The organism is Herbaspirillum sp. AP02 (assembly GCF_015767275.1).
Lineage (GTDB): Bacteria > Pseudomonadota > Gammaproteobacteria > Burkholderiales > Burkholderiaceae_D > Herbaspirillum.
This window is the reverse complement of the sequence record NZ_JADWMY010000006.1, coordinates 113,704-170,336: the sequence shown is the minus strand read 5'-3', so window position 1 is coordinate 170,336 and position 56,633 is coordinate 113,704. Positions and strand designations below refer to the sequence as shown.

The following is a 56,633-nucleotide window of genomic DNA, read 5'->3' as shown; positions in this document are numbered from 1 at the left end:
TCGGCCACGGCCGAGGCGGAATGCGCCAGCTGGCTGGCCTGGCGGGCGTTGTCGGCGTTCTGGCGCACGGTGGAGATGAGTTCTTCCATGGCCGAGGCGGTTTCCTCCAGCGAGCTGGCCTGCTGCTCGGTGCGCGAGGACAGGTCCAGGTTACCGGCCGCAATCTCGGAGGAGGCGGTGCTGATGGTGTCGGTGCCGGTGCGCACGTTGGAGACGATGCCACGCAGGCTGTCGTTCATGTCCCGCAGGGATTGCAGCAACTGGCCGGTTTCGTCACGCGTACTGACCTGCACCTGGGCCGAGAGGTCGCCTTCGGCCACCTTGCGCGAGACGGTCACGGCCGTCTGCAGCGGCTTGGTGATGCCCAGCGTCAGGTAGCGCGCCAGCACGATGCCCAGCAGCAGGATCAAGCCTTCCAGCACCAGGATCAGCACCCGGCTCTGGGCGGCGATGTCGTCGATTTCCTTGGCGGTTTCATCGATGTCCTTGCGCTGCAGATCGACCATGTCGCGCATCAATTGCTGGTACGCGGCAGCAGTCGGCACGAAGGTCTTGTCCAGCAACTGCATGGCCTCATCCACCTTGCCTTCGGCCTTGAGCTTGACGATCTGGTCGCGCGAGGACAGGTAGATCTTGCGTTGCTCGCCGATCTTCTGGAACAGCTCCTTTTCGCGAGGGGTCACCAGCAGCTTCTCTACCGCCTTCTGGTATTCGGTGGAACTGCGGGTCGATTCGGCCGCCTCGGCGGCGAAATAGGGGCCCAGCGACGGGTCGCTGCTCTTGGCGATGGCCAGCGTGCGGCGAATGCCGGATGAGAGGTTGGTGTACCAATCCCCCATGATCCGCTCGGTCTTGAGAGGATCGCTCATCATTTCACGGGTCGCGGAGGAGACCTGCTCCAGTCGCCACAGGCTCATCCCCGCCACCACGGCGGAAAAAGCCAGGATGACGGCAAAGCCGAGCGTGAGGCGCTTGCCGATATTCATATTGCCTAAGATGTTCATTTGAGATCCGTCCCGAGTGAAGCACCTGACAGGCACTCCCCCAATAGTTAGCATGCTTTCATTATTCTTTTGACCACGACAACCCCGATTGCCGCTGCCTTGCACTATGGCACGCGGGATCAGGCTGGACAAGAAAGCAAAAGGCAGAACACATGGGCAATGCGGCCTCACTTCCCACGTGCGACCCAGGAGGGTCGGATACGCCTCAGCCGCCGGGAATGCCACCGGAAGTGATCATCATTTCTGCCATCGCCGACGCGAAACGGGGATCGGACAACAAACCGACATTGAAGCGCGACCAGGGTACGTCCTGCTCGGGATCGACATGGAAAATGCTGCCCGGCGCCAGGACGATATGGCGCGCCATCAGGCCTTGGGCGAGCCGTTTGGCATCCGGGAAGGCCGGGAATCTCGCCCAGAGGTACATGGATTGCTGTGGTGCACAGAACAATTGCGCACCCAGTTGCTGCAACTGCTGGCAGGCGGCTTCGGTGGCCTGGGTCAGGCGGTCCCGCAGGCGTGCGGTATGACGGCTGAAATGGCCATCGGAGAGGATCACGTCCAGGGTCCGTTCGCAGTATTCGGAGCTGCTCATATGGACCAGCATCTTGATGTCGGCCAGGTCGCTGGCCAGGTCGCGATGGCAGGCAATGAAGCCCACCCGCAAGGCGGCCGAGACCGACTTGGAAAAACTGCCGATGTAGAGCGTGCGGCGCAACTGGTCGAGGGTGGCGATGCGGGGCGCGGTGGCCGGCTTGAAGTCGGCGAAGGCATCGTTCTCGACGATGAGGGCATCGTAGCGGTCGGCCAGTTGCAGGATCTTGTGGGCCTTGTGGGGCGAGGTATCGGAGGCGGTCGGATTGTGTGCCAGCGACTGCGTGAAGAACAGCGGCGGCTTGCCCGGCAGCTTCAGTTCGCGTTCCAGTGCGTCCACGTCCGGCCCGTCCGGCAGGCGCGGAATGCCGACGATGCGCGCCCCCGAGAGCTTGAGCTTGCCATAGAGCATGTAGTAGCCCGGCTCATCGACCAGCACCCGGTCACCGGGGCGCACGAAGTTGCGGATCACGATATCCAGCGCCTGGTTGGCGCCGTGGGTCAGGACGATCTGGCCGGTGCCGGCCTCGATGCCGTGCTGGGCCAGTTTCTGCACCAGATGCTGGCGCAGTGGCAGGTAACCGAAACGGCTGCCATAGCCGAATAGCGCGCCCATGCCGGTGCGCACCACCTTCTGATGGAACTTGTCCAGCCGCACGTCGTGCAACCACTCCACCGGCGGAAAACCATCACCCAGGCGCAGATGACCGGGGTCGTGCTTCAACTGTTCGCGCATGAGCCAGACCACGTCCATAGCCCGGCTCAGGCTGCCCTCCTCTTCTTCCTTGGGGCGCGGCGGTGTCACGCAGACGAAGAAGCCGGAGCCGCGACGCGGCTCCACCACGCCCTGGGCCGTCAGTTCATCGAAGACGTTGACGATGGTGTTCTTGGCGCAGCCATGTCGCGCCGCCATTTCGCGGATCGACGGCAGCCTGCTGCCGGGCGGGTGCAGGCCTTCGGCGATCTGGCGGCGGATCAGTTGAACCAGGGTGCTGGTGAGGGTGGGTGCGTCAGCCATGGCGACGGGTCTCCGGCGAGGCCTCTGGCGGGCCTGGGGTGGGCAAAAAATGAAGATTCTTGCTGCAATGCAAAGGGATTGTCTTGGGTACAGTTCACCTGCTGTTGGTCACAACTGTACCCACGCGCAATGGTACACGCTTGCTATCCTGCCTGCGCGGTCCGGGGAAGACTTCCTTGCCAGGGCCGACGACACCAACGACAACCAGTGAGACAAACGCATGCGCAATGACGCCCTCCCGGGTGCGGCCCCGGATTCCCGCCTGCCCGGCTTCCGTTCCCTTGCTCCCGCCGAGCGCCTGGCCGAAGTCGGCCGGCTGGCCCAGCTGGATGAGGCCGAACAGGCTCTGCTGGGACAACCCGGCGGCCTGCCGCTGACGACCGCCAACGGCATGATCGAAAACGTGGTCGGCACCTTCCAGCTGCCGCTGGGCGTGGCCGGCTACTTCCAGCTGAACGGCCGTGACGTGCTGGTCCCCATGGCCGTGGAAGAACCGTCGGTGGTGGCCGCGGCCTCCTTCATGGCCAAGCTGGTGCGCGCCTGCGGCGGCTTCCAGACCTCCAGCAGCACGCCACTGATGCGGGCGCAGATCCAGCTGATCGGCGTGGGCGATCCGCATGGAGCGCGCTTGGCCATCCTCAAGGAACGCCAGGCCATCATCGACATCGCCAACAGCCGCGACCAGTTGCTCAACCAGCTCGGAGGCGGTTGCCGCGACATCGAGGTGCATGTCTTCCCCGATACCCGCCGCGGCGCCATGGTGGTGACCCACCTGATCGTAGATGTGCGCGATGCGATGGGCGCCAATACCGTCAATACCATGGCCGAGGCAGTGGCTGGCCATATCGAGCAGATCACCGGCGGCCGCGTGCGGCTGCGCATCCTCTCCAACCTGGCCGACCTGCGCCTGGCGCGGGCGCGGGTGAAGGTCTCGGCCAAGGTGCTGGCCACCGAGCAATACAGTGGCGAGGAAGTCATCAACGGCATCGTCGATGCCTATGAATTCGCCGCCGTCGATCCTTACCGGGCAGCCACCCACAACAAGGGCATCATGAACGGCATCGACCCGGTGATCGTGGCCACCGGCAACGACTGGCGGGCGGTGGAAGCCGGCGCCCATGCCTACGCCTGCCGCCAGGGACGCTACACTTCGCTGACCCATTGGGAAATCGCCGCCGACGGCGACCTGGTGGGCACGCTGGAAATCCCCATGCCGGTGGGCCTGGTGGGCGGTGCCACCAAGACCCATCCGGCCGCCCGCGCGGCGCTGAAGATCCTGCGCGTGCAAAGCGCCCAGGAACTGGCCGAAGTCGCCGTGGCCGTGGGCCTGGCACAGAACATGGCGGCCCTGCGCGCCCTGGCCACCGAAGGCATACAGCGCGGCCACATGGCGCTGCATGCCCGCAATATCGCGCTGGCGGCCGGCGCCGAACCGGCGGAAATGGACTGGCTGGTGCAACAGATGGTCGCCAGCCATGACGTGCGGGTGGACTATGCCCGCCAGTTGCTGGTGCAACGCCGCCTGGGCTCAATCGCAGTGCAGTGATCACGAACCACGAGCCGCCACCAGGCGGCCGATAAAAACGAGGAGACAAAGCATGACTACATCGACCAAGCTACGCCTGCTGGCCGCGACCTGCGCCGTTGCCGGCGCCTTTGGCCTGGCCGGCCCGGCGGCGGCCCAGGTATCCAACGACGCCGTGCGCATCGGCTTCATCACCGACATGTCCGGCCCCTATGCCGATACCGATGGCCTGGGCGGCCTGGAGGCGATCCGCATGGCGGTGGCCGACTACGGCGGCAAGGTGCTGGGCAAACCCATCGAGGTGATCTCGGCAGACCACCAGAACAAGGCCGACATCGCCGCCACCCGTGCCCGCGAATGGGCCGACGAGCGCGGCCTGGACATGCTGATCGGCGGCGTGAACTCGGCCACGGCCTTGTCCATGAACAAGGTGATGGCCGAGAAGAAGCGGGTCTACATCAACATCGGCGCCGGCACCGCGCGCCTGACCAATGAGGAATGCACGCCCTACACCGTGCACTACGAATACGACACCGTGGCCCTGGCCAAGGGCACGGCCAGCGCGGTGATCAAGCAGGGCGGCAAGTCCTGGTTCTTCCTGGTCGCCGACTATGCCTTCGGCCATTCGCTGGCCAACGACACCAGCGCCGTGGTCAAGGCCAGCGGCGGCACGGTGGTGGGATCGATCAAGCACCCGCCGCAATCCTCGGACCTGTCGTCCTTCCTGCTGCAGGCCCAGGCCTCCAAGGCGCAGATCCTGGGCCTGGCCAATGCCGGCGAAGACACCGTCAATTCGATCAAGGCCGCCAAGGAATTCGGCGTCACCAAGACCATGAAGCTGGTGGGCCTGCTGATGGTGATCAACGATATCCACGCCCTGGGCCTGGCCAATGCCGAGGGCCTGATGATGACCGACAGCTGGTACTGGGACAAGGACGAGCCTTCGCGCAAGTTCGCCGAACGCTTCTTCCAGAAGATGAAGAAGATGCCCAGCACCCACCAGGCAGCCGCCTATTCGGCCACCATGACCTATCTGAAGGCAGTGGAGGCGACCGGCACCGATGATTCGACCAAGGTGATGGCGCAGTTGAAGAAGACCCGCATCGACGACTTCTACAACAAGGGCTATATCCGCGCCGACGGCCGCAACATCCATGACATGTATCTGTACCAGGTGAAGTCGCCAGCCGAATCGAAGAAGCCCTGGGATTACCTGAAGCTGCTGGAGACCATCCCGGGCGAGCAGGCCTTCACCACCGTGGCGGAGTCCAAGTGCAGCCTGCTCAAGCAATGAGGCAGCAGACATCTTCCCCGGCCGCGACGGGTCGGCGCGGCTGACCTGTCGTTTCCAGGAGACCGGCAGGGGTTGACTGAGGTTCATGGGGCTCATGGGGCTCATGGGCCCCCTGAGCCGGGGTTAACGGGTGTTTTAGGCAAGAGAAGACGGTGAGGCCCGCGGGACGGGCCTCACCGTTTTTTTATCTTCACATTTGCAATACGAAATGTGACGAAAGACTGACCAATCGTGCGGACTTTGTCGGGAAGGTGGGCCCAGGCTTGCCTAAGCCGCCGCTTGCGCCTACTCTTGCAAGCCCGCCCCCTCCCGACCGCTCCCCCTGCTGCAGCCGCAGCGGTCGTAACGTGGCGGCACAATATCGCGCGCGCTCACCCGTCAGCGACGACACAGCGCCCGGTCACGTTCATGCGGACCAGGACGCGAAGACACGGCAGAACTGCCCTACCGATACGCCAAGGAGCCCCTTTTGAGTCAGCCTCAAGCCAACCGCCCTACTCGCCCGCCCACGCCATCCACGCCGCCCTCACCGTCCAGCCAGGCGGGCTTTACCCGCTACCAGAAGACCGTGACCGGCCTGCTGGCCTTCCTGCAATTTGCCGTCATCCTGGACTTCATGCTGATGTCGCCGCTGGGCGCGGTGATCATGCCGGCCATGCAGATCACACCGCAGCAGTTCGGCCTGGTGGTATCGGCCTATGCCTTCAGCGCTGGTGCCTCCGGCCTGCTCACCGCGGGCTTTGCGGACCGCTTCGACCGCAAGCGCCTGCTGCTGTTCTTCTACGGCGGCTTCGTGATCGGCACCATCTGGTGCGGCCTGGCGCAAAGTTTCGAGAGCCTGCTGCTGGCGCGCATCGTGACGGGTCTCTTCGGCGGGGTGATCGGTTCCATCACGCTGGCCATCGCCACCGACCTGTTCGCGCCCCATCTGCGCGGGCGTGTCATGGGGATCATCCAGACCTCGTTTGCGGCCAGCCAGGTGCTGGGCATCCCGATCGGCCTGTACCTGTCCAATACCTGGAACTGGCATATCCCCTTCCTGGCCATGGCGGCGCTGGGGGCAGTCGGGGGGGTGGTGGTGTCGATGAAGATGCAGCCGGTGGACGGCCACCTGAAGCTCAAGCAGGAACACAGTGCGTGGATGCACCTGTATCACACCATGACCGAACCGCGCCATCTGACCGCCTTCGCCACGACGGCGCTGCTGATGACCGGTGGCTTCATGCTCATGCCCTTCAGCAGTGCCTATCTGGTCGGCAACCTGGGCATCGACTTGCACCACCTGCCGACGGTCTACCTGGTCACGGGGCTGTGCACCATTGCCTTCGGCCCGCTGATCGGGCGTGCGGCCGACAAGGTCGGCAAGTTCCGCGTGTTCCTCTTCGGGGCGGTGCTGTCGATCATCATGGTGTTGATCTATACCCACCTGGGGCCGGTGACGGTGCCGATGATCGTGCTGGTCAATGCGGTGTTGTTCCTGGGTATTTTCTCGCGGATGATCCCATTCCAGGCGCTGGTCTCGTCGATCCCGTCGCCGACCCAGCGCGGCTCGTTCAATGCCGTGAGCGCCTCGATCCAGCAACTTTCCGGTGGCCTGGCCTCGGTGGTGGCCGGCCATATCGTTACGCTCGGGCCTGATGGGCAATTACGGCACTTCGATGTGGTCGGTTTTGTGATCGTCGGCACGACCCTGCTGGCCTCCTTGCTGGTCTGGCGCCTGAATCGGGATGTGCAGTTGCGGGCCGCAGCGACGGCCGCGGAAGCGGCAAACACCGCGGCGACCGCTGCACCGGGTGCAGGCAGATAAGCTTCCTGCCCGCGCCTGGCGGGGCTGGCAGCCTGCTTCAGGGGCAGTCCCGTCCCGCATAACCGGCCAGGATGCGGATGATTTCCCGGCCCTGCAGGTCGGAACGGCAGTAGTGATCGATCAGCAGCCGTACGTCCTTGTCTCCCTCCTGCGGCAGCACCTCGGGCTCGCTGCCGGTCAGCAGCCAGTTGAGGTCCACCGCCAGTTCACGATGCAACTGCAACAGCAACTCGCCACCGGGCATCGCCTTGCCGGCTTCCAGCCAGCTGATGTGTCCGGTGGATGTATTGAGGCGCTGACCCAGCTCGCGCTGGCTCAGGCCGTTGGCGAGCCGGATCTCCTTGATCCGGCCGCCGATTTCTTCACTGAACATGTCCTCTCCTCAATACGGGCAGGTCATGCGCGCCACCCGTATCCCTTGCCTGGCCTGCCTGGCAACGGCGCCGGCAAGACCACAGGCATTAACTTCAGCCGCGCTTGACGACCAAAAAACTCGCCACCATCATCACCAGCGACTTGCCGCGTTCTGTGGCGCTGACATAGTCCTTGATGAGGGCCTTGACATGAAAGCCGTGGCGCGGCGGCAATTCAGCCTCCATGCCACTGAGCAGCCAGTTGATGTTGACGTCGAACTCGCGATGCAGGGTGCGCAGGAATCACCGCCATGGCGAGGATGGCGATCAGCAAAAGCAGATACATCACCATATTGACCATCGAGTCGACGAACCCGGGCCAGAAATTTTGATCATCTGCATCGGTGTAATGGCCTGCCATTTTTTCTCCTAAGTCTTGATTGAGGTTCTTGATTGAAATCCGTGGATGGCGGCCCTGTCGCCGCCGTCCTGTGGGGTGCTCAGCACACCGGTCCATCCGATGCGCTGGTGAGATTGCCTGTTATCGATACCTTGCTACATTCACACTCCGAAGATGGTCGCGACACTGTTGGGGTGGTACGCCACGTTCTGGAGATACAGGGTGTAGGACGTGGTGCCGGAGCCGGGACCATCCAGATCGATCAGCAGCTTGGTGGACACGTTGTTGTAAGAAGAGGCCTTGACGAAGGTGTCGAGGTTGGCCTTGGTCACGGTTTGCCCGAAGACGGCGACCTTGTCCTGCCCCAACGTGAAATCAGTGACCGTCGCCACCATCTTGGCGACATTGGTATTGCCGTAGGCGCCCACCATCACGGTATCCTTGCCGACCCCGGTCTGGATGAGGGTGTCGATCCCCTTGCTGGTGACACCCAACGGAATCACGTCATCGCCGCCGCCGGCAAGAATGCCATCCAGGTTCTGCGGCACCCAGTACCAGCCCAGCGATTGATCCTTCACCACCGTCGTCTGACCATTGTTGACCCCGGAGGTGAGGTTGGTGGCCGAGATGCTGAGATCCTTGTACATGCCAGGCGCCAGAACGTTGGCCGGGGTGGTCAACGAAAAGTCTCCCGCTGCGAACTGGTCGAATGCCACGATCTTGCCGCCCATGGAGACCGAGATCAGATAGCTTTCGCCGCTGCCCGCCTTGCCCACGGTGCCGGCAAAGGTGAGATTCTGGTCGGCCGCCCCGCCGGCCACTATCGGCGTTTCCGAGATCACCGCGTACTTGGTCGCCGAGCCGTTGATGGGCTGGCTCGTGGGCGATTCACCGCTGACCCGCAGATTGGTCAGCGTCGGCACGGTGGTGCCGGCAGCGAGCGAGAGGGTGATATCGGTGGCGTTGGCGACGTTGCCAGCCAGGTCGATGAACTTGGGCGTGATGACGTGATCGCCACTGCCCAGGCTGCTGGTCACGGTGACCCCTAACATCACGCTGGCGCGGCCGACATCGGCGTCGGTCAGCACGCGCTGGCCCAGCAGCTTGTCACCCTCGTACAGCGCCAGCACGTCACCTGCAACGGCTTGCATGCCGTTGTACCTGATATTGACCATCGGCAGCGAGTTGGCGTTGGTGGTCGGCAACTCGTACAGGAGGTGGATATTGCCGATGTCATAGCTCTGCGACGCGTCCTGGTTCTTGAGCGCATAGACATCGGTGTTGCCGGTGTAGAACCCACCTGTCCCGGTCATCGTCAGCTTGCTGCTATCCGGCGTGGTGAACTTGAAATTGCCGCCCTTGACGAAACTGCCGCCCTGATGCGCCATCGAGAAGATATCGCCGGCATTGATACCGCGTCCGAACGAATATCTCCGCTATTGGTGGCCAACCCCAGGGTCAATGTGGCCGGAACCATCGTATCGAGCTTGAAGTTCAGCGCATCGCTGTTGGGGCCGGGATTACCGGCCGCATCTACCTGGCGTACCAGCACCTTCTTGTCGCCATCGGTAGCCCCGCTGCCGTCGACCGCTCCCTTTATCTTGACATTGCTGCCGCTGGCGGTGGTCCAGCTGGTGCCGTTATCAGTGCTGTACTGCCAGGTGGCAAGGGCTTCCAGGGCAGCGATGTTGATGGTGCCGTCATTGGTGAGCTTGTTGCCATCGACAAGGGTCTTGCTGGTGGCCAGGGTCGCGCCGATCTTGGCTGGTGGCGTGGTATCGAGGGTAAAGTTGAACGCCACGCTGGCCGGACCGGTGTTGCCGGCCAGATCGGTTTGACGAACCTGGATCTTCTTGGCGCCGTCGGTGTTGCCACCCCCGTCAACGGCCCCCTTGAACCTGAAGCTGCTACCACTGCCGTCCAACCAGTTCGTCCCATCGACGCTGTATTGCCAGGTTGCGCCACCTTCCACCCCGGTGACGTTGATGGTGCCGTTATTGGTGAGCCGGCTGTTGGTCGTGGACGTGACCACTGCCAGCGCTGCTGCCGGTGCGACCGGCGCGACTGAATCAAGGGTGAAACTCAGACTGTCGCTGATCGCACTCCTGTTACCTGCGACGTCGAACTGCTGGACCTGTACCACCTTGCTGCCGTCGCCGGTGAGCTTGACGGTGTTGCCGCTACCATCCAGCCAGGTCAGACCATTGTTGAGGCTGTATTGCCAGGTCGCGCCGACTTCCAGTCCATCCACCTTCACGGTGCCGTCATTGGTGGTCTTGTCGGTGGCCGATGAGCCTGCATCGTTCAGGAGCGACAAGCTCGGTTTGGCCGCTGAGGCGGTATCGAGCTTGAAACTGAGCGTCTCGCTGTTGACACTGAGGTTAACCTGATCGATATGACTCAACGCTGCCCAGACGAGTAACAGGACAACGCTGGCCATGGACAGGCGCAGCATCCAGCGCGCCGAAACCAGCGGATGATGTGTGTTGGCGTTTTTCATGGGCAAATTCATTGCGCACCTCCCCCAATGACATCGGGGGATGCAGCCGGTGCTTCACCGCGCAGGCGGGCCAGTACGGCATCGCGCGCACCATCCAATACGATGCGGTTGCCGACGACCACGATCACGCGCTCGACCATCGGCAGGAATGCAGGTTTGTGAGTGACTACGACGAGCGTGCGGCCACCGTTGATTTCTTCATTGAGAACACTCAGGCAGTGACGCTCCAGGTCTTCGTCCATGGAGGCGGTAGGCTCATCAAGCAGGAAGATGTCCGGCCGGCACAAAAGCAGGCGGGTAAATGCCACCAACTGACGCTGACCACCGGACAGTCCGCGACCGCCCTCCTGGATAGGCAGGTCCAGCCCTTTCGGATGTGCCGCGACCAGGCGCAGCAATCCAGTGCGCTCCATCACGCGGCGCAATACCTCATCCCCCGGATCGGGCAGGCCGATCAGCAGGTTCTCGCGCAGGGTACCGACGAACAGTCGATGGTCCTGTTGCAGGTAACCGATATGCTGGTTCAAGGTCAGGCGATTGATATTGGCAATGTCCAGACCGTCGATCAGGATGCGGCCCTGCTGCGGACGATACAAGCCCGACAGCAGGCGCAGGATGGTCGACTTGCCGGCACCGATCGGGCCCAGGATGGCGACCCGCTCGCCGGCCTCGATGGAAAGCTGGTCGATCGTCATGGCGTTGAGCAGGCTGCCGGCGTAGGTGAACTTGGCATCTTCCACGCGGAACTCACCACGCAGACTGTCGGGGGTCAATTGCCGCTCGTCACCCTGATCAGTCTGCAGGGCATAGATCTTTTCGAGACCGGCCAGGGTCGCCTTGGTGTGGGCGCGCTGCACCATCAGGCCCGGGATCATCGCCACCGGCGCCAGGATGCGGCCACCGAGGATGGAGCAGGCGATCAGCGCACCCATGGTGATCTGACCATTGATGACAAGGAAGGAGCCGACGATCACCGTGGTCGAGTAACTCAGTTGCTGCAACGTGGCGGCGATGTAACCGGCATGGTCACCGATGGCGCGCATGGCCATGTCGCTGCGGATCGATTCGGCACTGACGTCAATCCAGCGCGAGAGGAACTTCCAGCCGCCCGAGCCCGATTTGATGGTCTCGACGCCTTCGACGGTTTCCACCAGCAGCCCGGTCTTGAGGTTGGAGGCGGCGGCACTCTTGTCCGCCAGACGCACCACCTTGCGGTTGGAGAGGTAACCGATGGCGATGGCGGCCAAGCCGAACAGGGTCGGCACTGCGGCCATCCATGGGCTGGCAATGAAGGCGATCACCAGCACGAACAGCAGGCCCAACGGCAGGTCGACCAGGGTGAACAGGGTCTGGGAAGTGTAGAAGGAGCGGATCTGTTCATAGCCGCGCAACTGGCCAGCGAGACTACCTACCGAGCCGGGCAGTTGGTCCACGCGGACGGACAGCAGGCGTTCGAAGAGTGCCTGTGAAAGCTTGGCATCCAGACCCGAGACGACGGTATCCATGATGTGCGAGCGGGCGAACTTCATCCCCAGCTCGAACAGGATGGCAAGTCCGACGCCGATGGCCAGCACGATCAGCGTGGCGACGCCATGCGTGGGGATGACGCGGTCATAGACCTGCATGGAAAAGATCGAGGCGCCCAGGGCGATGATGCTCATCACGACCGACGCCAGGACGACCTCAAGGAAGACCGGCCGGAATTCGGCAAGGGCCTCCTTGAAGACGCGCTCGAATCCATTCTGACCATCCTTGGCTGCGAGAACGGAAAAATCGATCTTGAAGACACCGTCCACCAGATCGCTATCACCGATCAACGCATGCCCTTCCTCGCTGATGAAGATCCAGCGGCCGTCAGGACGCTGATCGACGACGAGGCCCCAGCCTCGTTCCTGCATGATGCCGAGCACCGGCAGCTGGCTACGCTCAGGGACCTTGAGAAGCTGGGCCTTGGGCAGGCTCAGGGCAGCGCACAGGGAATTGATGTCGATGGAAGTACCACCGGATTTCTTCATCGCCGCGGCAATCGCGGCATTGAGTCGGACGCTGTCGATGACGACGCCCTGGCGTCGTGCGACGGTCATGAGCGCCCACGACAGGGAGGATGCAAGCTCGCTCATGGCGTGACTCCCGGGAGGCGAAGGTTACGGACACTGAGGCGACCCATGTCGTGCGATGGTGTAGCCAGCCTGGGCGACGCATGCGGTCGGTGGCGAGGATGACGAAGAACGTTCTTTCTCATGGCGATTCGTTAGGTGTGGTATCGAGCGCAACAATCCGCTTACCGATTTGGAGAAGCGAAAGGCAACGCGTCATCAGGACAAGCTCGACTTGATCGAAGAGAAAGCAGAAGCAGGAAGAAAGCCCTCCGACGATGCATTCCGCGATGACTGAAACGTCAGCATTCCCGGTTATCGATAGCGCATCGCCATGCCGGCGGATGCAGGCAACTACCAAAAGGAAACGCATCCATCATTGCGCTGCGGCAGATCGTCAAGTGAGGGCTATGATGTTTGAAAATATATAAATATTTAATTGTCTTTTAGTGCATTAAATATTTTTATTCATCATTATTTACTTAGAAAATTACACTTATATTTGTTCGAATTTTCACTATCCAATAAGCGCGCGGTGCGACGTCGTTAGGCGAGACAAATTGCGAAAAAAATATACTGTTGAGATCATTCCCAATCTCCGACAAGAGCTGCACCTCGTTCCCTCAGTACTGCATAAAAAAACTCCCCGTGAGTTCTGCCGAAATCGCGGGGAGCCTGACACTCTTCGCCACCTAAGAACCTGACAATGAGTCGGTGCCGGTGACAGCATTGCTGCAAGACCATGAACAGCAGCGCAAAACTAACTTTATAGAGGGATACCTCTTTGCGAAATTGTTCCTTAGGGAGGGATAAATTCAAAATTTCGGCGACAATCCGTCAATGCTTCATCACCTCCAATAGCTCTTTACCGATGATCAACCTCGGTGCCATGTCACCGGCCGGTGACGCTCCGGCCAGAATCTTCACCGGCGCCGACGCCGGCGTGGCCAGCGGCAGACGGGATTCAGCCGGCGACACGGTCGACATCGGTGCCTCGAATCCGCAATGACCCAGAAAATCCGAAGCCGGCATCGGCCTGGCGAAGAACCATCCCTGTGCAAAATCAACGCCGGCCCGTTTCAGGTAGCAAGCTTGCTCGGGTGTCTCAACGCCCTCGGCGACTATCCTGAGCCTGAGTTGCCGGGCCATCTCGATGATGCATGCCGTCACCGGGTGCGGCATGGCATCCGCTCCGATGCTGGCAACGAAGGAACGATCCAGTTTCAACACGTCACAAGGCAGCTCATGCAGGTAGCGCAGGCAGGAATAACCGGTACCGAAATCATCCAGAGCAATGACGTGACCGTTGCTGCGGGCACGAGAAAGGGTCTCCAGGCAGGCCGGCAATTCCATGCTGCACCCCTCGGTGACCTCCAACCACAACTGCTTGCAGGCAATGCCGCTGCCGGCCAGCTTTCTAGCGATGACGTTCAATATCCTGCCGCTGTTGATGTCATTGGCCGGTACGTTGACGGCCAGATGCAGATCAGGATGATCGCGCAACATGGCGCCGGTCTGGGTGATGGCCTGGTCGATGACCAGGTCGGTGATCGCGTCCAGGCAGCCATGCCGCTGGGCGGCGAGCAGGAAGCGGTCTGGCGCAAGCAGCGCGCCATCCTCTCGTCGCCACCGCACCAGCACTTCGGCGCCCGCACAGTGCCCACTCGCCAAGGCCACGATGGGCTGATAGACGACGATGAACTCCTTGCGCCGGATCGCGTTCTTCAGCTGTGTCTTATTGATCATGTCTCCCCCGGCGAACGACGACCTGCGACGCGCTCCCGGCGGGGCGCATCAACCAGGATCAGCGTACCTCTTCCAATCCGTGCGCCCAGAGTTGCAGCTTGCGACCGTCGGCAATGATCAGCGCGGTCACATCCGCTTTTTGCAGATCTGCCTGGACCACTTCCCGCACCGCATTCATCACGTCCAGCCAGGAGCGCCTTCCCGAGAGATATTGCCGGGTGTAGGAGGCCAGCACGTCCTCGGCCGACAAGCCGACATCGTCCAGATTGTTGGCGCGCGCCACGGCCTGCTGATATTCGGTGAAGGTCGCGGCCAATTGCGCGACCAGTTCGAGGCGGGCGGCGTCCACGGCCAGCATGGCCGATTGGTAGCGTCCTTGAGCGGCAGCGACCTCCGAGCCCAGGGACAAGCCGGCCCCCAGCTGCATCTGCATGCCGACAAACGCACGATTATTGCTGGGCTGGTTGCGGACACTGAAGTTGCCCCGTTGATGCTCCACGCGGGCATAGACCTCCGGCCAGTAGGAGGCGCTGCGGATCGTGATCGCCGCCTCCTGCACCTTGGCATCTGCGCGCAGGCGCTTGAGCACGGGGCTGCTGTCGAGCATGGCTGCGGTCAGCAGGGGCAGATCCTCGCCGATCATCTGCCTGTCGACATCAGCGCGCAGCTCATCATCGTTCAGCGGCAGGCCGACCAGTTGTTCCAGTTGCAGGCGCGCGGAGAGGCGGTTCGCCTTGACTCCCAGCAGATCGGTGAGCGCCTGGTCGCGACGACCGCGCACCAGCGTGACATCGACCTGGGCGGCAGCACCTTCCTTCTCTCTGCGCTGGCTTTGTGCGAGGAAATCTTCCAGCGCTTTCAGGTTCTTCTGGTTGGCGGCGGCGGCCAGGTCGGAGCGCACCCACAGGCCGTATTGCGAAATGACTTGTTCGGCCAGGCGGAAACGCTGCTCGCGCAGCCCTTCCTCGGCCGACTGCTGGTTATGTCCCGCCTGCTCCAGCTGACCCGACAGGCGCCCACCGGACCACAAGGTCTGCTGCAGGCGCATGGTGACGACGGTGTCATCACCGTTGTAGGAGATATCGCGGGAACTGGTCATGCCGGCACGCTCGACCGAGAGCGAAGGCGTGGGGAAGAATTGCCAGCGTGCCGCCGAAACGGCATCGGCTGCGGCTTCGGCGGCGCGCTGCCGCGCCAGTGCCGAGGGGTTGTTGAAGGCCGCCTGCCGCACCAGCTCACCCAGGGTGGTGGCATCGGCCTGGGTGCTCCAGCCCGCCAGGGCTAACGCGAACATGCCGGCCAGGCTGGCGGCGCGGCGGCGCTGGGTGAACGGGGTACTCTGTGAAGGGCGGGAAGCGCGTTGTCTGGTGTGCTCGTTCATTGGCGATCATTTCCTGTTGGTCTCGTCCCCACAGGTTGTCGCGCAATTCGCTTCCTTCACGCACCACAGGCGGTGAGCAAAGCGAAACTGGCCAACCGGTCAGTGACGTCCGACAACGCGCTCGGAATATCACTGTCGCCGATCGGCAGCAGGCAACGACAAGGACAAGAATGGGCTTTGGATGATCGCGGAAATGCGAGGAGTGACGAATTGTCTATTGGTGCAGAAGTGCTCGCGCAATCTAGAATTTTTTCTAGAAATGCCAAGAAATTTCAGATTGCGTGAAGAATGTCCAGGCAAGCAGGGATGCCATGCCCGGATCCAGGCGGGTCGTCAGGTACCGAAGGTGTCGACCGCCAACGCCGCGCGCAGCGTGCCGATGACGTCATTCCACGCGCCGGGTTGCTGCTGGCGGAACAGGCGGGCACTCGGATACCAGGGGGAGTCGTGTCGTTGCAGGAACCAGCGCCAGTCGGGCGCGTGGGGCAAGGCGATCCACACCGGCCGACCGAGCGCCCCGGCCAGGTGGGCAGCGGCGGTATCGACGCTGATCAACAGGTCCATGCAGGACAAGGCGGCCGCCGTATCGGCAAAATCACGGATATCGCCTCCCAGGGCATGCCAATGCGGACCGGCTTGCTCCAGCCATCGGGCGTCGGCCTCGCGCAGGTCGGGCTGGAGCACAAAGAAATCCAGCCCCCCACGAGCCTGCGCCAGGGTGGCGAAGCGTTCCAGGGCGATCGAGCGCCGCGCATCATTGACGTTGCCGGGATTCCCGGAACAGACCAGGCCGACGCGCACCCGCCCCACGGCACGGGGAGCGCACGCTGCGATGCGGGCTTCCCATTGTCCGCACAAGGCCGGATCGGGCCTCAGGTAGGACGGGCCGGACAGGCTGTCGGCAATGGTGGCCAGGGAGGTATTGCACACCAGTGGCAGGCTCATCAATGGCAGCTGGAAATCGACCTCGGGCAACGCCTCGCCCATCGCTACCAGCCTGATGCGGGTGGCGCAGGACAGGCCCTGCATCAGCCGCAGCAGGCTGGACGGCACCTCCAGCACCACCTCGGCACCCGCCTCGAGCATCTGCAGTACATAACGGCTGAACTGGATGGTATCGCCCTGCCCTTGCTCAGCCCACAGCAATATGCGTTTGCCGTGCAAGCTGCTGCCGCCGTTCCAGGCCGGAATCGCCGCATGACGGTAAGGATCGGCGCCGCGTCCCTCCCAGCGCCATTCGTACAAGGGCAGCGCCTCTTCCAGCCGGCCCAGGGCAAGCAGGGAGAGCGCCAGGTTGACGTGGGCGTCGGCATCTCCCGCATCGATGCGCAGGGCGCGGCGATAGCTGTCGATGGCCTCCTCATGGTCACGCAGGCGGGCCAGCGTGGTGCCGCGGCTGACGTGGGCATCCACCAGCTCCGGCGAGAGAATCAGGGCCTGATCGTAGTAGCGCAGCGCCTCCTCATAGGCGCCCAGGGCGTGCTCAATCAATCCAGCGGCCAGCCAGAGCTGCGCAGACTGATCGTTCAGGCGCAGCGCCTGGTGGATGCAGTCGCGCGCCGCCTCCCATTGACCGGCGCGCTCATGCAGCAATGCCTTGCGGTGCCAGGTGTCGGCTTGTTCGGGATTGCGCTGGAGGGCCTCCTCCAGCAGGGCCAGCACCTGCCGGTCATTCTTGCCGGAAGGTGACATTGCCTGCAGGGCGGCCGCTGCGGCGACGAAGAATTCGGCCTGCTGATGGCCCGCCTCGATCAGATCGCGATAGAGCAGGAAGGCATCTTCAAAGCGACCCTGTTCATAGAAGGCGCGGCCCAGGCGATAACGCAGGGCCAGCGCTTCCTCGCTGTCCGGCTCGACCAGCCGCAGCGCCTGCTGCCAGGCTAGTGCAGCCTCCTCGAAACGTCCTTGCGCGGCCGCCACGCTACCCAACAGGTGCAGCGCATCCTTGTGCTGCGGATGCTGTTCAAGCAAGGCAAACAGCGATTGCTCGGCAGCAGCGTAGTCCTGCAGGTCGAATTGGTCGAGGGCGAGCTGAAGAGAGGCGTGTGGATTCATGACGGGGCAAGGGAGACAAACGGGCGTATTGTCTCATCCCTGCCCGCCACGGGGGCGAACGCTAGCTGGCGGGGCAATGTCAGCGTTTGAACACCAGCACCGGATCGGCGCGGTAGATGGCCGGATACATCTTCTGCAGGTTGCCGATCTTGGGCAGGTCGTTGTAGGCGATGTAGGGCTGGTTGGGATGCAGGGTGGCGTAATCCTGATGGTAATCCTCGGCACGGTAGAAGCCCTGCAGCGGCGCCACCTGGGTCACGATCGGTGCGGAAAACACCTTGGCCGCGTTGATCTGCGCAATGTAGGCCTGGGCCGCCTGCTTCTGCTCGTCGCTGGCGGTGAAGATGGCCGAGCGATATTGCGTACCCTGGTCCGGGCCCTGGCGATTGAGCTGGGTAGGATCGTGCGCTACCGAAAAATAGATCTGCAGCAGCTGACCAAAGGAAATCTTGCGCGGATCATAGGTCACCTGCACTGCCTCCGCATGGCCGGTGGTGCCAGAGCTGACGATGGAATAGCTGGCGGTATCGGCCTTGCCACCGGCATAGCCGGAAACGGCCTTCAATACCCCCTGGGTATGCTGGAACACCCCCTGCACGCCCCAGAAGCAGCCTCCGGCCAGCACCACGGTCTCGCTGGCTGCATTCGAGGCCAGCATGGCCTTGCCAGCCGGCGCCGGCACGGCCACGGCAGCCTCCGCCGCATAGGCTGTGGAGAGGGAAGCAAGCGATGCCAGCGTCAGGCACAAGGCAGCCGCCGATGCCAGGACGGCAGGTTTCAGGATGGTCATGGTGATTCTCCGCTACGGTCGATGAGACAAGAAAAAGGAGTGTGGGCAGCCGCGCCCGAGCCAGGCCGGCTCAGGGACGCGAACGTGCAGAAGCCGGCCCCACCGGCGCCCTGCCCTTGCGCCAGAACAGACGCAAGGCCAGCATCAGCGCGACCAGCACGGCAAACAGCAGCGGCTGGGCGATCAGGTTCTTGCCGGCCTTGTCCCACCAGTAATGCAGCACGCCCAGCGGCACGATCACATACACCAGCCGGTGCAGCGCCTGCCAGCGCTTGCCGCCCAGGCGGCGCACCATGCCATTGGTGCTGGTGATGGCCAGTGGAATCGTCAGCACCAGTGCCAGCACGCCGACGGTAATGAAAGGCCGCTTGACGATGTCCTTCCAGATTTCGCCCAGGTCGAAGAAGTGATCGAACCAGACGAAGGTCGTGAAGTGCAGGCACAGGTAGAAAAAAGCCATCAGCCCCAGCATGCGCCGCATGCGCACCAGCCAGTTCAGGCCGGAGATCTTGCGCAGGGGTGTCACGGCCAGGGTGGTGCAGAACAGATATAGCGTCCAGTCGCCGGTGCTATGGGTGATGAATTCCAACGGATTGGCCCCCAGTCCGCCGGTAAAGCCAAATACCACCAGCCGCGCCAGCGGCACCAGGGTCAGCGCCAGGAATACCCACCACAGCAGCGTGACGCTGCGTGGTTTCAGATTGCGGAGAACGGCGGGAGCGAGCGGCATGGGCGGTCCAGGATCAGAAGAACTTGCGCAAGTCCATGCCGCTGTAGAGGCTGGCCACGTCGTTATAGCCGTTGAACATCAGGGTCTTGCGCTTGGGCGCGAAGAAGCCATCCTCGCCGATGCGGCGCTCGGTGGCCTGCGACCAGCGCGGGTGATCGACACCAGGATTGACGTTGGAATAGAAGCCATATTCCTGCGGGGCATACCTATTCCAGGCGGTCTTGGGCTCTTCCTTGACGAAACGGATCTTGACGATGGACTTGGCCGACTTGAAGCCGTACTTCCACGGCACGATGATGCGCACCGGCGCACCGTTCTGGTTGGGCAGCACTTCGCCATACATGCCCAGCGTCAGCAGGGTCAGCGGGTGATTGGCTTCATCCATGCGCAGGCCTTCGCGGTAGGGCCAGTTCAAGATGGGATCGCTGATGCCGGGCATCTGCTTCTTGTCGGCCAGGGTGACGAATTCGACGTACTTGGCATTGCCGGTCGGCTCGGCCTTCTTGATCAGGGCAGAGAGCGAATAGCCGATCCAGGGGATCACCATCGACCAGCCTTCGACGCAGCGCAGGCGATAGACACGCTCTTCCAGCGCTGCCAGTTTGGTCAGTGCATCAAGGTCCAGGGTGAAAGGTTTCTTCACCTCGCCTTCGATGTCGATGGTCCAGGGCGCGGTCTTCAGGGTACCGGCATTCTTGGCTGGGTCGGCCTTGTCGGTCCCAAACTCGTAGTAGTTGTTGTAGCTGGTGGCGTCCTTGTAGGCGGTCTGCTTGTCCATCACCGCGTAGGCGTTATTGAGCTTGGCCGGCAACTTGCGCCCCTGCTGGGCGAAGGCCTGCGGCAGCGCGCCCATGCCGCCGGCCAGCGCCGCACCAGCCGCCACGCGGGCCATGAAGCGGCGGCGCGCCAGGTAGACCTCCTGCGGCGTGATCTCGGATGCGGTTGGAATCTCGATCTGGTCGGGACGAATCTTGATCAGCATGGTGCGCTCCGGCAAAAAAGGGGGAGGCAAGGCCTGGGCCTTGCCGATGTGAAGCCATGGTAAAAGCCAGGCGGTGACAGTCAAGTGGCAATTTCATGACAATTTTGTCATGAAGAAAAAGTCCGCCATTGCTAGAATCAACAGCATTTTCCTGCATCCTGCCCGCCTTTGCAGCGGCGCCCTATTCTCTCTATGGCCATCCTGGTAATCGAAGACGACCCCAAGACCGGGGACTACCTGCGCAAGGGCCTGCGCGAATCCGGCTATGTCGTCGACCTGGCCCGCACCGGCACCGACGGCCTGCACCTGGCGCTGGAACAGGATTACGACCTGGTGGTGCTGGACGTGATGCTGCCCGGCCTGGACGGCTGGCAGGTCATGAGCGCACTGCGTAGCAAGCGCGACCTGCCGGTCCTCTTCCTGACCGCCAAGGATCATGTCGACGACCGCATCCGTGGCCTGCAACTGGGCGCCGACGATTACCTGGTCAAACCCTTCTCCTTCACCGAACTGGTGCTGCGCATCCGCACCCTGCTGCGCCGGGGCGTCACCCGCGAAGCCGAAGTCTACGAGATCGCCGACCTGCAACTCGACCACATCCGCCACAAGGTCACGCGCCAGGGCATCCACATCGCCCTCACCAACAAGGAATTCATGCTGCTGCACCTGCTCATCAAGCGCCAGGGCGAAGCCTTGTCGCGCAGTGTGATCGCGTCGCAGATCTGGGACATGAACTTCGACAGCGATACCAATGTGGTGGACGTCGCCATCAAGCGCCTGCGCGCCAAGATCGATGCCCCCTTCGAGAAGAAACTGATCCACACCGTGCGCAGCGTCGGCTACATGTTCTCCGAGGACCCATGAACGCCGCCGCTCCGGTGTCGCCGCCAGTCGGTGGCTGGACCCTGACCGCCCGCGTCACCGCCCTGTTCGCACTGATGAGCAGCCTGGTGGTCACCGGCCTGGGTTTCTACCTCGACCGCGCCGCCAGCGATGCCTTGTCACTGCGGGCCGACCAGGCGCTGATCGGCCGCGTCGAACACTTCCGCAACCTGATGCACGACCTCTACAACGTCGAGCAGATGGAACAACGTCCGGCCCTCTTCGAGAGCATGATGGGCAATGAGCAGGATGTGCGCATCTTCCGCCGCCTGGGTGAAGCGCCCTTCATCCAGAGCAATCCCGACCATCTCATGCCGCCCGCCATGACGCCGCTACCGGTGCGCATGCCCGTCACCTCGGCCAGCCTGCTGACCAGTGAACGCGCCGATGGCGTGCGCGTGCGCTGGGTCTCGGCGCTGGCCGATGTCGGCAAGGGCGGCAAGGATGGCAAGGAGGGAGAAGTGGTCGAGATCGTCGCCGCCTACGTGATGGTGCAGGAAGACCAGATGATGCGCAGCTACCGCTGGCGCATCGCCGGTGCCGCCACCGGGGCGACCGTGCTGACCGCGCTGCTGGGCTTCCTGCTGCTGCGGCGCGGCCTGCAACCACTGGAAGCCATGAGCCAGCGTGCCGCCCAGATCACCCCGGACCACCTGTCGGCCCGGCTCGAGCAAGACGGCATGCCAGCCGAACTGCGTCGCGTGGCCCTGTCCTTCAACGCCATGCTGGATCGACTGGAAGCCGGCTACGACCACCTGGCCCAGTTCTCCGGCGATCTGGCCCATGAAATCCGCACCCCCATCAACGTGCTGATGGGCCAGAGCCAGGTTGCCCTGGGCCAGCGCCGCACGCCGGAAGAGTATGAGCAGCTGCTGGAATCGAATGTGGAAGAATTGCAGCGCCTGGCGCGCATCGTCGAGAACATCCTGTTCCTGGCCCAGGCCGACCATGCCACCCTGGCGGTGGACTGCACCCGCTTTGAGCTGCAGGAAGAACTGCGCAAGATCACGGACTACTTCGAAGGGATTGCCGATGAACGCGGCATGCGCTTTGAACTGCAGGCGCAGGGCACATGCCATGCCAACCTGGTCATGTGGCGCCGCGCCGTGAGCAATCTGGTCATCAATGCGGTGCGCTATGGCGAGGCCGACAGCGTCATCCGCATCCTGGCCGACAGTGATGCCAGCGGCAGCCGCATCCTGGTGGACAACCGCAGCGATACGATCACCCCGCAGGTGATGGCCCGCATGTTCGACCGCTTCTACCGCGGCGACCGCTCGCGCAGCGCCTTCACCGAATCCAACGGCCTGGGCCTGGCCATCGTCAAGGCCATCATGGCCCTGCATAGGGGGGCGGCCACCGTGACCAGCCCGCAACCGGGCTGGATACGCCTCAACCTCAGCTTCGCGCCGGCGGCAGAGGCGCCACCGCAACCACCTCAGCAGCCTCTGCCGCCGGCGGCGACCTGAGCGCCTCCTGCGCGGCCTGCGCCGCCAGTTCGGCCTCACGGGCCTCGGCAGCACGTCGCAGCTTCTGCGCCGCCGAGGCACGGGTGAAGATGATCTTCAACGCTGCCATCACCGGCACCGACAGGAAGATACCGGCCACCCCACCCAGCTGGTCACCGGCCAGCAGACCCAGGATCACCATCAGAGGGCTGACCTCGACGCCCTCGCTCATCAGGTAGGGATTGAGCACGTAATCCTGGAACACCCGATAGGCGACGATGAAGCCAACCAGCCACAGCAGGTGGTCATAACCGCTGAAACCGGCCACCACCAGCGCCGCCGCGCTGGCCGCCAGCGGCCCGGCGAAGGGAATGAATTCCAGCACCGCCGCCAATCCCGCCAGCAGCATCGCGTACGGCACGCCCATCAGCGAAAAGGCGATGCTATAGGCCACGAAGGTGGCAATGGAGAGGAACAGCAGGGCCCGCACATAGCGCGAGAGCAGCACGTCGAGGTCCTTGATGATGCCGCCCCACAGCTTGCGGTTGGAACGGTTCATCCAGGACAGCATCTCGTCGCGCATGGCCGGCGCCTCCTTGATCAGCAGGAAGCTGATCACCGGCACCAGCACCAGGTAGATCAGGTTGCTGGCCGCGTGCATCACGCCCACACCGAACTGCTTGGCCAGCGGCATGGCCTGGTCGGTGCCATTGGCCAACTGGTCGCGCACGAAGCCCAGGATGCGCGCGCGCAATGGCTCGGCAAAACCCGGCAAGGGCAGCTTGGACACCGCGTCATTGGAGCGCAGCAGCGCCGGCAACTGCTCGGACAGGCGCAGCGCCTCCTCCTGGATACGCGCGCCGAAAACGGTCGCCACCGCCGCCACGATGCCGATGGCCAGCACGAACACCACGGCAATGGACACCGTGCGCGGCACCCTGGGCGGACGCACCCGCTCGATCTGCTCCACCAGCGGATAGACCAGGTAACTGAAGAAGACGGCAAACACCAGCACCAGCACGGTGGCCGAAATGGTGTAGGTGACGTAGAGCAGCAACGCCACCAGGAAGACGGTCCAGACAATTCTGGCCACGCGGAAATCGAAACCCAACATAAAATTCATCCTTGGAAATGGAAAGGCCCCGCAACCGTGCAGCGTGGAGCCCCTCCCAGCCGGCATGGCGCGCCCCTGGCCGCAATGATGGTGCCAGCCACGGCATTGCTCATCCATTGCTACGGATGAGCTGCAATTGCACCTTATTTGATCCGCATCATGTTTCGTATCAGCCAAATTCTTCAGTAGTTGTAGGAAAGCGTGAAAATAACTTCATGCAGCGCAACACAGGGCTGCGTCCTTGAGGAACCGGGAAGTCCACAAGACGCGATTCTTTCGTGACGTTTCGTTCACACCCCTGGTGGGCGACTGCAGACCACCACGCCCCGCGCAGCCGCGCCGGGAGCGGGTCATTCTCATCCGTGATGACTGTTATCAGGAAATACGCAGGTGCGTGACATTGCGATAGGACAAGCAACTGATTTAAATTTCAGTAATTACTGAAATTTCAAAAGTTACAAACATGGAAAACAACGTACTCAGCCCGCTCATGCAGCGCTTCATCAGCCATTTCGGCGAAATGGGCAGCCGCTGGGGCATCAATCGCACAGTCGGCCAGATCTATGCCCTGCTCTACATCTGCGGGCGCGCGCTCAACGCCGACGAGATTGCCGAGTACCTCAGTTTTTCGCGCTCCAACGTCAGCATGGGCCTCAAGGAACTGCAGTCCTGGCGCCTGGTGAAGTTGCTGCACAAGCCGGGCGACCGGCGTGAATACTTTGAACCGCCCGGCGATATCTGGGACATCTTCAAGGTGCTGCTGGAAGAACGCCGCCGCCGCGAGATCGAACCCACCCTGTCCATGCTGCGCGACGCCCTGCTGGAGTCGCCCGGCGGACGCGACGACAAGGAAGTCCAGAAGCGCATGCGCGAGATGTATGAGCTGATCGAACTGTCCAGTTCCTGGTTCGACGACGTCCAGCGCCTGTCGCCCGAAACACTGGTATCGCTCATGAAGATGGGCTCCAAGGTCAAGAAGCTGCTCGATGTACGCGACAAGTTCCGCGTCGGCGGCGCCAACGAGAAGGACTAAGCGTCATGCAAGTCACACAATCGCCCCGCAAATGGCAATGGCCACGCCTGACCCAGCTTCCGCTGGGCGTCGAGATCACCCTGTTGCTGATCATCAAGATCGGCCTGATCACGGTACTGGCCAAGACCTTCTTTGCCCATCCCGAAGCCAAGCACATGCGCATGCCGCTGCAAAGCGTGGAGCAGCGCATGCTGGCGCCGTCGCCGGCCGCCACGCCGGGCGCTCTCCCCCTTCCCGCCAGTTCCTCAAGCTCAGCCAATTCCGCATTATCTGAAGCCACAAAACAACCGGAGTAACACAACATGGTCCCCATCGATGAAGTCGTCTCGCTGTCACGGCTGCAGTTTGCCGTCACGGCGCTCTATCACTTCTTGTTCGTCCCCCTCACGCTAGGCCTGTCCTGGATCCTGGTCATCATGGAATCGGTCTACGTCATGACCGGCAACCAGATCTACAAGGACATGACCCGCTTCTGGGGCAAGCTGTTCGGCATCAATTTCGCCATGGGCGTGGCCACCGGCATCACGCTGGAGTTCCAGTTCGGTACCAACTGGTCCTACTATTCGCACTACGTGGGCGACATCTTCGGCACCCCGCTGGCCATCGAAGGGCTGATGGCCTTCTTCCTCGAATCGACCTTCGTCGGCCTGTTCTTCTTCGGCTGGGACAAGCTCTCGCGCAAGCAGCATCTGGTGGTCACGGTGCTGGTGGCGCTGGGCTCGAACCTGTCGGCGCTGTGGATCCTGATTGCCAATGGCTGGATGAACAATCCGGTGGGCGCCGAATTCAACTTCGAGACCATGCGCATGGAACTGGTCAGCATGACCGAGGTGATCTTCAACCCGGTGGCGCAGGTCAAGTTCGTGCACACCGTGGCCGCCGGCTATGTCACGGCATCGATGTTCGTGCTGGGCGTCTCGGCCTGGTACCTGTTGAAGGCCCGCGACACCGCCTTCGCGCTGCGCTCCTTTGCCGTGGCCGCCGGTTTCGGCCTGGCCGCCACACTCTCGGTGATCGTACTGGGTGACGAATCGGGCTATACCGCCGGTGAAGTCAACAAGGTCAAGCTGGCCGCCATCGAAGCCGAGTGGGACACCCACCCCGCCCCGGCCGGCCTGACCCTGTTCGGCCTGCCCAATGACAAGGAAGAACGCACCGACTACGCCATCAAGATCCCCTACGTGCTGGGCCTGATCGCCACCCGTTCGGCCGACACGCAGGTGCTGGGCATCAAGGACCTCAAGAAGGAACACGAAGCCCGCATCCGCAACGGCATGCTGGCCTATGCCGCGCTGACCCGGCTGAAGTCCGGCGACAAGTCGCCCGAAGCCCGCGCCGCGTTCGACAAGCTCAAGAAGGATCTGGGCTACGGCCTGCTGCTGAAGAAGTACACCAACAACGTGGTCGATGCCACGCCGGAGCAGATCAGCATGGCCGTCAACGACACCATCCCCAAGGTTGCGCCGCTGTTCTGGGCCTTCCGCGGCATGGTGGCGCTGGGCTTCCTGTTCCTGTTCATCTTCGCCGCCTCGTTCTGGTTCCTGGCCAAGAAGCAGCTGGCCCCGCAACGCTGGCTGCTGCGCCTGGCCGTAATCTCGATCCCGCTGCCCTGGATCGCTGCCGAACTGGGCTGGATCGTGGCCGAATACGGCCGCCAGCCCTGGACCATTGCCGGCATCCTGCCGACCCACCTGTCGGCCTCCTCGCTACAGCCGGGCAGCCTCTACTTCAGCCTGGCCGGCTTCATCCTGTTCTACACCTTCCTGCTGGTGGTGGAGATGATCCTGATGGTGAAGTACGCCCGCCTTGGCCCCAGCAGCCTGCATACCGGCCAATACCACTGGGAAACCAAGGGCCGCGAAAACGGCCCCGACGATGTCCTGCCGCCGCCCCTGAATCCGTCGGCCAATGCCGGCAGCCACTAAGCCATCAGAAGAAATGAGGAAAGCAGAATGATCTTCGATTACGAAACACTCAAGCTGATCTGGTGGGCCTTCGTCGGCGTACTCATCGTCGGCTTCGCGCTCACCGACGGCTTCGACTTCGGCGTGGGCATGATGCTGCCCTTCGCCGGCCGCACCGATACCGAGCGGCGCATCCTGATCAACTCCATCGGCCCCACCTGGGAAGGCAACCAGACCTGGTTCATCACCGCTGGCGGCGCCACCTTCGCGGCCTGGCCGCTGGTGTATGCCACTGCCTTCTCGGGCTTCTACATCGCCCTGATGGTGTTGCTGTTCTCGCTGTTCTTCCGCCCGGTCGGTTTCGACTACCGCAGCAAGGTGGCCGATCCGCGCTGGCGCAATGCCTGGGACTGGGGCCTGTTCATCGGTGGCTTCGTGCCGCCCCTGATCTGCGGCGTGGCGTTCGGCAACCTGTTGCTGGGCGTGCCCTTCCACTACGACGACACCATGCGGGTCGAATACACCGGCAGCTTCTTTGCCCTGTTGAACCCCTTCGGCCTGCTGGCTGGTCTGTTGTCGGTGGCCATGCTGCTGATGCATGGCGCGGCCTTCGCCTTCGTCAAGACCGACGCCATGGTGGCCGAACGTTCGCGCAAGACCATCATGGGCGCTGCCCTGGTCACCGTACTGCTGTTCGTGGCCGGCGGCTTCTGGGTAGCCCAGATGCCGGGTTATCGCATCACTTCCATGCCCGACGCCAACAGCGCCTTCACACCCCTGGCCAAGACCGTGGAAGTGGTCGCCGGCGCCTGGTTCGACAACTATGCCAAGTGGCCCTTGACCAAGCTGTTCCCGGCGCTGGGCGTGGCTGGCGCCGTGCTGGCAGCGCTGCTGGCCATGGTGCGCAGTGCCCGCCTGGCCTTCATCGCCAGCGGCCTGTCGGTGACCGGCATCATCCTCACGGCCGGCATGTCGCTGTTCCCCTTCATCATGCCGTCCTCGCTGGATGCGAAGAGCAGCCTGACCCTGTGGGATTCGGTCTCCAGCCACAAGACCCTGGGCCTGATGTTCTGGATGGTGCTGATCTTCCTGCCGCTGATCATCCTCTACACCGGCTGGGTGTATCGCGTGGTCAAGGGCAAGGTCACGGCCAAGGACATTCACGACAACGAACATACGGCGTATTGATTACGCGCAATCGCAATCTGGAACAAGGAGAACATCATGTGGTATTTCGCCTGGATACTCGGCATCGGCCTGGCGCTGGCCTTCGGCATCATCAATGTCATGTGGCTGGAAGCCAACTACGCCTTCGGGCGCCGCAAGGCTGAGGAAACCCACGAGCGCTTCGCCAGCGCCCGCGCGGCGGAAAAGCAGCGGCGCAACGGCAAGTAGGCTCGGATGAGCAAGCCGGTAGCCCTGCTACCGGCTTTTTTTCAACCCGCATCGAGGTCCTCATGCCTGCATCGCGCTTCCAGCACACCGAAGAAATCGCACCGGCACCGCGCCACTGGGCCCTGCTGCCCGGTGCCGGTTTCGCTGACAGCTTCCGCATCCGGCTCACGCCGCAACTGGCGCAGTTGAACACCACCGAGATCACCGCCAGGATGATGGCCGCACAGCCGGCCTGGATCAGCGCCCTGCTGGCACTGCGCGACCGACTGGTGGCACCGCTGGGCTTGAAGCGCGCGTCGGACAACGGCGCACCGGCCGGTTTCCCGCTGTTGATGGCCGAGCCACGCCGGGTGGTGATGGGGCTCGATGACAGCCACCTCGACTTCCGTCTCTGTGTGGAAAAGTCATCCGGCCATGCTGCGGAGGCGACCAGTGATGCCAATGAGGTCGGCAATGTCGGCGATATCGACGATGTCGGCGACCAATGGCTGACCGTCACCACCGTCGTGCGCACCAAGCGCTGGCTGGGCGAGTTCTATCTGGCTGCAATCATGCCCTTCCACCGTTGCGTGGCCCGTACCCTGCTGCAGGGACTGCTGCGGGCACCTGGCCGCACCGACTGAGGCGCTGCCGCCTCAGCGTCCCCGACCGCTTCAATACCGTTCTGGGCGACGCAGATCGTCTGGATTGCCAAACAACAATCAATGACGTACGATGTCTTACCACAAGAACGGGCGACCCTAGCGTCAAGCCTGCATTCAGGGAGATGTCCACCAGCGCCAGCCGCCTGTTGCGGGCTGTACTGTCTTCCTCGAGCCCCCGCCGTTTGGCCTTTCGGACTGTTCTCCCCGTCATTTCGGGAGAGGTCCAACCCTGACCATGGAGACTTCGATGTCGCAGCACAACAAGAACACCTCAGCCGATTTCAACCCAACTCGTCGTACAACATTGCTGGCAGGCCTTGGCATGGCGGCCACCGCCTTGAGCGCCCGCGCCCAAGGGACGGATTTCAAACCCAGCCAGCGCTACCCCGACCCCAGCGTGGAAGTGCTGGACAAGAGCTTCCTCAAATACCGCCTGTTCAGCGCTAACGTGGAACAACTGGCCACCGGCTTCCGCTGGGTCGAAGGTCCGGTCTGGTTTGGTGACGGCCGTTACCTGCTGTTCTCGGATATCCCCAACAACCGCATCATGCGTTGGGACGAAACCACCGGCGCCACCTCGGTCTTCCGCCAGCCCTCCAACAACAGCAATGGCCTGGCGCGGGATCGCCAGGGTCGCCTGCTGGCCTGCGAACACCTGACCCGCCGCGTCACCCGCACCGAATACGACGGCAGCATCACCGTGCTGGCCGATAATTACAACGGCAAACGCTTCAACTCCCCCAACGACATCATCTGCAAGTCCGACGGCTCGATCTGGTTTACCGATCCGCCCTTCGGCATCGCCGGTGAATGGGAGGGCGACAAGCAGGCCTCCGAACTGCCGCACTCGGTGTACCGCATCGATGGTCGCACCGGCAAGCTCTCGCTGGTGACCGATCAGTTGGCTGGCCCCAACGGACTGGCCTTTTCGCCGGACGAAAAGATCCTCTACATCAACGAATCGCGCGCCACCCCCAATCGCGTGATCTGGGCCTACGACATGAGCAGCGACGGCACCCGTATCGGCAATCGCCGGTTGGCCGTGGATGCCAACGGTCCGGGCGGGATTGATGGCTTCAAGATCGACGTCGATGGCAACCTCTGGTGCGGCTGGGGCAGCAACGGCTCGCTGGACGCCAAGGCAGAGGAACTGGACGGGGTACGCGTCTTCAACCCACAGGGCAAGCCCCTGGCCCACATCCACCTGCCAGAACGCTGCCCCAATCTGGTCTTTGGTGGCGCCAAGAAGAACCGGCTCTTCATGGCCAGCAGCCACTCGCTGTATGCCTTGTATGTGGAAACCCGCGGCGCCGTCTGATTTCGCCCGCCCCGAATGAAAAATCGCCGCTGGGTGACCGAAGTCGCAGCGGCGATTTCTTCATGCGCGCTTCCCGCAAAGGGAAGCGCTTGCATCAACGGATCAGACCAGGTTCAGGGTCACGTTGATGTTGTCGCGGGTAGCGTTGGAGTATGGGCAGACTTGGTGAGCCTTGTTCACCAGGTCTTGCGCCACGGCCTTGTCCACGCCCGGCAGCGAGATGTTGAGCTCGGCTTCGATGCCGAAACCGCCCGGGATCTGGCCGATGCCGACCTTGCCGGTGATGCTGGCATCAGCCGGCAGGGCCACCTTTTCCTGGCCGGCGACGAACTTCAGTGCGCCCAGGAAGCAGGCCGAATAACCGGCGGCAAACAGTTGTTCCGGGTTGGTGCCGTTACCGCCGGCGCCACCCAGTTCCTTGGGGGTCGACAGCTTGACGTCGAGGACGCCGTCGGAGGACTTGGCAGAACCTTCACGGCCGCCGGTAGCGGTAGCGGTGGCGGTGTAGAGGGCTTTTTCGATCTTGTTCGAGGGCATGGTCTTTCCTTTCAATGTTCAGGTTAAAACCCTGGCGGGTTCCGTTTGAGGGGCATGGCGTCGAAAGATTCGCTTTCGATCACCATCGACTTGCTAAATCATCTTGCTACTTCAGCGACTTCTGCTACTGCGTGATACGTGTATGACGTGTGATGCTTAATATTTAATGCCTGAAGCTTTCGCTTTGCTGCCTTTGACGATAATTCTATAAATAATTCACTATATTATTGTGCGCAATATAAATGCCAGCACAACGAGCCCGATCACTGCCCTTCGGCGCCGTACAAACCCTTGCGGACTTCCTTCAGCTCCACCACCAGCTGCCTGACCTGGTCCAGCGAGGGCAACATGCAGCTCATCTGCAGCGGCACGGCCTTGGCCTTGTCGCGCAGGGCGCGGCCGGCATCACTGAGGCTCACCACCACCCGGCGCTCGTCACCGGCGTCGCGGTTACGATGCAACAAACCCATCGTTTCCATGCGCTTGAGCAGCGGGGTGAGCGTACCAGAATCCAGGAACAGGCGACTGCCCAGTTCCGATACGGTCACCTGGTCCCTTTCCCACAAGACCATCATCACCAAGTATTGCGGGTAGGTGATGTCCAGCGGTGCCAGGATTTTCTTGTAGGCCTTGGTCATCGCCAACGACGCGGAGTACATCGCGAAACAGAGCTGGTTGTCGAGCAGCAGGGCTTCGTCGATCAAGGCATCCGGTAGCGTCGTTGTGTGCGTCTTGTCCATGGATCGAATATTAAACCGCTCAAAATTAAATTGCAAGCTATTTAATTTGAAAAATCTTGAATCTGTTGTTCAAGGCTGTGCAACTGCCGTCTTCACAAATGGGTATCATGCAGCCCTGCTGCTGTTTCTCTGCGTCCCGTCTATCTCCATTCCCTGACCCGCCCTATGCCTGCCGCCCGCAATCCCCTGCACTCCCTGGACCTGTTCTGCAAGGTCGTCGACAACTATGGGGATATCGGTATCTGCTGGCGGCTGGCGCGGCAACTGGCGCATGAACATGGCCTGGCGGTCCGTCTGTGGGTCGATGATCTGCTCAGCTTCCGCCGCATCTGGCCGGAAGTGCAGACCGATGCCGCCACCCAAGAGCTGGCCGGCGTGACCGTGCAGCACTGGCGCGGGCAGGACGGCCATTATGGGCCGGCCGACGTGGCCGATATCGTCATCGAGTTCTTCGGCTGCGAGATCCCGCCTGGATACGTAGAAGCCATGGCACAGCGTCCGGTCAAGCCGGTCTGGTTCAATCTGGAAGGCTTGTCGGCCGAGACCTGGGTCGAGGGATGCCACACCTTGCCCTCCCCGCATCGCTCGCTGAAGCTGACCAAGTATTTCTTCTTCCCCGGCTTCAACCAGCGTACCGGCGGCCTCACGGTCGAGGCCGGACTGGAAGCGCAACGGCAGGCTTTCCTGGCCAGCAATGCAGGTCCCGTCCTGCTGGCACGCCTGGGCGTGACACCGCAGGAGGCGCAAGGCTGCAAGGTCTCACTGTTCTGCTATGACTACGCGCCCATCCGCGAACTATTTACAAGCTGGCAAGATTCACCGGTACCGGTGACCTGCCTCGTCCCCGAGGGCGTGGGTCGCGCCGTGGTCGAGGATTTCCTGGCTGCCCCCATGGTTCCTGGCGCAGGTGCCACGCGCGGCGCCCTGAGCGTGCGGGTGCTGCCCTTCGTGGCCCAGACCGACTACGATCGCCTGCTCTGGAGCTGTGACCTCAATTTTGTCCGGGGTGAAGATTCCTTCGTACGCGCCCAATGGGCCGGCAAGCCCTTCATCTGGAACATCTATCACCAGGACAAGAACCTTCACCACACCAAGCTCAACGCCTTCCTGAAGATCTACCACCCCGCCACGGCCGCCATTGCCGACCTGAACCGGGCCTGGAATGGCGCCTATCCCGGCGAACTGGACTGGCATGCCAATTGGCGGGCGCTACAGGCTGAGCTGCCGGCCCTGACCGGGGCCGCAGGACAGTGGCTGCAGGAGATGTTGGCAAATGGCGACTGGATGGACAATTTGCTCCGCTTCGCCCGTCAGCTGGTCGAGCAGGAGTGGAACAGCGCTGAAAATGGGTTAAAATAGCGGGCTACAGTTTTAACGCAGTTTGGCATTCAATCGTACGTGGGCTTGCGGTGAAGTTTTACCAGTGGGCTACTGACAGTTTGAAAAAACCTACTTTTCACGACACATCGCTATGAAATTTGCAAAAGAAATCCGCGTCGGCAACATCATTATGGTCGACAGCAAGCCCATGATCGTCCTGCGCTCGGACGTCAACGGTTCTTCCCGTACCGGCTTCACCTACAAGTGGAAGATGAAGAACCTGCTGACCAACAGCCCGCAGGAAAGCGTCTTCCGTGGCGACGACAAGTTCGACGTCGTGGTGCTGGACAAGAAGCCGGTGACCTACTCGTACTTCGCTGACCCGCTGTACGTCTTCATGGACGAAGAGTACAACCAGTACGAAATCGAAGGCGAGAACATGGGCGATGCCATCGGTTACCTGAAGGACGGCATGCAGTGCGAAGCCGTGTTCTACGACGGCAAGGCCATCTCGGTCGAAATGCCCACCACCATCGTGCGCAAGGTTGCCTACTCGGAACCGGCCGTCAAGGGCAACACCTCGGGCAACGTCCTGAAGGAAGCCAAGATCGAAAACGCCATCGAAGCCAACCAGATCATCGTGATGGTGCCGCTGTTCGTGAGCCAGGATGACGACATCGAAATCGATACCCGCACCAACGAGTACAAGAAGGTCGTGCGCGGCTGATCCTTGCCGATGCCCATAAAAAACGCTGCCTTGTGCAGCGTTTTTTTATGCCCTTTCAGCCGCCATCCCGGCGGCCTTCCGCATTCAATTCCCGCTCTTTACCCGCGCCAGGTCCCGTGCCGCCGCCTGTCCTTCGGCGCTGGCCCAGAACGCCTTGTCCGCGGCCTGAATGCGCTTGGCCGAATTTTCCATATGCAGCAAGGCCGCCGTGCGCGCCGCATCGGCATCGCCCGCGCTGATGGCCGCAGCCAGCGCCGCATGCTCGGCGCGCACCTGTTGCACGAACTCGCTGCTGCGCGCCTCGTTCATCCGCGCCACCCGGATCGCGGCATGCAGGAACTGGCTCAGGAACTGCACCAGCGAGGTATAGAGCGGGTTATGCGAGGCATTGGAAATGGCTGCATGGAAGGCAAAGTCTTCCTGCACGCCATCGCGGCCGGCAGCCGCAGCGGCATCGATGGCCTGCAAGGCCAGCTGGATGGACTGGTTCTGCGCCTTGCTGCGGCGCTGTGCGGCCAGCGCCGCCATCTCGCCCTCGACCCCACGCCGCAACTCGATCACCCGCAGCACGGCCTGGATGGAGTCCCGAGCATCGTCCAACCCCAGATCGAGCCGGAACGGCGTGACCTGGGTCACCGGCAACACGACCGTCCCGCTGCCCCGCCGCGAACCGACCAGGCCTTCCGACTTCAGCCGCGAAATCGCCTCGCGGATCACCGTGCGGCTCACCGCAAAGCGTTCGGTCAGCTCCATCTCCGAAGGCAGGCGTGCATCGGGTGCAAACTCGCCGCCCCGGATCTGCTGCGCCAGGACGCTGGTGACATGGTCAGCCAGCGTGGTCTTGCCGCGCGCGTTCGCCGCCATCGATGCGAGGGCCGATCCCTGCGGCCTGGAGGAGGAGGATGTCTTCATGGCGCGCATGATACCGCGCCGTCTTTGGCTTTTGCGACTTCTTTCAAACGCGCACAAAGTTGTATTACAACTTTGCTATAATCGCTGTCGAACAACGGGCAGATAGCCCAGATACTGCAACCATGCGCCTGGTGCCAGGTCCCCCGACCCAGACCAGCGACCACAGACCACGAGGAGAACACATGCATATCGTCATCACCGGCGGCGCCGGCTTCCTGGGCAGCCGACTGGCACGCCAGCTGCTGCAGCGCGGCACCCTCACCGGCCGCGACGGCCAGCAGCAGGAGATCAAGCGCATCACCCTGCTGGACGTGGTGCCAGCCCAGGGCTTCGATGATCCGCGCATCGAAGCGGTCACCGGCGACATCGCCGATGCCGCCGTGATCGAGCGCGTCATCACCGCCGAGACGCAATCCATCTTCCACCTGGCCGCCATCGTCAGCGGCCACGGCGAGGCCGACTTCGACCTGGGCATGAAGATCAACTTCGACGCCACCCGCGTCATCCTGGAACGCGCCCGCGCCGTCGGCAGCAAGCCGCGCGTGCTGTTCACCAGCTCGGTGGCAGTCTTTGGCGGCGAACTGCCGGCCGTGGTGCCGGACAACACCCTGCTGATGCCGCAAAGCTCCTACGGCGCGCAAAAGGTGATGGGCGAACTGCTGGTGCAGGATTATTCACGCAAGGGCTACATCGACGGTCGCGCCCTGCGCATGCCCACCATCTCGGTGCGCCCGGGCGCGCCCAACAAGGCGGCCTCCAGCTTCGCCTCCGGCATCATCCGCGAACCGCTCAATGGCCAGCCCTCGGTCTGCCCGGTCACGCCGGAAACCCGCATGTGGCTGATGTCGCCGCGCCAGGCCATCGCCAACCTGATCCACGGTCATGAAATCAATGGCGCCGACCTGGGCCTGGCACGCTTCCTGTCCATCGACGGCCTGTGCGTCACCGTCAAGGACATGGTCGATGCCCTGGAACAGGTGGCCGGCGCGGACGTGGTCAAGCTGATCGAATGGAAGGAAGACGAAGCCATCAAGCGCATCGTCAACTCCTGGCCCGGCCAGTTCGAAGCCAAGCGCGCCAAGGCGCTGGGCTTCACCGCAGATGCCAGCTTCGCCGACATCATCCGCGCCCATATCGAGGATGAAGTAAAGAAGTGAGGAAGTGACCGGCAAGTGAAGAGACTAGCTGCAGCTCTCCATGCAGCAACATGAAAGATGAAACAAGGGACGACCCGCAACAGGTCGTCCCTTTTCGTTTGCAGCCTCTCCGGGTGGCTTACTGCGCCTTGCCCAGCATGTTGAAGATGCTGGAGAAGTCCAGCTTGCCGGCGCCATTCATGCTGTGGATGTCATACAGGTTGCGCGCCGCCGCCCCCAGCGGGATGGCGCAGTTGGTCGCCAGCGCGTTTTCCACGGCCAGGCCCAGGTCCTTCAGCATCAGGTCCACACCGAAGCCGCCGGCATAGCCCTTGGAAGCCGGCGCCGTCTCCATCACGCCGGGGCAAGGGTTATAGACTTCCAGCGTCCAGTTGCGCCCGGAGCTCTTGGACATGATCTCCGACAACACCTTGGGGTCCATGCCATTGGCAATGCCCAGGCGGATGGCTTCCGAGGTCCCGATCATCAGGATGCCCAGGAGCATGTTGTTGCAGACCTTGACGGTCTGGCCGCTGCCACTTTCGCCGGCATGGTAGATGGCCTTTCCCATCTTCTGCAGATAGGGCTGGGCCGCCTCGAAGGCTTGCTGGCTGCCGCCCACCATGAAGGTCAGGGTGCCCGCGGTGGCGCCATTGGTGCCACCGGAGACCGGCGCATCCAGCATCTCGAAACCACGCTCCCGGGCCGCTGCCGCCACCTTGCGTGCCGCTTCCGGCGCGATGGTGGAGCAGTCGATCAAGAGCGTGCCCGGCCGGGCTGCTTCCAGCACGCCAGCCTCGCCCAGGTAGAGCGATTCCACGTGCCGGCTGGCCGGCAGCATGGTGATGACCACGTCGGCCTTGGCCACCGCCGCCATGGAATCGGCTTCGGTCTTGCCGCCGGTCTCGAGCAGCTTGTCCACGCTGGCCTTGACCAGGTCATGACCGCTGACCGAGAAGCCGGCCTTGACCAGGTTCTGCGCCATCGGCAACCCCATGTTGCCCAGGCCGATGAAGACGATGTTGGCGCTCATGCTGCTCTCCTCACTTCAGGGTGATGGTGGTGTTGACCTGGCCAGCCTCTTCATCGGGCGCATACCAGCGCGCGGTGACGGTCTTGGTCTGGGTCCAGAAGGTGACTGCCTGCTTGCCGTTGGGACCGAGGTCGCCCAGCTTGGACGCACGCGAACCAGTGAAGCTGAAGTAGGCCACCGGCACCGGGATGGGCACGTTGATACCAACCTGGCCGACGTCGATCTCGTTCTGGAACTTGCGCGCCGCATAACCGGAGCTGGTGAAGATGGAGGTGCCGTTGCCGTTCGGATTGGCGTTGATGAAGGCAATCGCCTCGTCCAGCGTCTCCAGTTCCACGATGCACATGGCCGGGCCGAAGATTTCCTGGGTGTAGATGTCCATCTCGGGCTTGACGCCGGTGAAGACGGTAGGGCCGACGAAGTTGCCCTTCTCGTTGCCGGCCACGCTGCAGTTGCGGCCATCCAGCAACAGATTGGCACCCTGCTCCACGCCACGGGCGATCAGGCGTTCCACGCGCTCCTTGGCGGCCTTGGAGACCAGCGGGCCGACATCAGCCTTGCGGTCGGTACCCGGACCGACCTTCATGGCCTTGGAGCGTTCGACGATCTCGGGAATCCACTCGCGGGTCTGACCCACCAGCACCACCACCGAGTTGGCCATGCAGCGCTGGCCGGCCGCACCGAAGGCTGCACCCAGCAGGTTGTTGATGGCCTGGTCCTTGGGCGCATCGGGCAGCACGATGCAGTGGTTCTTGGCGCCCATCATGCACTGGGCGCGCTTGCCGGCTTCGCTGGCGCGACGGTAGATATGGGTGCCGACATGGGTGGAACCGATGAAGGAGACCGCCTTGATATCCGGATGGTCGCAGATCATGTTGGCCACCTCCGGGCCGCCATGCACCACGTTGAGCACGCCCGGCGGCAGGCCGGCCTGGTTGGCCAGTTCGACCAGGAACAGCGACGAGGTGGGGTCCTGTTCGGAGGGCTTCAACACGAAGGTATTGCCGCAAGCCACGGCGATGGGGAACATGAAGCAAGGCAGCATCACCGGGAAGTTGAAGGCGGTGATGCCCGCCCCCACGCCCAGCGGCTGGTACAGGGTGTAGACGTCCACGCCGCCGGCCACGTTCTCGGCCAGCTCGCCCAGTTGCAGCGAGGTGATCGAGCAGGCGTGCTCCACCACCTCCAGGCCGCGCATGACTTCGCCTTCGGCGTCCGGCAGGGTCTTGCCGTGTTCGCGGGTGATCAGTTCGGCCAGCGGGGCGATGTTCTCGCGCAGCAGTTGCTGGAACTTGAGCATGATGCGCATGCGCTGCGCCAGCGAGGTATTGCGCCAGGTCTTGAAGGTTTGCTTGGCGTTGGCGACGGCGCGATCGACTTCTTCCTTGGTGGCGAAGGGAACGCGGGCCACCACTTCCTGGGTGGCCGGGTTCAGCACGTCGCGCCACTCCTTGGAGGTGGACTGCACCTTTTCACCGTTGAGGTAGAGGGGAACATTGGGGATATTGGCTTGGCTCATTGCAGTTTCCAGTGTGAAGAGGTGGGGAGAGGTGAGGAGAGCACGGCCGGGAGCAGCGCTCCCGGCTTGAACGATTACGGCTTGACCAGCGGGCAGGCCGCATCCATCGGACGGAAGGCCTGCTGCGCCGGGATCACCGACAGCAGCTTCAGGTAATCCCAGGCGCCCTTGGACTCGGCCGGGGTCTTGACCTGGTACAGATACATGTCGTGGATCACGCGGCCGTCGGGACGGATGGAGGCGTTGCGCATGACGGCGTCGGAGATGGGAATCTCGCGCATCTTCTGTGCGACCACCTTCCAGTCGGCGGTCTTGGCGGCAGAGCGCGCCTTCAGGAACTGGTAGACGCTGGAATAGACACCGGCCTGCACCATGGTCGGCTTGATGTTCTTGAACTGCGATTCGAAGCGCTTGGAGAAGGCGCGGGTCTGCTCGTCGTAATCCCAGTAGAACCCATCGGTATAGACCAGCCCCTGTGCCGCCTCCAGACCCAGCGCATGCACATCCGACAGGAACACCAGCAGCGCCACCAGACGCTGGTCCTTGCCGCCGATGGCGAACGAGCGCGCCTGCTTGATGGCGTTGACCACGTCGGTGCCACCATCGGCCAGGCCGATCACCTGGGCCTTGGACGCCTGCGCCTGCAGCAGGAAGGACGAGAAGTCCGAGGCGTTCAGCGGGTGGCGCACCGAACCCACCACCGTGCCGCCATTGGCCTTGACCACGTCAGAAGCATCCTTCTCCAGCGAATGACCGAAGGCATAGTCCACCGTCACGAAGTACCAGGACTTGTTGCCCAGCTTGGTCAGGGCAGCCGCTGCACCGGCGGCCTGGGAATAGGTGTCGAACATCCAGTGGAAGCCGTTGGGCGCGCATTCGGCGGTGGTCAGCGCGCCGGTGGCCGGGCCGCTGTACATGGCGATGCCGCCCTTGTCCTTGATCAGTTTCTGCACCGCCAGCGCCACCGAGGAATTGGTCAGGTCGGCAATGGCCTCGACCTTGTCGCGATCCAGCCATTCACGGGCGCGGGTCACGCCCACGTCGGGCTTGTTCTGGTTGTCGGCCGAGAGGATCTCGATCTTCATCCCCTTGCATTCATTCTTGAGGCAGTCCTCCACCGCCATCTTGGCCGCCACCACCGAGCCTTGGCCGCCCATGGCCGAATACGGGCCGGACATGTCGGTCAGCACACCGATCTTGACCGTGTTGGCATCCTGCGCCATGGCAGTGGTGACGGGCGCCACGCCGGCCACCAGCGAAACGGTACAGGCCACCGCAGCGGCCGAGAGGGAACGGCCGAAAGCGTTCTTGCGCATCTTGTCTCCTTGATCTTGTGATTGTTGTCGGCCTGCCCGGTGGGTATCGATGCGCTCGATATCCCGATGCCGGACCTTGCCGTGATCCTCCTGCCGCCTGGCGACCTCTGCACCACTTGGGTGCCATTGCGGCCCCGCTATTCTGCATGTGCGTATTTATCGATACAATAACCACAAAGACAAAACGCTTTTGCATCAATGCAAATCCAAGATCAGGCAAAGCCATGGAGACGACATGCTGGACTGGGACAACCTGAGGGTCTTCCTCGAACTCACACGCAGCCAGGGGCTGGTGGATGCGGCCAAGAAGCTGGGCATCGACCATTCCACCGTCTCGCGCCGGATGAAGCGCTTTGAGGAACAGGTCGGCAGCCAACTGTTCGACCGTAACAACCACGGCTACAAGCTGACCGCCGAGGGCTATCGGCTGGTGCAATACGCAGAGCAGGTGGAAAGCACCCTCTACGCCGCCACCGAGGAACTGGGCGGCCATAACAGCAAGCTCTCGGGCCAGGTGCGCCTGGGCGCCACCGAGGGTTTCGGCACCTTCGTCCTGGCGCCGCATATTGCCCACTTCTGCGCCCGCAATCCGCATATCACGGTGGACATGCTGCCCATGCCGCGCTTTGTCAACCTGTCCAAGCACGAGGCCGACATCAGCGTCTCCATTGAGCGTCCCTTGTCGGGTAATTACGTGGTCACAAAACTGTCCGACTATGTCCTGAAGCTTTATGCTTCACGTGAGTACCTGGCCCAGCACCCGACCATTCACACCGTGTCTGATCTGGCGCAACATAACTTCATCGGCTACATCGACGATCTGGTCTTCAGTGAAGAATTGCGCTACAAGGATACGGTGGCGCCGGACGCCTTCCGCGCCTTCCGCAGCACCAGCGTGGTGGCGCAGTACACCGCGGCCTGCGCCGGGCGCGCGCTGGCGATCCTGCCCTGCTTCCTGGCCCAGCAGTCCGAGCAACTGGTGCCGGTGCTGCCCGATGAGATCGCCATCACGCGTACCTTCTGGCTGGTAGCCTCCAGCGAGCAGCGGCATGTGGCGCGGGTCTCGGCGCTGTGGAGTTATCTGCGCGAATGCGTGGAGCTGAACCGCGACTTCCTGATGGGTCAGTCGCGGCAGATGCGCTGGCTGGACTCGCCATGAATTGAAAAGACATCCGTTCCAACCCGGCCGCTGCGCGCCCTCCCCGCGCCCGGCGGTCCTTCCCCTAAGGAGATGATGATGGCTGCAAAGAAGATCCTGCTGTTGACCGGCGATTTCGCCGAGGACTATGAAACCATGGTGCCCTTCCAGGCGCTGCAGATGGTGGGCCACACCGTACACGCGGTCTGCCCCGGCAAGAAGGCCGGCGACAAGATCAAGACCGCCATCCACGACTTCGAAGGCGACCAGACCTATACCGAAAAGCCCGGCCACCAGTTCGCCCTCAACGCCAGCTTCGACGAGGTCAGCGCCGCCGGCTACGACGCCCTGGTGGTGGCCGGTGGCCGCGCCCCGGAATACCTGCGCCTGAACCCCAAGGTGATCGAACTGGTGCAGGCCTTCGCCAAGGCTGACAAACCCATCGCGGCCGTCTGCCACGGCCCGCAGGTGCTAGCTGCCGCCGGCGTGCTGGAAGGCAAGAAGGTCTCGGCCTACCCGGCCTGCGCCCCGGAGGTGAAGCTGGCCGGTGGCCAGTTCGCCGACATCGCCGTGGATGCCGCCATCACCGACGGCAAGCTGGTCACCGCCCCGGCGTGGCCGGCCCATCCGGCCTGGCTCGCACAATTCCTGCAGGTGCTGGGGACGCGCATCGAACTCTGAAGACGGCCGCTGTAGCAATCAAAGCGCATCCCTCGGGGTGCGCTTTTTTCATTCCCCAAGGAAGATCATTCGCATTTAAAGATGAGCAATTACGAGGAAGTAGAGCATTGATGAATATGGCGATGTTCCACAAGGAAAGATTGCCGAAATGAATTTTACTCACGTTTTGACATATCGCAATCAGTCCCAGGCGGCGGGTGGCGTGTTCGCGTTATAAAGCTAGCCATTCTCGTTGCACGGTTTGCAACCAGAAACCCGTCTGCAAGCTCGGCGGACGACACTCACGCAGCTGGAGAACAAATCAGATGATCGTCGTGCACATCCTGGACGGCTGAACCGGCCACCCGCCAGGCGCGTCCCGGCCTGATCCGCCCCGACGGATCACCGGAGCACTCATTCCCATTGACACCCCATGCCCTCCGCAGGCCCATCCGGCCCGCGGACCGGGCATCGCCTTGCCATTGCCATTGCCATCGTCTTACGCCCATGAAGATCAACGACTTGCCCCAGGACCTGGTCCCTCGTGTCGACCCGTACGCCACACCATCCCATGACCTCACCAGCCAGGCCAATCCGCCCGCCCTGCTCCGGCCACAGGCCGGGCCCATCGGCACGGCCGCCGACGACGAGACCGGTTACCCCTTCCCGGCCCAGGCCACGCTCATGTCCAGCACCGACACCAGCAGCGTGCTGACCTATGCCAACTCCAGTTTCGTCGACATCAGCGGCTTTTCCCGCGACCAGCTGATCGGCCAGCCACACAATATCGTTCGCCATCCCGACATGCCGCGTGAAGCTTTCGCCGACATGTGGGCCACCCTGCGGCAGGGACAGGCCTGGACCGCCGTGGTCAAGAACCGCCGCGCCGACGGCCATCATTACTGGGTCCGCGCCAACGTGGCGCCGATCCGCCGGGGTGGCCAGATCCGCGGCTTCCTGTCGGTGCGCACCCGCCCCTCGACTGCCGAAATCAGCGCGGCGGCGGCACTCTATCGTCGCTTCCGCGAGGGCCGCGCCCAGGGGCTGCACTTCTGTCAGGGCATGGTAGTCCGCCGGGGACTCTGGTCGTGGACGCGGCTGGGCCAGGTCATGCCGGTACGTTGGCGCATTCGGCTGGCATTGGGTGCCGTTGCCGTGACGGCAATCGGGACTCAGGCGCTGCTGAGCGCGCCTCTGCTCCCCTTGGCGGCGAGCCTGCTGCCGGCACTGTGCTTGGCCGGCTGGTGGCTGGAGCGACGCCTGGCCGCGCCGCTGGCGCTGGTGCTGCAGCAGGCCAAGTCGGTCGCCTGCGGCCAGCCGGCCCAGACCCAGGGTCTGGGTCGTATCGACGAAATCGGACAGCTGCTGCGCGCGGTCAACCAGGCCGGACTGAACCTGCGCGCCCTGATCGACGATGTTTCCGCCCAGCTCGCCGGACTCGATCAAGCCAATCACCAGATCGCCGACGACAACGCCGACCTGCGCCAGCGCACCGCCGCCACCCATGCCCATCTGCAGCAGACCGCCGCGGCGGCCGAGCAGATGTCGGTGGCGGTACGGCATAGCGCCGATACGGCTCAGGCCGCCCATGCCCAGGCGCAACAGACCAGCGCAGCGGCCGCACAGGGGCGCGAGATCGTGATGCAGGTGGTGCAGACCATGCACGAGATCGCCCAGTCCTCGAGCCAGATCGGCGAGATCAACGGCCTCATCGACAGCATTGCCTTCCAGACCAACATCCTGGCCCTGAACGCGGCCGTCGAAGCCGCCCGCGCCGGTGAGGCCGGACGCGGCTTTGCCGTGGTGGCGGCCGAAGTGCGCACCCTGGCCCAGCGTAGCGCCAACGCCGCGCGCGAGATCAAGGCCCTGATCGGCCAGAGCGTGGCCAAGAGCCAGGCCGGTGCCACCCGCGCCGAACAGGCAGGCGCGGCCATCGACGGCATCGTCAGCGAGGTGGACGGCATGCGCAGCCTGATCGGCGACATCTCCAGCAGCGCGATCGAACAAAGCCAGGGCGTGGCCCAGGTCAGCGAATCGGCCCTGATGCTGGACCGCATGACCCAGCAGAACGCCGACATGGTCGAGCACTCCGCCGCCGCCGTGGCCGCCATGCAGGAACGCATGGCCACCCTGCGGCAGGCGATCAAGGTGTTCGAGCACGACTGACGCCCCTCCCCCCCTCTACAGCCCTCCCCGGGCTGGCGGCGGAACCGCTAGAATCGCGGTTCCGCTGCGTTTTTCGCCGAGAGCACAATATCGGCGGCGCTGACCCGTCTTCAGGGCATGCAGCCCATTTCCCTACTCTCCCCGATGAGCGACCAGGACCGCGAGATCACCGCCACCGTCATGCGCGAGCGCAGCCGGCTGGGCGGCTTCATCCGCCGCCGGGTGGCCGACGCGGGCGAAGCCGAAGACATCCTGCAGGAAGTGTTCTACGAGTTCGTCCAGGCCTACCGCCTGCCGGAGCCCATCGAACAGGTCAGCGCCTGGCTGTTCCGGGTGGCGCGCAACCGCATCATCGACCGCTTCCGCAAGAAGAAGGAAGAACCGCTGCCCGAGTCCCGTGACGCCGACGATCTCGACGGCGACCAGGCCTGGCGACTGGACCTGCTGCTGCCGGCCAGCGAGGACGGACCGGAGGCGGCCTATGCCCGCGCCGCCCTGATCACCGCCCTGCAGGAAGCGCTGGAAGAATTGCCCGAGGCGCAGCGCGAGGTCTTCATCGCGCACGAACTCGATGGCAAGAGCTTCAAGGAAATGGCTGCCGACAGTGGCACCAGCCTCAATACCCTGCTGGCGCGCAAGCGCTACGCCGTCCTGCATCTGCGCCAACGCCTGCAGGCGGTCTATGACGAATTGGAGATGTAATGGAACACATGGAAGACAAGCAAACCGATCAAGGACCGGATCACCAACCCCTGCGTCACCGTGGCGGTCGTGGCTGGTGGCTGGGCAAGCTGGCGCTCTGCGTGCTGATCCTGCCACTGCTGGGCGGGGTGGTGATGCTGCTCTGGAACTGGGTGATGCCGCCGGTTTTCCCCGGGGTCAACCCGATCGGCTTCTGGCGCGCGCTGGGCCTGCTGGCCTTGTGCCGGATACTGTTCGGTGGTTTCCGGGGCCGCCATGGCGGCTGGCACGGAGGCTGGCAAGAGAAGCGCCGCTTCATGCGCGCACGCTGGGAAGCCATGACACCCGAAGAACGTGAACGCTGCGGACGTCGCGGCCGCATGTTCTGCCGTGGTCGCGACGAACGCTGACTCCGGCCGTCAACGAGCAGTCAGGTAACGCTAGCGATTACCAACGACCCACGAAGGCGTTCCCTTTTCCAGGAAGGCCCGCAAACCCTCCCGTCCCTCGTCCGATGCGCGCAGGTCGGCGATGACCCCGGCGGTGTATTCCGACAGCGCCGGCGTGACCTGCAAGGGATTGGCCACCTGCACCAGTTGCTTGGCCGCGCGCATGGCCTGCGGCCCGTTGGCCAGCAAGGTATCGATCAATTGCAGCACCTTGCCGTCAAGCTCGGAGGCCAGCACCACTTCGTGGACCAGGCCGATGGCGGCCGCGCGCACGGCGGAAAAACGCTCGCCCGAGACGAAGAAGCGCCTGGCCTGCGACACCCCCATCTTGGCGATCACATAGGGGCTGATGGCCGCTGGTGCCAGGCCCAGCTTGACCTCCGAGAGCGCGAAGAAGGCCGCTTCCGACGCCACCACGATATCGCAGCACGACACCAGCCCCACGCCCCCGCCCATGACCGCGCCCTGCACCTTGGCCAGGGTCGGCGCCGGGAAGCCGTTGAGGGTTTCCATCAACAGCGCCAGTTTGCGGGCGTCGCGCAGGTTGTCCTCGCGGGAGGCATCGGCCATGCGCCGCATCCAGGCGAGATCGGCACCGGCCGAGAAGGATTTGCCGGTCGAGCCCAGCAATAGCAGTCGGGTGCGTGGATCATCGCGGGCCTGGGTGATCAGGTCGATCAGCAGCGCGATCAACTGGTCGTCGAAGGCGTTGTGCACGTCCGGCCGGTTCAGCGTGAGCGTGGCCAGGCCACGGGAATCGATGTCGAGATGGGCTGCGCTGCTCATGGGGGCTCCTGTGTTGGTCTTGCTGCGCACCGGTCAAGGCAGCGCAGGAGAGCGCAGGATAGCGCAAAACACAAGGCGACAATGTTGCGACGCCGACAATCGGGAGCCCCTTGGCCCCCTGTCATCGTCCATCGGCAGGTGCTAGGGCATTGATGCGCCGCAGGTGGGCGATGATGGCACTGTGATCCAGTTCACCATCGCCACTGGCCACCATGTCCTCGAAGAGCCTGTCGGCCGTCTCCAGCATCGGCAGCGACAGACCCAGGGTCCCTGCCATGGCCACGGCGGTGCGGGTGTCCTTGAGCTGGTACTTGGCCGGCCCGCCGGGCTTGAAGTCAGCCTGGATCATGCGCAGGGCATGCTGGCGCAGGGCCGTGGAATCGGCAAAGCCACCCAGCAGCGCCTCCCTCACGCGCGCCGGATCGGCGCCGCCACGCTCGGCCATCAACATGGCCTCGGCCACGCTGGCGATATTGGCAGCCACCATCATCTGGTTGACCAGCTTGGCCAGTTGGCCGCAACCGGCCGGCCCCACATGGGTCGGTCGTCCCATGAGACGCAAGAGCGGCGCCGCCAGCGCCCAGGCCGCAGCATCGCCGCCAGCCATGATGGCCAGCGCGGCTTCGCGTGCGCCCTTCTCGCCACCGGAGACGGGGGCATCCATGTAGTGAACGCCATGCGCGAGAGCCACCCGCGCCTGTTCCTGCGCGGTCGCCACCGGGATCGAACTCATCACCACCAGCAAGGCGCCCGGGCGCATGGCCGCAATCAGGCCGGAGGGCCCCAGCAAGACCTCATCGCAAGCGGGACCGGAACTGAGCATGCAGATCACGGCGTCGCTGCCGGCGGCCACTTCACGCGCCTGGGCCACCAGTTGCACATCCAGCGCCGCCAGCGGGGCCGCCTTGGACGGCGTGCGGTTCCAGGCGCGCACCCGCAGACCGGCGCGCGCCAGGTGGCCGGCCATCGGCAAGCCCATGATGCCGGTACCGACGAAACCGATATCTTGCATGTTGCGGGGAGCGTTAGTGGACGTACTCATGCCCGTGCTCCCGTCGCCGGACGCTGCAGCTGACCCAGCCGCACCGGCAGCTCACGCACCACGAGTGCCGGGAAACCCGCCTGGAAGCGCTTCAGGTGTGGCGTCTCCAGATGCCGGTCGAAGGCCTGCCGGTCGTCGTAGAGTTCATAGAACAGCACGTGGTCCGAACCCGGCAGCGCGACCACGTCGAAGCGTCGACAACCGGGTTCGTCATGGATGGAATGGTGGGCGTCGTCATCGGCCAGTGCGAGAAAAGCCGCCATGCAGGCCGGCTTGACCTCGAACTCGGCGATCACGACGAATGCGCTGGCATCCCTCATGCTCGTTCCCGTCACCGCAGGTTGCCGCGAGCCTGGTGTTCCATGTCGCGGCGCAGGGCCACCACATCCAGGTCGTTGACCAGTTCCACATCCTCGAAGCGCACGATGCTGTCCTTGGCCACGGCGCGCTTGAGCTTGACGTTGTGGGCCAGGCCGATCGGCAAGGCACCGATGGCCAGGCTCTTGCTGGCCGGGATGGCGTTGGCCCAGACCGCATACCCGCCTTCGCCGTCAAGGAATTCGCCGGGCTTCAGATCGCGCTTGGCTGTCGCCACGGCATCACCCCGGAACTCCTTGGAGCAGCCGGTGGACTCACCGCGCAGCACGGCCGACAGCACGCTGATGCTGGTCTCCAGGCCGATCATGTGGAATGGCCGCCACATCGAGCCATACCAGCCGGACTTGTCCACCAGCAGGCCATATTGCTTGAAGCAGGCGCGGGCGTATTCGGTCGGTGCCTTGAAGGTGACGAAGACGCCATAGCGGATGTTGTTGAAGACTTCGCGGCCATCCGGCTCCTGGCTGGCGGCGATATCGACCAGCCCGGCACGGGCCAGGCGCCCGCCTTCGGCAGCCGGCTTGAACACCCCGGCCAGATCATGCAGACCGGTGGGCGGGAAGGCCAGCCCATCGTCCGGGCAATCCAGGCCGGTGCCGTTGGCCACTGCCGCCATTTCGATGGCAGCCTTGGTGCCGTCGGTGAAGGAGTTGTACATCTTGGGATTGAAATCGCCCTTGGCCACTTCTTCATCGGTCCAGCCGAAGTAGCTCCACACGGTATCGGGCGTCGAATAGCGATAGCGCGGCTCGAAGTTCATGCCCTTGCCCGCCGAGACCAGCTCGAAACCGCAGGAGCGCACCCAGTCCACCAGTTCACAGATGATGGCCGGCTGGTCGCCATAGGCCATGCTGTAGACCAGTCCCTTGGCCTTGGCGCGCGCGGCCAGCAGGGGGCCGCACATGCAGTCCGCCTCGACGTTGACCATCACCACGTGCTTGCCGCCTTCGATGGCATCCAGCGCATGACGCACCCCGGCGATGGGGTGTCCCGTCGCTTCGATGATGCATTCGATCTCTTCGCAATCGGCTAGCGCGGCGGCATTTTCCAGCACGCAGGTGGTACCGTTCTTGACGGCCTCGCCCAGGCTCTTGGCCAGATACCGCTCCTTGGACCAGCCCACGCGCTCCAGCGCGGCATGCGCCTTGCTCACGTTGAGGTCGGCCACGCCGACGATGTGCATGCCTTCGATATGCTGCGCCTGGGCCAACACCATGGAGCCGAACTTACCGGCGCCGATCAGGCCGACGCGCACCGGGCGGCCGGCCGCCGCGCGCTCGCGCAGCAAGCTGTACAGATTCATGTCTCTTCCTTCTCGTAATGGACGACGGCCGTCCCATCGGTGGCCATCGCTGCGACTGGAGGTCAGATCCGGCAGGCACAATGCCTGACCATGTCCGCTTTTTTGCGGGGGAGTTTCAGTAGCGACTGCATACCCAACCCGTGCGAAAAAGTGTAATCAGCCAGTTTTGTTAAAACAATTAACATTTACGAGAAGAAAGTGTAGATTTTCTAATCTATCAACGCTCTCTCAAACCCGATGGGAGCCACTGTTCCGCCTGCCATTGCCGGACTTCCTCGCGCAGCCAGTCCAGGAACAGACTGACTTTCTTCTTGCGCAGGCTATCCACCGGGCAGACCACCCATTGCGTGGTCTGGGCCACCCGGGGCGGATCGGCGACCGGACAGACCAGGCGTCCTTCCTGCAGTTCGCGCCACATCATCAGTGAACTTTCCAGCGCCAGGCCAATGCCGTCGGCCGCCGCATCGATGGCCATGTGGCTGCGGTCGAACAGCACGCGGCGCATCTGGTTGGGCGGGGTGATGCGATTGAGCGAAAACCAGGTCGGCCACTGCACCTGGGACTTCACCGACTGGATCAGGCGGTGATGGACCAGCTCCTCCGCGCTCAGGCTATCGGCGGCGGCATAGTCCGGGCGGCAGACCGGGAAGAACAGTTCCTCAGCCAGCCCTTCCGTGTAGAGACCCGGCCACTGGCCCCGGCCATGACGGATTTCGACGTCTACCGTCTCGCGGGTGAAATCGGTGACTTCATTGGTCCCGTTGAGGCGCACTTCGAGGTCCGGATTGGCATCCAGAAAGCCCTTCAGACGCGGCAGCAGCCACTTGCTCGACAGCGTGGGCGTGGCGCGCACGGTCAGGAGGGTCACCGGACGCAGGCCGCGAATACTCTGGGTGGCTTCGGAAATACGGTCGATCTCCTCGGCAATCATGGAAAAGTAGCGCTCCCCGGCCTCGGTCAGGGCCACCCCGCGCCCGACCTTGACCATCAACGAGGTCCCCAGGTGGGTTTCCAGCGACTGGATCTGCTGGCTCACCGCCGAGGGCGTGACGTTGAGCTCCTCGGCAGCCGCCGAGATGCTGCCGGAGCGAGCGGCGGCATGGAACACGCTGATGGCACGCAGGGGGAGATACATAGGTTCACCGTTTAATTTTTCTACAGATTGATGAAAAATAAATTAATTGTACTTCACCAATAAAGCTTTTAAATTCAGTCACGCACTCGGATCGATGTCGCTGGAATGGCATTGCAGGCCGGTGCAGGCACAGCCGCAGAGCTGTCTTACCTGGATGCGTCGCAAGACCGACCGGCCCGGCCGGACCGGCGGCGGCGCTCCTCCGATACAAGAAAACAGGAGACCCAGCATGAGCAAGATTTCCCCGCGCGGCATGTCGCGCCGTTCCGTCCTGGCTGCCGCCGCCGCCCTGCCACTGGTGAGCATCTGGAGCAAGCCGGCACGCGCTGCCGAATTCAACTACAAGCTGGCCACCGGCCAGTCGCTGGACCAACCCATCAACGCACGTCTGAAGCAGGCCACCGACCGCATCCGCGAAGCCAGTTCGGGTCGTCTGGACATCCGCTTCTTCCCGGCCAGCCAGCTGGGATCGGATACCGACCTGCTGACCCAGGTGCGCACCGGGGGCGTTGAGTTCCTCAACCTGGCCGGCTCGGTCATTTCCACCGTGGTCCCGCTGGCGGCCATCACCAATGTCGGCTTCACCTACTCCGACTACCAGCAGGTCTGGTCCAGCGTGGATGGCGAACTGGGCAAGCTGATCCGCGCGCAGATCGAAAAGACCGGCATGATCTCGGTCTCCAAGGCGGCCGACAACAGCTTCCGACAGATTTCCTCTTCCTCCAAACCGATCAAGAGCCCCGCCGATCTGGCCGGCTATCGTATCCGGGTGCCGGTGTCGCCAATGTTCACCTCGCTGTTCAAGTCGCTGGGCGCCAATCCGACCTCGATCAATTTCAACGAGCTCTATACCGCCTTGCAGACCAAGCTGGTCGATGGCCAGGAAAACGGCCTGGTCGCCATCGATGCCGGCAAGCTCTATGAAGTGCAGAAATACATCAGCCAGACCAACCACATCTGGGATCCGTTCTGGCTGCTGGGCAACCGGCGTGCCTTCCAGGCACTGCCGGACGATCTCAAGGACATCGTGCGACGCGAATTCGACCGTGCCAGCATGGAGCAGCGCGGCGATGTCGAGCAACTGAACGCGTCCCTGAAGGACCAGTTGATCAAGAAAGGCATCACCTTCGATACCGCCAATCGCGACGCCTTCCGCAAGGCCCTCACCGAGGCCGGTTTCTACAAGGAGTGGAAGGACAAGTTCGGTGCTGCGCCCTGGGCAGCGCTGGAAGCCGTCGTGGGGAAGATGGCATGAGCGCCGTGCACAGCCTGCCCTCCGGGGCTGCGCTGGGCCGCCAGGGTGCGCCGCGCAGGGTGATCGACAGTTGCCAGCACTGGCTGCAGAAAGGGGTGGAGTCGCTGGCGGCGGTGGTGCTGGTGGCCGAGGTAGTGATCCTGATGGCGGGCATCATCGCCCGTTCGGTGCTGCACAGTTCGCTGATCTGGAGTGACGAGCTGGCCTCCATTCTCTTCCTCTGGCTGGCCATGCTGGGCTCGGCGCTGGCGGTGCAAAAGAACTGCCATATGCGCCTGAGCTTCTTCGTCTCCAAGCTCTCGCCGCGCATGCAGGTATGGGCCGAAACCCTCGCCGTGGGCGTGACGCTGGTGATGCTGGCGCTGCTGCTGCATCCCAGTATCGACTATGTGGAAGACCAGGGCTTCGTGGAAACGCCGGCCCTGGGCTGGAGCGGCATGGTGCGGGCGCTGGCCCTGCCGGTGGGCTTTGCGGTCGCCCTGGCCAGTTGCGCGCTGCGACTGCTGCAGCATGGCAAGCGCGATCTGTTCACCGTCGCGCTGCTGCTGACATTGCTCGCCGGCGCCTGTTATCTGGGTGCGCCGATGCTCACGTCCATGGGGCAACGCGCCCTGCCGGTGTTCTTCCTCGGCATGCTGGGAATGGCGGTCATGGCCGGGGCGCCGATTGCCTTTGCCTTCGCCATGGCCACCAGCGCCTACCTGCTGTGTACGACCTCGACACCGCTGGTGATCGTGGTGGGACGCATGGATGAAGGCATGAGCAGCCTGATCCTGCTGGCCGTGCCGATGTTCGTCCTGCTGGGACAGCTGGTCCATGCCACCGGGCTGGCGCGGGTGATGGTGGAATTCCTGGCCTCGCTGGTGGGACATGTGCGAGGTGGCATGTCCTACGTACTGCTTGGGGCGATGTTGCTGGTGTCGGGTATCTCCGGCTCCAAGACGGCCGACATGGCGGCGGTGGCACCGGTGCTGTTTCCCGAGATGCGCAAGCGCGGGGTGCAGGACAGCGAGCTGATCTCCCTGCTGGCGGCCTCCGGGGCAATGAGCGAGACCATTCCGCCCTCGCTCGTATTGATCGCCATTGCCTCGGTCACCGGTATCTCGATTGCCGCGCTGTTCACGGCAGGCATCCTGCCGGCCATCGTGCTGGCGCTGGTGCTGGCCGTGGTGGCCTGGTGGCGCGCCGGACGCGATCATGAAGACAAGCCGCGTGCCCCGGCACGCCAGGTACTGCGTACGCTGGCCATCGCCTTCCCGGCGCTGCTGCTGCCCTTCGTGATCCGCACTGCGGTGGTCGAGGGCGTTGCCACGGCAACCGAAGTCTCGACCATCGGCATCGGCTATTCATTGATCGTCGGCCTGCTGATCTATCGTGGCAGCCTGAAGTGGAGCATGGCCATGCCCATCCTGATCCAGACAGCGGCCTTGTCGGGCGCGATCCTGTTCATCGTCGGCGCTGCCAGCGCCATGGGCTGGGCCTTGACGCAATCAGGGTTCTCGCATGACCTGGCCCAGATGATGACGCACGTGCCGGGCGGTGCCACAGGCTTCCTGCTGGTGTCGATCGCCGCCTTCATCGTGCTGGGCAGCGTGCTGGAGGGCATTCCCGCCATCGTGCTGTTTGCGCCGCTGTTGTTCCCGGTGGCGCATCAGCTGGGCATCCATGAGATCCACTATGCGATGGTGGTGATCCTGGCGATGGGACTGGGCGTGTTCGCTCCCCCCTTCGGTCTGTGCTATTACGCGGCTTGCATCATCGGCCAGGTGGCACCGGAGGTCGCCTTGCGCAGGATCTGGTTGTATCTGGGGGTGCTGCTGGTGGGGCTGGTGGCCATTACGTTTGTGCCGTGGATTTCTACTTGTTTTCTTTGAGGGGGGATGGGGATAGAGGTAAGCCCGCTTGCGCGGGCTTTAGTTGACTGGGTTGACCTGGATTGCTTTCGGTGCGCGTTCAACCGTCAGCTAACGCTCGCTGCGCGAGCGAAGGATTCGCCCACGTACCGCGGGCCCGGTTTCGCTTGCAAGCGAAACCCTTCGAATCCCCCCGCGATGTGCTCAAGCACATCGCTAGGTGCCGCCAAACAAAAAAGCCCGCTTGCGCGGGCTTTTTTTATTTGGCGTCCCCTGGGGGATTCGAACCCCCGTACTCACCGTGAAAGGGTGATGTCCTAGGCCTCTAGACGAAGGGGACAAAACGGTTACAACGACAAACTTCCTCGAATCAGCTCTTCCACTAATTCACCCCACATATCCATGTGGGTCGCTGGTGGAGGTAAGCGGGATCGAACCGCTGACCTCTTGCATGCCATGCAAGCGCTCTCCCAGCTGAGCTATACCCCCTGCGAAAGGAAAAGTCCCAAACTCCGGACTATCCAACCTCAAGGTAGCCTGAACAATCAGACTACTTAAAACTATCAATAGCCCAACGGCAATCGGACTATTTCTCTACCTGGCGTCCCCTGGGGGATTCGCCCACATTCTGCGGGCCGCGGAATCGCTTGCAAGCGATTCCCTTCGAATCCCCACGCGATGTGCTCAGCACATTGCTGGACTGCTATAGCCCAACGGTAATCGGACTATTTCTCTACCTGGCGTCCCCTGGGGGATTCGAACCCCCGTACTCACCGTGAAAGGGTGATGTCCTAGGCCTCTAGACGAAGGGGACAATGTACTTTTTGATACCTGCGCTGCCTGCTGGGTGACAGCGCAGATCTCGAAATCTGGCGTCCCCTGGGGGATTCGAACCCCCGTACTCACCGTGAAAGGGTGATGTCCTAGGCCTCTAGACGAAGGGGACAAGCAGGTACTTCAATTCACTTCTACATCTCAAGCTTCGCCTGAAATATCACCGCCAAACATCGGCGGGTCGCTGGTGGAGGTAAGCGGGATCGAACCGCTGACCTCTTGCATGCCATGCAAGCGCTCTCCCAGCTGAGCTATACCCCCGTTGCGAAGAAGCGAGATTATGCAATACCTATTTTCAAAAGACAATATCTTTTTGAAGAATTATTTCCTTTTCTCAAACATATGCCGCTAAACGTGCCTGAACAGCCTCACGGCCGAACAATTGCAGCACGGCGTCAATGGCCGGGGTCTGCAATTGACCCGCCACGATCAGGCGCAAGGGCATGGCCAGCTGCGGCATCTTGATGCTGTGGGCGGCCAGGACTTCCTTGATCATCGGGGCGATGGCTTCCTTGGTCCACTCCACCGTGGCTACGCGCTGGGCGAAGTCGGCCAGGGCCGGCTTGATGGCGTCGGTGATGTGCTGGGCCACCAGCGCCGCGTCGGGGGCCGGCTGACGGTAGAACATCAGGGCCGCGGCGGCGATCTCGTTCACCGTATTGGCGCGGTCCTTCAGCAAGCCGATCACGGCCGCCAGGTCCGGGGCGCCTTCGAAGACGGCGCCCTGCGCTTCCAGCAACGGGCGCACCAGGCCGGCCAGGCGGGTGTTGTCGGCCAGCTTGATGTAGTGGTTGTTGAGCCAGTTCAGCTTTTCCGGGTTGAATTGCGCCGGAGCCTTGGTCAGGTGATCCAGGTCGAACCATTCGCAGAACTGCTGCATCGAGAAGATCTCGTCGTCGCCATGGCTCCAGCCCAGGCGGGCCAGATAGTTCAGCATGGCTTCGGGCAGGTAGCCCTGGGCCGGATAGTCCATCACGCTGACCGCGCCGTGGCGCTTGGACAGTTTTTCGCCATCGGCGCCCAGGATCATGGGGACGTGGCCATATTCCGGCAGCGTGCCGCCCAGGGCCTTGAGGATGTTGATCTGGCGCGGCGTGTTGTTCACATGGTCGTCGCCGCGGATGACGTGGGTGATCTTCATGTCCCAGTCGTCCACCACCACGCAGAAGTTGTAGGTCGGGGTGCCGTCCGGGCGGGCGATCACCAGGTCGTCCAGCTCGCGGTTGGAGATGGTGATGGGGCCCTTGACCACGTCATTCCAGCTGACCTCGCCCTCCTGCGGGTTCCTGAAGCGCACCACCGGCTTGCGCTCGGCGGGGATGGCCGGCAGGGTCTTGCCCGGCTCCGGGCGCCAGGTGCCGTCGTAGCGCGGCTTTTCGCCGGCGGCGCGCTGGCGCTCGCGCATGGCTTCGACTTCCTCGGGGGTGCAATAGCAGTGGTAGGCCGTGCCCTGCGCCAGCATCTGGCCGATCACTTCGCGATAGCGATCCATGCGCTTCATCTGGTAGAACGGACCTTCGTCATGCTCCAGACCCAGCCATTGCATGCCCTCGATGATGGCCTGCACCGCTTCCGGGGTGGAACGCTCGACGTCGGTATCCTCGATGCGCAACACGAAGGTGCCGCCGAAGCGACGGGCATAGGCCCAGGAGAACAGCGCCGTGCGGGCGCCGCCCAGGTGCAGATAGCCGGTGGGACTGGGAGCGAAACGGGTACGTACTTGAGTGGCAGTCATGATCGGGAATGAAAAACCAAAACGGCCTTGGCACGCCAAAGCCGTACAACGGTCAGGGATGGAATCGGAAAGGCGTCATTTTAACGCCTTTGCAGGCGGGCACGCCATGCCGGCGGCCCGCCCGGGAGACTCAACCGGCAACGCTCAGTCGTTCTGCACCACGATGCTGGGGAACTTGCTGGACATGTCGCGTGCCTTCTCGGCCACCTTCACGGCCACCTTGCGGGCGATGGCCTTGTAGATCTCGGCCACCTTGCCCTGCGGATCAGCTACCACGGTGGGGGTGCCGGAGTCGGTCTGCTGGCGGATTTCCATGGTCAGCGGCAAGGCGCCCAGGAAGTCCACGCCGAAGTCGGCGCACATCTTCTCGCCGCCACCGACGCCGAAGATCGGCTCGGCATGGCCGCAGTTGGAGCAGACGTGCATGCTCATGTTTTCCACGATACCCAGGATGGGGATGCCGACCTTCTCGAACATGCGCAAGCCCTTGCGCGCATCCAGCAGGGCGATGTCCTGGGGTGTGGTCACGATCACGGCGCCGGTGACCGGCACCTTCTGCGACAGCGTCAACTGCACGTCGCCGGTGCCGGGGGGCATGTCCACGATCAGATAATCCAGGTCGCGCCAGTTGGTCTGGTCCAGCAGTTGCTGCAGGGCCTGGGTGACGATGGGGCCGCGCCAGACCATGGGTTCGTCGGGGTCGATCATGAAGCCGATGGAGGAGACCTGCAGGCCATGGTTTTCCAGCGGCTCCATGGTCTTGCCATCCTTGGTTTCGGGCTGGCCGGAGATGCCCATCATCATGGGCTGGGAGGGCCCGTAGATATCGGCATCCAGGATGCCCACGCGCGCGCCCTCGGCCGACAGCGCCAGGGCCAGGTTGACCGCCGTGGTGGACTTGCCCACGCCACCCTTGCCGGAGGCGACCGCAATGATGTTCTTGACGTTGCTCTTGAGCTTGATACCGCGCTGCACCGCATGGGCCACGATCTTGAAGTAGACGTTGGCTTCCACGGCGGTCACGCCAGGCAGCTTGCCCAGCGCCTCTTCGACCCTCTGGCGCATCGGTACGACCTGGCTGGCCGCCGGGTAACCCAGTTCCACGTCCAGCAGCACGCGGCCGCCCTCGACGCGGAGGTTGCGGGCTTCCTTGCCCCGGATCAGATCCTTGCCGGTATTGGGGTCGATCACCTGCAACAGGGCCGCCTTGACCTCTTCCACGGTAATGCTCATTGTTTCTCCTTGCTCAGAACCCGCAAGTCTAAACCAATCGGGCCCATGCCGCCCCGGGGCAGGATCAAACCGGAGGCCGAGCCACCGCCCCAACCACGTCCGACCTCATTGCAATGGAGCAACTACTGCGCCCAAGGGCCGCTGGCTGATAGAATGCCCCTCTTTCATGGCAGTTTCTTGCTGCCTCAATCAACCCTCTTGCATCGTCCGTATCGCCAATGAGCACTTCTGCACCTCGCCAACTCTTCGTCACGACCGCACTCCCCTACGCCAACGGCGCGTTCCACATCGGCCACATCATGGAGTACATCCAGGCCGACATCTGGGTCCGGTTCCAGCGAATGCAGGGCAATGAGGTGCACTTCGTGGGCGCCGACGATGCCCACGGCGCGCCCATCATGATCGCTGCCGAGAAGGCCGGCATCACGCCGCAGCAGTTCGTGGCCAACATCGCCGCCGGTCGCAAGCAGTACCTGGATGGCTTCCACATCGCCTTCGACAACTGGAGCTCCACCGACAGCCCGGAAAACCACGAACTGTCGCAGGAGATCTACCGCGCCCTGCGCGATGAAGCCAAGCTGATCTCCACCAAGACCATCGACCAGTTCTATGACCCGGTCAAGAACATGTTCCTGCCGGACCGCTACATCAAGGGCGAATGCCCCAAGTGCGGCACCAAGGACCAGTACGGCGACTCCTGCGAGAACTGCAGCGCCGTCTATGCACCGACCG

General features: G+C 63.0%; 50 protein-coding genes and 5 tRNA genes (2 of these 55 only partly in view). 23 read left to right on the top strand and 32 right to left on the bottom strand.

Going from position 1 to position 56,633, the window contains the following annotated elements; translation table 11 throughout:
* Together I5R65_RS14220 and I5R65_RS14215 are read right to left on the bottom strand one after the other, a co-directional pair.
* Nucleotides 1-1,004: the 5' portion of a methyl-accepting chemotaxis protein gene (locus I5R65_RS14220; RefSeq protein ID WP_180668289.1), read on the bottom strand. It extends 607 nt beyond the left edge of the window; only the first 1,004 of its 1,611 coding nucleotides appear in the window; the start codon lies at nt 1,002-1,004; the stop codon falls past the left edge of the window.
* A gap of 205 nt (nt 1,005-1,209) precedes the next feature.
* On the bottom strand, nt 1,210-2,616 hold the full coding sequence (locus tag I5R65_RS14215; protein WP_180668288.1) for a PLP-dependent aminotransferase family protein: 1,407 nt from the start codon (nt 2,614-2,616) through the stop codon (nt 1,210-1,212).
* 220 nt (nt 2,617-2,836) lie between these two features.
* On the opposite strand from I5R65_RS14215, the gene I5R65_RS14210 reads away from it, so the two are divergent.
* The 3 genes from I5R65_RS14210 (at nt 2,837) to I5R65_RS14200 (ending at nt 7,242) form a co-directional block, all read left to right on the top strand.
* A complete protein-coding gene (locus tag I5R65_RS14210) occupies nt 2,837-4,162 on the top strand; it encodes a hydroxymethylglutaryl-CoA reductase, degradative (RefSeq protein WP_180668287.1) in 1,326 nt (441 codons plus the stop codon).
* A 52-nt stretch (nt 4,163-4,214) separates the two neighbouring features.
* A complete protein-coding gene (locus I5R65_RS14205) occupies nt 4,215-5,435 on the top strand; it encodes an ABC transporter substrate-binding protein (RefSeq protein WP_180668286.1) in 1,221 nt (406 codons plus the stop codon).
* 469 nt (nt 5,436-5,904) lie between these two features.
* Nucleotides 5,905-7,242, top strand: a complete 1,338-nt coding sequence (locus I5R65_RS14200) for an MFS transporter (protein ID WP_180668285.1) — start codon at nt 5,905-5,907, stop codon at nt 7,240-7,242.
* Between the two features lie 37 nt (nt 7,243-7,279).
* On the opposite strand, the gene I5R65_RS14195 is transcribed toward I5R65_RS14200, so the two are convergent.
* From I5R65_RS14195 to msrP, 11 genes are all read right to left on the bottom strand, one after another.
* On the bottom strand, nt 7,280-7,615 hold the full coding sequence (locus tag I5R65_RS14195) for a helix-turn-helix domain-containing protein (protein ID WP_180668284.1): 336 nt from the start codon (nt 7,613-7,615) through the stop codon (nt 7,280-7,282).
* Nucleotides 7,616-7,830: 215 nt separating this feature from the next.
* On the bottom strand, nt 7,831-8,016 hold the full coding sequence (locus I5R65_RS24285; RefSeq protein WP_231395178.1) for a hypothetical protein: 186 nt from the start codon (nt 8,014-8,016) through the stop codon (nt 7,831-7,833).
* Nucleotides 8,017-8,156: 140 nt separating this feature from the next.
* The gene (locus I5R65_RS14180) at nt 8,157-9,383 is read right to left on the bottom strand and encodes a hypothetical protein (RefSeq protein WP_180668283.1); all 1,227 of its coding nucleotides are present in this window, start codon (nt 9,381-9,383) and stop codon (nt 8,157-8,159) included.
* Complete coding sequence (locus I5R65_RS14175; protein ID WP_180668282.1) at nt 9,311-10,495, bottom strand: hypothetical protein; 1,185 nt, start codon at nt 10,493-10,495, stop codon at nt 9,311-9,313. Before I5R65_RS14175 ends, I5R65_RS14180 begins: the two co-directional genes overlap by 73 nt.
* An 8-nt stretch (nt 10,496-10,503) precedes the next feature.
* Nucleotides 10,504-12,615, bottom strand: a complete 2,112-nt coding sequence (locus I5R65_RS14170; protein WP_180668281.1) for an ATP-binding cassette domain-containing protein — start codon at nt 12,613-12,615, stop codon at nt 10,504-10,506.
* A gap of 813 nt (nt 12,616-13,428) precedes the next feature.
* Nucleotides 13,429-14,337 carry an EAL domain-containing protein gene (locus I5R65_RS14165; protein ID WP_180668280.1) on the bottom strand — a complete coding sequence of 303 codons (909 nt, stop codon included), beginning with the start codon at nt 14,335-14,337 and terminating at the stop codon, nt 13,429-13,431.
* Nucleotides 14,338-14,395: 58 nt separating this feature from the next.
* Nucleotides 14,396-15,718 (bottom strand): TolC family protein, encoded by a 1,323-nt coding sequence (locus tag I5R65_RS14160; RefSeq protein WP_231395177.1) that lies wholly within the window; start codon nt 15,716-15,718, stop codon nt 14,396-14,398.
* A gap of 333 nt (nt 15,719-16,051) precedes the next feature.
* The gene (locus I5R65_RS14155) at nt 16,052-17,773 is read right to left on the bottom strand and encodes a tetratricopeptide repeat protein (protein WP_180668279.1); all 1,722 of its coding nucleotides are present in this window, start codon (nt 17,771-17,773) and stop codon (nt 16,052-16,054) included.
* A gap of 79 nt (nt 17,774-17,852) precedes the next feature.
* Nucleotides 17,853-18,563, bottom strand: a complete 711-nt coding sequence (gene msrA, locus I5R65_RS14150) for a peptide-methionine (S)-S-oxide reductase MsrA (protein ID WP_180668278.1) — start codon at nt 18,561-18,563, stop codon at nt 17,853-17,855.
* Nucleotides 18,564-18,633: 70 nt separating this feature from the next.
* Nucleotides 18,634-19,293, bottom strand: coding sequence for a sulfite oxidase heme-binding subunit YedZ (locus I5R65_RS14145; protein WP_180668277.1), 660 nt, complete (start codon nt 19,291-19,293; stop codon nt 18,634-18,636).
* Nucleotides 19,294-19,306: 13 nt separating this feature from the next.
* Nucleotides 19,307-20,275, bottom strand: a complete 969-nt coding sequence (gene msrP, locus I5R65_RS14140) for a protein-methionine-sulfoxide reductase catalytic subunit MsrP (RefSeq protein ID WP_180668276.1) — start codon at nt 20,273-20,275, stop codon at nt 19,307-19,309.
* Nucleotides 20,276-20,467: 192 nt separating this feature from the next.
* Here msrP and I5R65_RS14135 point away from each other — a divergent pair, with 192 nt between their 5' ends.
* Both I5R65_RS14135 and I5R65_RS14130 read left to right on the top strand, forming a co-directional pair.
* On the top strand, nt 20,468-21,139 hold the full coding sequence (locus I5R65_RS14135) for a heavy metal response regulator transcription factor (RefSeq protein WP_180668275.1): 672 nt from the start codon (nt 20,468-20,470) through the stop codon (nt 21,137-21,139).
* Nucleotides 21,136-22,626, top strand: coding sequence for a heavy metal sensor histidine kinase (locus I5R65_RS14130; RefSeq protein WP_180668274.1), 1,491 nt, complete (start codon nt 21,136-21,138; stop codon nt 22,624-22,626). The genes I5R65_RS14135 and I5R65_RS14130 overlap by 4 nt, the downstream gene beginning before the upstream one ends.
* On the opposite strand, the gene I5R65_RS14125 is transcribed toward I5R65_RS14130, so the two are convergent.
* A complete protein-coding gene (locus I5R65_RS14125) occupies nt 22,556-23,719 on the bottom strand; it encodes an AI-2E family transporter (protein WP_180668273.1) in 1,164 nt (387 codons plus the stop codon). The genes I5R65_RS14130 and I5R65_RS14125 overlap by 71 nt on opposite strands.
* 463 nt (nt 23,720-24,182) lie before the next feature.
* On the opposite strand from I5R65_RS14125, the gene I5R65_RS14120 reads away from it, so the two are divergent.
* The 7 genes from I5R65_RS14120 (at nt 24,183) to I5R65_RS14090 (ending at nt 30,013) form a co-directional block, all read left to right on the top strand.
* Entirely contained in the window at nt 24,183-24,752 is a 570-nt protein-coding gene (locus I5R65_RS14120) for a GbsR/MarR family transcriptional regulator (protein WP_102664443.1), read from the top strand.
* Between the two features lie 5 nt (nt 24,753-24,757).
* Complete coding sequence (locus I5R65_RS14115) at nt 24,758-25,048, top strand: hypothetical protein (RefSeq protein ID WP_231395176.1); 291 nt, start codon at nt 24,758-24,760, stop codon at nt 25,046-25,048.
* Nucleotides 25,049-25,054: 6 nt separating this feature from the next.
* Nucleotides 25,055-26,677: a cytochrome ubiquinol oxidase subunit I gene (locus tag I5R65_RS14110; protein ID WP_180668272.1), complete on the top strand. Its 1,623-nt coding sequence runs from the start codon at nt 25,055-25,057 to the stop codon at nt 26,675-26,677.
* 27 nt (nt 26,678-26,704) lie between these two features.
* Nucleotides 26,705-27,844, top strand: a complete 1,140-nt coding sequence (gene cydB, locus I5R65_RS14105) for a cytochrome d ubiquinol oxidase subunit II (protein ID WP_180668271.1) — start codon at nt 26,705-26,707, stop codon at nt 27,842-27,844.
* 36 nt (nt 27,845-27,880) lie between these two features.
* Nucleotides 27,881-28,051 carry a cytochrome bd-I oxidase subunit CydX gene (gene cydX, locus I5R65_RS14100; protein WP_006464422.1) on the top strand — a complete coding sequence of 57 codons (171 nt, stop codon included), beginning with the start codon at nt 27,881-27,883 and terminating at the stop codon, nt 28,049-28,051.
* A gap of 62 nt (nt 28,052-28,113) precedes the next feature.
* Complete coding sequence (locus I5R65_RS14095; RefSeq protein WP_180668270.1) at nt 28,114-28,674, top strand: DUF2867 domain-containing protein; 561 nt, start codon at nt 28,114-28,116, stop codon at nt 28,672-28,674.
* Between the two features lie 268 nt (nt 28,675-28,942).
* Nucleotides 28,943-30,013 (top strand): SMP-30/gluconolactonase/LRE family protein, encoded by a 1,071-nt coding sequence (locus I5R65_RS14090; protein WP_180668269.1) that lies wholly within the window; start codon nt 28,943-28,945, stop codon nt 30,011-30,013.
* A 102-nt stretch (nt 30,014-30,115) separates the two neighbouring features.
* On the opposite strand, the gene I5R65_RS14085 is transcribed toward I5R65_RS14090, so the two are convergent.
* Together I5R65_RS14085 and I5R65_RS14080 are read right to left on the bottom strand one after the other, a co-directional pair.
* On the bottom strand, nt 30,116-30,550 hold the full coding sequence (locus I5R65_RS14085) for an organic hydroperoxide resistance protein (RefSeq protein ID WP_102664438.1): 435 nt from the start codon (nt 30,548-30,550) through the stop codon (nt 30,116-30,118).
* A 263-nt stretch (nt 30,551-30,813) separates the two neighbouring features.
* Entirely contained in the window at nt 30,814-31,290 is a 477-nt protein-coding gene (locus tag I5R65_RS14080; RefSeq protein ID WP_180668268.1) for a MarR family winged helix-turn-helix transcriptional regulator, read from the bottom strand.
* Nucleotides 31,291-31,455: 165 nt separating this feature from the next.
* Between I5R65_RS14080 and earP the strand changes: the two genes are divergently transcribed.
* Both earP and I5R65_RS14070 read left to right on the top strand, forming a co-directional pair.
* Complete coding sequence (gene earP, locus I5R65_RS14075) at nt 31,456-32,649, top strand: elongation factor P maturation arginine rhamnosyltransferase EarP (protein ID WP_180668267.1); 1,194 nt, start codon at nt 31,456-31,458, stop codon at nt 32,647-32,649.
* 112 nt (nt 32,650-32,761) lie between these two features.
* The gene (locus tag I5R65_RS14070) at nt 32,762-33,337 is read left to right on the top strand and encodes an elongation factor P (RefSeq protein WP_180668266.1); all 576 of its coding nucleotides are present in this window, start codon (nt 32,762-32,764) and stop codon (nt 33,335-33,337) included.
* 84 nt (nt 33,338-33,421) lie between these two features.
* On the opposite strand, the gene I5R65_RS14065 is transcribed toward I5R65_RS14070, so the two are convergent.
* A complete protein-coding gene (locus I5R65_RS14065) occupies nt 33,422-34,258 on the bottom strand; it encodes a FadR/GntR family transcriptional regulator (RefSeq protein ID WP_180668265.1) in 837 nt (278 codons plus the stop codon).
* A 173-nt stretch (nt 34,259-34,431) separates the two neighbouring features.
* Here I5R65_RS14065 and denD point away from each other — a divergent pair, with 173 nt between their 5' ends.
* Nucleotides 34,432-35,406: a D-erythronate dehydrogenase gene (denD, locus tag I5R65_RS14060; RefSeq protein ID WP_180668264.1), complete on the top strand. Its 975-nt coding sequence runs from the start codon at nt 34,432-34,434 to the stop codon at nt 35,404-35,406.
* A gap of 118 nt (nt 35,407-35,524) precedes the next feature.
* On the opposite strand, the gene mmsB is transcribed toward denD, so the two are convergent.
* The 3 genes from mmsB to I5R65_RS14045 form a co-directional block, all read right to left on the bottom strand.
* Nucleotides 35,525-36,418: a 3-hydroxyisobutyrate dehydrogenase gene (gene mmsB, locus I5R65_RS14055; protein ID WP_180668263.1), complete on the bottom strand. Its 894-nt coding sequence runs from the start codon at nt 36,416-36,418 to the stop codon at nt 35,525-35,527.
* A gap of 10 nt (nt 36,419-36,428) precedes the next feature.
* Nucleotides 36,429-37,937 carry a CoA-acylating methylmalonate-semialdehyde dehydrogenase gene (locus I5R65_RS14050; protein ID WP_180668262.1) on the bottom strand — a complete coding sequence of 503 codons (1,509 nt, stop codon included), beginning with the start codon at nt 37,935-37,937 and terminating at the stop codon, nt 36,429-36,431.
* A gap of 74 nt (nt 37,938-38,011) precedes the next feature.
* Complete coding sequence (locus I5R65_RS14045; RefSeq protein ID WP_180668261.1) at nt 38,012-39,253, bottom strand: ABC transporter substrate-binding protein; 1,242 nt, start codon at nt 39,251-39,253, stop codon at nt 38,012-38,014.
* Nucleotides 39,254-39,488: 235 nt separating this feature from the next.
* Here I5R65_RS14045 and I5R65_RS14040 point away from each other — a divergent pair, with 235 nt between their 5' ends.
* The 5 genes from I5R65_RS14040 to I5R65_RS14020 all read left to right on the top strand — a co-directional run bounded on the left by I5R65_RS14040 (nt 39,489) and on the right by I5R65_RS14020 (nt 44,308).
* Complete coding sequence (locus tag I5R65_RS14040) at nt 39,489-40,412, top strand: LysR family transcriptional regulator (RefSeq protein ID WP_180668260.1); 924 nt, start codon at nt 39,489-39,491, stop codon at nt 40,410-40,412.
* Between the two features lie 78 nt (nt 40,413-40,490).
* On the top strand, nt 40,491-41,072 hold the full coding sequence (locus I5R65_RS14035) for a DJ-1/PfpI family protein (RefSeq protein ID WP_180668259.1): 582 nt from the start codon (nt 40,491-40,493) through the stop codon (nt 41,070-41,072).
* 486 nt (nt 41,073-41,558) lie between these two features.
* A complete protein-coding gene (locus I5R65_RS14030) occupies nt 41,559-43,217 on the top strand; it encodes a PAS domain-containing methyl-accepting chemotaxis protein (protein ID WP_180668258.1) in 1,659 nt (552 codons plus the stop codon).
* A gap of 117 nt (nt 43,218-43,334) precedes the next feature.
* Complete coding sequence (locus tag I5R65_RS14025; protein WP_180668257.1) at nt 43,335-43,919, top strand: RNA polymerase sigma factor; 585 nt, start codon at nt 43,335-43,337, stop codon at nt 43,917-43,919.
* On the top strand, nt 43,919-44,308 hold the full coding sequence (locus tag I5R65_RS14020) for a hypothetical protein (RefSeq protein WP_180668256.1): 390 nt from the start codon (nt 43,919-43,921) through the stop codon (nt 44,306-44,308). Before I5R65_RS14025 ends, I5R65_RS14020 begins: the two co-directional genes overlap by 1 nt.
* Nucleotides 44,309-44,338: 30 nt before the next feature.
* Here I5R65_RS14020 and I5R65_RS14015 read toward each other — a convergent pair whose 3' ends face one another.
* From I5R65_RS14015 to I5R65_RS13995, 5 genes are all read right to left on the bottom strand, one after another.
* A complete protein-coding gene (locus I5R65_RS14015; RefSeq protein WP_180668255.1) occupies nt 44,339-45,133 on the bottom strand; it encodes an enoyl-CoA hydratase-related protein in 795 nt (264 codons plus the stop codon).
* Nucleotides 45,134-45,254: 121 nt separating this feature from the next.
* On the bottom strand, nt 45,255-46,175 hold the full coding sequence (locus I5R65_RS14010) for an NAD(P)-dependent oxidoreductase (protein WP_180668254.1): 921 nt from the start codon (nt 46,173-46,175) through the stop codon (nt 45,255-45,257).
* Nucleotides 46,172-46,495: a putative quinol monooxygenase gene (locus I5R65_RS14005; protein ID WP_180668253.1), complete on the bottom strand. Its 324-nt coding sequence runs from the start codon at nt 46,493-46,495 to the stop codon at nt 46,172-46,174. The genes I5R65_RS14010 and I5R65_RS14005 overlap by 4 nt, the downstream gene beginning before the upstream one ends.
* 11 nt (nt 46,496-46,506) lie before the next feature.
* Nucleotides 46,507-47,856, bottom strand: coding sequence for an NAD(P)H-dependent oxidoreductase (locus I5R65_RS14000; RefSeq protein ID WP_180668252.1), 1,350 nt, complete (start codon nt 47,854-47,856; stop codon nt 46,507-46,509).
* A gap of 217 nt (nt 47,857-48,073) precedes the next feature.
* The gene (locus I5R65_RS13995; protein ID WP_180668251.1) at nt 48,074-48,991 is read right to left on the bottom strand and encodes a LysR substrate-binding domain-containing protein; all 918 of its coding nucleotides are present in this window, start codon (nt 48,989-48,991) and stop codon (nt 48,074-48,076) included.
* A gap of 229 nt (nt 48,992-49,220) precedes the next feature.
* On the opposite strand from I5R65_RS13995, the gene I5R65_RS13990 reads away from it, so the two are divergent.
* Entirely contained in the window at nt 49,221-50,246 is a 1,026-nt protein-coding gene (locus tag I5R65_RS13990) for a TRAP transporter substrate-binding protein (RefSeq protein WP_180668250.1), read from the top strand.
* Nucleotides 50,243-52,120 (top strand): TRAP transporter large permease subunit, encoded by a 1,878-nt coding sequence (locus I5R65_RS13985; RefSeq protein ID WP_180668249.1) that lies wholly within the window; start codon nt 50,243-50,245, stop codon nt 52,118-52,120. The genes I5R65_RS13990 and I5R65_RS13985 overlap by 4 nt, the downstream gene beginning before the upstream one ends.
* Nucleotides 52,121-52,363: 243 nt before the next feature.
* Here I5R65_RS13985 and I5R65_RS13980 read toward each other — a convergent pair.
* The 7 genes from I5R65_RS13980 to apbC form a co-directional block, all read right to left on the bottom strand.
* Nucleotides 52,364-52,439, bottom strand: a tRNA-Glu gene (locus I5R65_RS13980).
* Between the two features lie 73 nt (nt 52,440-52,512).
* Nucleotides 52,513-52,588: transfer RNA gene (locus I5R65_RS13975), tRNA-Ala, on the bottom strand.
* 249 nt (nt 52,589-52,837) lie between these two features.
* Nucleotides 52,838-52,913: transfer RNA gene (locus tag I5R65_RS13970), tRNA-Glu, on the bottom strand.
* 56 nt (nt 52,914-52,969) lie between these two features.
* Nucleotides 52,970-53,045 (bottom strand) — tRNA-Glu (locus tag I5R65_RS13965).
* 73 nt (nt 53,046-53,118) lie between these two features.
* Nucleotides 53,119-53,194 (bottom strand) — tRNA-Ala (locus I5R65_RS13960).
* 73 nt (nt 53,195-53,267) lie between these two features.
* The gene (gltX, locus tag I5R65_RS13955; RefSeq protein ID WP_180668248.1) at nt 53,268-54,668 is read right to left on the bottom strand and encodes a glutamate--tRNA ligase; all 1,401 of its coding nucleotides are present in this window, start codon (nt 54,666-54,668) and stop codon (nt 53,268-53,270) included.
* Between the two features lie 144 nt (nt 54,669-54,812).
* A complete protein-coding gene (gene apbC / locus I5R65_RS13950; RefSeq protein ID WP_180668247.1) occupies nt 54,813-55,901 on the bottom strand; it encodes an iron-sulfur cluster carrier protein ApbC in 1,089 nt (362 codons plus the stop codon).
* Between the two features lie 218 nt (nt 55,902-56,119).
* Here apbC and metG point away from each other — a divergent pair, with 218 nt between their 5' ends.
* A protein-coding gene (gene metG / locus I5R65_RS13945) for a methionine--tRNA ligase (RefSeq protein WP_180668246.1) crosses the window boundary here: on the top strand, nt 56,120-56,633 show its 5' portion. It continues 1,550 nt past the right edge of the window; 514 of the gene's 2,064 nt are visible here — the first part of the coding sequence; it begins with the start codon at nt 56,120-56,122; its stop codon lies beyond the right edge, outside the window.

Excerpts from the sequence above, each read along its gene's own strand:
- I5R65_RS14050 (WP_180668262.1), bottom strand. The coding sequence starts at position 37,937 with ATGAGCCAAGCCAATATCCCCAATGTTCCCCTCTACCTCAACGGTGAA.
- I5R65_RS14110 (WP_180668272.1), top strand. The coding sequence starts at position 25,055 with ATGGTCCCCATCGATGAAGTCGTCTCGCTGTCACGGCTGCAGTTTGCC.
- I5R65_RS14095 (WP_180668270.1), top strand. The coding sequence starts at position 28,114 with ATGCCTGCATCGCGCTTCCAGCACACCGAAGAAATCGCACCGGCACCG.
- I5R65_RS14010 (WP_180668254.1), bottom strand. The coding sequence starts at position 46,175 with ATGAGTACGTCCACTAACGCTCCCCGCAACATGCAAGATATCGGTTTC.
- I5R65_RS14135 (WP_180668275.1), top strand. The coding sequence starts at position 20,468 with ATGGCCATCCTGGTAATCGAAGACGACCCCAAGACCGGGGACTACCTG.
- I5R65_RS14090 (WP_180668269.1), top strand. The coding sequence starts at position 28,943 with ATGTCGCAGCACAACAAGAACACCTCAGCCGATTTCAACCCAACTCGT.
- I5R65_RS14085 (WP_102664438.1), bottom strand. The coding sequence starts at position 30,550 with ATGCCCTCGAACAAGATCGAAAAAGCCCTCTACACCGCCACCGCTACC.
- I5R65_RS14205 (WP_180668286.1), top strand. The coding sequence starts at position 4,215 with ATGACTACATCGACCAAGCTACGCCTGCTGGCCGCGACCTGCGCCGTT.
- I5R65_RS24285 (WP_231395178.1), bottom strand. The coding sequence starts at position 8,016 with ATGGCAGGCCATTACACCGATGCAGATGATCAAAATTTCTGGCCCGGG.
- I5R65_RS14070 (WP_180668266.1), top strand. The coding sequence starts at position 32,762 with ATGAAATTTGCAAAAGAAATCCGCGTCGGCAACATCATTATGGTCGAC.
- cydB (WP_180668271.1), top strand. The coding sequence starts at position 26,705 with ATGATCTTCGATTACGAAACACTCAAGCTGATCTGGTGGGCCTTCGTC.
- I5R65_RS14120 (WP_102664443.1), top strand. The coding sequence starts at position 24,183 with ATGGAAAACAACGTACTCAGCCCGCTCATGCAGCGCTTCATCAGCCAT.
- earP (WP_180668267.1), top strand. The coding sequence starts at position 31,456 with ATGCCTGCCGCCCGCAATCCCCTGCACTCCCTGGACCTGTTCTGCAAG.
- I5R65_RS14125 (WP_180668273.1), bottom strand. The coding sequence starts at position 23,719 with ATGTTGGGTTTCGATTTCCGCGTGGCCAGAATTGTCTGGACCGTCTTC.
- I5R65_RS14065 (WP_180668265.1), bottom strand. The coding sequence starts at position 34,258 with ATGCGCGCCATGAAGACATCCTCCTCCTCCAGGCCGCAGGGATCGGCC.
- mmsB (WP_180668263.1), bottom strand. The coding sequence starts at position 36,418 with ATGAGCGCCAACATCGTCTTCATCGGCCTGGGCAACATGGGGTTGCCG.
- cydX (WP_006464422.1), top strand. The coding sequence starts at position 27,881 with ATGTGGTATTTCGCCTGGATACTCGGCATCGGCCTGGCGCTGGCCTTC.
- I5R65_RS14030 (WP_180668258.1), top strand. The coding sequence starts at position 41,559 with ATGAAGATCAACGACTTGCCCCAGGACCTGGTCCCTCGTGTCGACCCG.
- I5R65_RS14165 (WP_180668280.1), bottom strand. The coding sequence starts at position 14,337 with ATGATCAATAAGACACAGCTGAAGAACGCGATCCGGCGCAAGGAGTTC.
- I5R65_RS14115 (WP_231395176.1), top strand. The coding sequence starts at position 24,758 with ATGCAAGTCACACAATCGCCCCGCAAATGGCAATGGCCACGCCTGACC.
- I5R65_RS14155 (WP_180668279.1), bottom strand. The coding sequence starts at position 17,773 with ATGAATCCACACGCCTCTCTTCAGCTCGCCCTCGACCAATTCGACCTG.
- I5R65_RS13990 (WP_180668250.1), top strand. The coding sequence starts at position 49,221 with ATGAGCAAGATTTCCCCGCGCGGCATGTCGCGCCGTTCCGTCCTGGCT.
- I5R65_RS14045 (WP_180668261.1), bottom strand. The coding sequence starts at position 39,253 with ATGCGCAAGAACGCTTTCGGCCGTTCCCTCTCGGCCGCTGCGGTGGCC.
- I5R65_RS13985 (WP_180668249.1), top strand. The coding sequence starts at position 50,243 with ATGAGCGCCGTGCACAGCCTGCCCTCCGGGGCTGCGCTGGGCCGCCAG.
- I5R65_RS14040 (WP_180668260.1), top strand. The coding sequence starts at position 39,489 with ATGCTGGACTGGGACAACCTGAGGGTCTTCCTCGAACTCACACGCAGC.
- msrP (WP_180668276.1), bottom strand. The coding sequence starts at position 20,275 with ATGCTGATCAAGATTCGTCCCGACCAGATCGAGATTCCAACCGCATCC.
- I5R65_RS14175 (WP_180668282.1), bottom strand. The coding sequence starts at position 10,495 with ATGAAAAACGCCAACACACATCATCCGCTGGTTTCGGCGCGCTGGATG.
- I5R65_RS14145 (WP_180668277.1), bottom strand. The coding sequence starts at position 19,293 with ATGCCGCTCGCTCCCGCCGTTCTCCGCAATCTGAAACCACGCAGCGTC.
- I5R65_RS14210 (WP_180668287.1), top strand. The coding sequence starts at position 2,837 with ATGCGCAATGACGCCCTCCCGGGTGCGGCCCCGGATTCCCGCCTGCCC.
- gltX (WP_180668248.1), bottom strand. The coding sequence starts at position 54,668 with ATGACTGCCACTCAAGTACGTACCCGTTTCGCTCCCAGTCCCACCGGC.
- I5R65_RS14160 (WP_231395177.1), bottom strand. The coding sequence starts at position 15,718 with ATGAACGAGCACACCAGACAACGCGCTTCCCGCCCTTCACAGAGTACC.
- apbC (WP_180668247.1), bottom strand. The coding sequence starts at position 55,901 with ATGAGCATTACCGTGGAAGAGGTCAAGGCGGCCCTGTTGCAGGTGATC.
- msrA (WP_180668278.1), bottom strand. The coding sequence starts at position 18,563 with ATGACCATCCTGAAACCTGCCGTCCTGGCATCGGCGGCTGCCTTGTGC.
- I5R65_RS14005 (WP_180668253.1), bottom strand. The coding sequence starts at position 46,495 with ATGAGGGATGCCAGCGCATTCGTCGTGATCGCCGAGTTCGAGGTCAAG.
- I5R65_RS14195 (WP_180668284.1), bottom strand. The coding sequence starts at position 7,615 with ATGTTCAGTGAAGAAATCGGCGGCCGGATCAAGGAGATCCGGCTCGCC.
- I5R65_RS14080 (WP_180668268.1), bottom strand. The coding sequence starts at position 31,290 with ATGGACAAGACGCACACAACGACGCTACCGGATGCCTTGATCGACGAA.
- I5R65_RS14035 (WP_180668259.1), top strand. The coding sequence starts at position 40,491 with ATGGCTGCAAAGAAGATCCTGCTGTTGACCGGCGATTTCGCCGAGGAC.
- I5R65_RS14015 (WP_180668255.1), bottom strand. The coding sequence starts at position 45,133 with ATGAGCAGCGCAGCCCATCTCGACATCGATTCCCGTGGCCTGGCCACG.
- I5R65_RS14000 (WP_180668252.1), bottom strand. The coding sequence starts at position 47,856 with ATGAATCTGTACAGCTTGCTGCGCGAGCGCGCGGCGGCCGGCCGCCCG.
- I5R65_RS14020 (WP_180668256.1), top strand. The coding sequence starts at position 43,919 with ATGGAACACATGGAAGACAAGCAAACCGATCAAGGACCGGATCACCAA.
- I5R65_RS14170 (WP_180668281.1), bottom strand. The coding sequence starts at position 12,615 with ATGAGCGAGCTTGCATCCTCCCTGTCGTGGGCGCTCATGACCGTCGCA.
- I5R65_RS14130 (WP_180668274.1), top strand. The coding sequence starts at position 21,136 with ATGAACGCCGCCGCTCCGGTGTCGCCGCCAGTCGGTGGCTGGACCCTG.
- I5R65_RS14215 (WP_180668288.1), bottom strand. The coding sequence starts at position 2,616 with ATGGCTGACGCACCCACCCTCACCAGCACCCTGGTTCAACTGATCCGC.
- denD (WP_180668264.1), top strand. The coding sequence starts at position 34,432 with ATGCATATCGTCATCACCGGCGGCGCCGGCTTCCTGGGCAGCCGACTG.
- I5R65_RS14180 (WP_180668283.1), bottom strand. The coding sequence starts at position 9,383 with ATGGCGCATCAGGGCGGCAGTTTCGTCAAGGGCGGCAATTTCAAGTTC.
- I5R65_RS13995 (WP_180668251.1), bottom strand. The coding sequence starts at position 48,991 with ATGTATCTCCCCCTGCGTGCCATCAGCGTGTTCCATGCCGCCGCTCGC.
- I5R65_RS14025 (WP_180668257.1), top strand. The coding sequence starts at position 43,335 with ATGCAGCCCATTTCCCTACTCTCCCCGATGAGCGACCAGGACCGCGAG.